Source organism: Bacillus sp. 01N45 (assembly GCF_056399205.1).
In genome coordinates this window covers 1-57,671 of the sequence record NZ_JBFTQW010000002.1, presented here as the reverse complement: position 1 = coordinate 57,671, position 57,671 = coordinate 1, and the positions used below count along the sequence as shown (strand labels likewise).

Annotated in this window: 58 protein-coding genes and 3 pseudogenes (1 of these 61 running past the window's edge); 15 read left to right on the top strand and 46 right to left on the bottom strand. The window is 34.7% G+C overall.

All coding sequences use genetic code 11. From position 1 onward, the window contains the following. The 8 genes from AC1DMU_RS04465 to AC1DMU_RS04430 all read right to left on the bottom strand — a co-directional run. A protein-coding gene (locus AC1DMU_RS04465; protein ID WP_476941474.1) for an NAD-dependent protein deacylase crosses the window boundary here: on the bottom strand, positions 1-551 show its 5' portion. The gene continues 178 nt to the left of window position 1, outside the view; the window shows 551 of its 729 coding nt (coding positions 1-551); the start codon lies at positions 549-551; its stop codon lies beyond the left edge, outside the window. Between the two features lie 75 nt (positions 552-626). After that, a complete protein-coding gene (gene pcp, locus AC1DMU_RS04460; RefSeq protein ID WP_088063874.1) occupies positions 627-1,274 on the bottom strand; it encodes a pyroglutamyl-peptidase I in 648 nt (215 codons plus the stop codon). Positions 1,275-1,289: 15 nt separating this feature from the next. Then, positions 1,290-2,252 carry a DUF979 domain-containing protein gene (locus AC1DMU_RS04455; protein ID WP_088063875.1) on the bottom strand — a complete coding sequence of 321 codons (963 nt, stop codon included), beginning with the start codon at positions 2,250-2,252 and terminating at the stop codon, positions 1,290-1,292. A gap of 1 nt (position 2,253) precedes the next feature. Continuing rightward, complete coding sequence (locus AC1DMU_RS04450; RefSeq protein ID WP_061671924.1) at positions 2,254-2,949, bottom strand: DUF969 domain-containing protein; 696 nt, start codon at positions 2,947-2,949, stop codon at positions 2,254-2,256. A gap of 22 nt (positions 2,950-2,971) precedes the next feature. Then, positions 2,972-3,733, bottom strand: coding sequence for a 5-oxoprolinase subunit PxpA (gene pxpA / locus AC1DMU_RS04445; protein ID WP_088063876.1), 762 nt, complete (start codon positions 3,731-3,733; stop codon positions 2,972-2,974). Positions 3,734-3,752: 19 nt separating this feature from the next. Then, positions 3,753-4,742, bottom strand: a complete 990-nt coding sequence (locus AC1DMU_RS04440; protein WP_088063877.1) for a 5-oxoprolinase subunit C family protein — start codon at positions 4,740-4,742, stop codon at positions 3,753-3,755. Next, positions 4,733-5,446 carry a 5-oxoprolinase subunit PxpB gene (gene pxpB, locus AC1DMU_RS04435; protein ID WP_088063878.1) on the bottom strand — a complete coding sequence of 238 codons (714 nt, stop codon included), beginning with the start codon at positions 5,444-5,446 and terminating at the stop codon, positions 4,733-4,735. The genes AC1DMU_RS04440 and pxpB overlap by 10 nt, the downstream gene beginning before the upstream one ends. Before the next feature lie 14 nt (positions 5,447-5,460). Beyond that, positions 5,461-6,213, bottom strand: coding sequence for an IclR family transcriptional regulator (locus AC1DMU_RS04430; RefSeq protein WP_088063879.1), 753 nt, complete (start codon positions 6,211-6,213; stop codon positions 5,461-5,463). Between the two features lie 252 nt (positions 6,214-6,465). On the opposite strand from AC1DMU_RS04430, the gene AC1DMU_RS04425 reads away from it, so the two are divergent. Further along, positions 6,466-6,879 (top strand): hypothetical protein, encoded by a 414-nt coding sequence (locus AC1DMU_RS04425; protein WP_088063880.1) that lies wholly within the window; start codon positions 6,466-6,468, stop codon positions 6,877-6,879. A 219-nt stretch (positions 6,880-7,098) separates the two neighbouring features. On the opposite strand, the gene AC1DMU_RS04420 is transcribed toward AC1DMU_RS04425, so the two are convergent. The 5 genes from AC1DMU_RS04420 to AC1DMU_RS04400 all read right to left on the bottom strand — a co-directional run bounded on the left by AC1DMU_RS04420 (position 7,099) and on the right by AC1DMU_RS04400 (position 11,557). Continuing rightward, positions 7,099-7,824, bottom strand: a complete 726-nt coding sequence (locus tag AC1DMU_RS04420; protein WP_088063881.1) for an alpha/beta fold hydrolase — start codon at positions 7,822-7,824, stop codon at positions 7,099-7,101. Positions 7,825-7,985: 161 nt separating this feature from the next. Further along, positions 7,986-8,537, bottom strand: coding sequence for a signal peptidase I (gene lepB / locus AC1DMU_RS04415; RefSeq protein ID WP_088063882.1), 552 nt, complete (start codon positions 8,535-8,537; stop codon positions 7,986-7,988). A gap of 23 nt (positions 8,538-8,560) precedes the next feature. Continuing rightward, complete coding sequence (locus AC1DMU_RS04410) at positions 8,561-9,238, bottom strand: copper homeostasis protein CutC (RefSeq protein WP_060487274.1); 678 nt, start codon at positions 9,236-9,238, stop codon at positions 8,561-8,563. Between the two features lie 225 nt (positions 9,239-9,463). Next, complete coding sequence (locus tag AC1DMU_RS04405; RefSeq protein ID WP_088063883.1) at positions 9,464-10,609, bottom strand: stage II sporulation protein P; 1,146 nt, start codon at positions 10,607-10,609, stop codon at positions 9,464-9,466. A 219-nt stretch (positions 10,610-10,828) separates the two neighbouring features. Further along, a complete protein-coding gene (locus AC1DMU_RS04400; RefSeq protein ID WP_088063884.1) occupies positions 10,829-11,557 on the bottom strand; it encodes an ArsR/SmtB family transcription factor in 729 nt (242 codons plus the stop codon). 69 nt (positions 11,558-11,626) lie between these two features. Between AC1DMU_RS04400 and AC1DMU_RS04395 the strand changes: the two genes are divergently transcribed. Both AC1DMU_RS04395 and AC1DMU_RS04390 read left to right on the top strand, forming a co-directional pair. Beyond that, positions 11,627-12,097 carry a DinB family protein gene (locus AC1DMU_RS04395; protein WP_088063885.1) on the top strand — a complete coding sequence of 157 codons (471 nt, stop codon included), beginning with the start codon at positions 11,627-11,629 and terminating at the stop codon, positions 12,095-12,097. Positions 12,098-12,236: 139 nt separating this feature from the next. Next, on the top strand, positions 12,237-12,596 hold the full coding sequence (locus tag AC1DMU_RS04390; RefSeq protein WP_000716630.1) for a nuclear transport factor 2 family protein: 360 nt from the start codon (positions 12,237-12,239) through the stop codon (positions 12,594-12,596). 137 nt (positions 12,597-12,733) lie between these two features. Here the strand turns inward: AC1DMU_RS04390 and AC1DMU_RS04385 are convergent, their stop codons facing one another. The 9 genes from AC1DMU_RS04385 to AC1DMU_RS04345 all read right to left on the bottom strand — a co-directional run bounded on the left by AC1DMU_RS04385 (position 12,734) and on the right by AC1DMU_RS04345 (position 21,455). Next, the gene (locus tag AC1DMU_RS04385) at positions 12,734-13,882 is read right to left on the bottom strand and encodes an acyl-CoA dehydrogenase family protein (RefSeq protein ID WP_088063886.1); all 1,149 of its coding nucleotides are present in this window, start codon (positions 13,880-13,882) and stop codon (positions 12,734-12,736) included. Between the two features lie 153 nt (positions 13,883-14,035). Beyond that, positions 14,036-14,668: a YdcF family protein gene (locus tag AC1DMU_RS04380; protein ID WP_060487279.1), complete on the bottom strand. Its 633-nt coding sequence runs from the start codon at positions 14,666-14,668 to the stop codon at positions 14,036-14,038. Between the two features lie 329 nt (positions 14,669-14,997). Then, a complete protein-coding gene (locus AC1DMU_RS04375) occupies positions 14,998-15,585 on the bottom strand; it encodes a GNAT family N-acetyltransferase (protein WP_088063887.1) in 588 nt (195 codons plus the stop codon). A gap of 466 nt (positions 15,586-16,051) precedes the next feature. Continuing rightward, on the bottom strand, positions 16,052-17,380 hold the full coding sequence (locus AC1DMU_RS04370; protein WP_088063888.1) for a YjiH family protein: 1,329 nt from the start codon (positions 17,378-17,380) through the stop codon (positions 16,052-16,054). A 112-nt stretch (positions 17,381-17,492) separates the two neighbouring features. Next, positions 17,493-18,371 carry an aminoglycoside phosphotransferase family protein gene (locus AC1DMU_RS04365; protein ID WP_088063889.1) on the bottom strand — a complete coding sequence of 293 codons (879 nt, stop codon included), beginning with the start codon at positions 18,369-18,371 and terminating at the stop codon, positions 17,493-17,495. Between the two features lie 4 nt (positions 18,372-18,375). Further along, a complete protein-coding gene (locus tag AC1DMU_RS04360; protein ID WP_088063890.1) occupies positions 18,376-18,888 on the bottom strand; it encodes a GNAT family N-acetyltransferase in 513 nt (170 codons plus the stop codon). Between the two features lie 23 nt (positions 18,889-18,911). Then, positions 18,912-19,376, bottom strand: a complete 465-nt coding sequence (locus AC1DMU_RS04355) for a DUF2691 family protein (protein WP_088063891.1) — start codon at positions 19,374-19,376, stop codon at positions 18,912-18,914. Between the two features lie 233 nt (positions 19,377-19,609). Further along, positions 19,610-20,044: a ferritin-like domain-containing protein gene (locus tag AC1DMU_RS04350; RefSeq protein WP_088063892.1), complete on the bottom strand. Its 435-nt coding sequence runs from the start codon at positions 20,042-20,044 to the stop codon at positions 19,610-19,612. A 190-nt stretch (positions 20,045-20,234) separates the two neighbouring features. Beyond that, on the bottom strand, positions 20,235-21,455 hold the full coding sequence (locus tag AC1DMU_RS04345) for a YhgE/Pip domain-containing protein (RefSeq protein ID WP_106382936.1): 1,221 nt from the start codon (positions 21,453-21,455) through the stop codon (positions 20,235-20,237). Positions 21,456-21,587: 132 nt separating this feature from the next. On the opposite strand from AC1DMU_RS04345, the gene AC1DMU_RS04340 reads away from it, so the two are divergent. Next, positions 21,588-22,205, top strand: coding sequence for a TetR/AcrR family transcriptional regulator (locus AC1DMU_RS04340; protein ID WP_088063894.1), 618 nt, complete (start codon positions 21,588-21,590; stop codon positions 22,203-22,205). 55 nt (positions 22,206-22,260) lie between these two features. Here the strand turns inward: AC1DMU_RS04340 and ppsA are convergent, their stop codons facing one another. Beyond that, positions 22,261-24,867 carry a phosphoenolpyruvate synthase gene (gene ppsA, locus AC1DMU_RS04335; RefSeq protein ID WP_215558927.1) on the bottom strand — a complete coding sequence of 869 codons (2,607 nt, stop codon included), beginning with the start codon at positions 24,865-24,867 and terminating at the stop codon, positions 22,261-22,263. A 120-nt stretch (positions 24,868-24,987) separates the two neighbouring features. Then, positions 24,988-25,122: pseudogene (locus AC1DMU_RS04330) on the bottom strand (YolD-like family protein); the annotation flags it as partial. 207 nt (positions 25,123-25,329) lie between these two features. On the opposite strand from AC1DMU_RS04330, the gene AC1DMU_RS04325 reads away from it, so the two are divergent. After that, the gene (locus AC1DMU_RS04325; protein WP_215558928.1) at positions 25,330-26,187 is read left to right on the top strand and encodes an MBL fold metallo-hydrolase; all 858 of its coding nucleotides are present in this window, start codon (positions 25,330-25,332) and stop codon (positions 26,185-26,187) included. Positions 26,188-26,480: 293 nt separating this feature from the next. Then, positions 26,481-26,957 carry a YndM family protein gene (locus AC1DMU_RS04320; protein ID WP_142293610.1) on the top strand — a complete coding sequence of 159 codons (477 nt, stop codon included), beginning with the start codon at positions 26,481-26,483 and terminating at the stop codon, positions 26,955-26,957. Between the two features lie 35 nt (positions 26,958-26,992). Here AC1DMU_RS04320 and AC1DMU_RS04315 read toward each other — a convergent pair whose 3' ends face one another. Continuing rightward, positions 26,993-27,508: a DUF3231 family protein gene (locus AC1DMU_RS04315; protein ID WP_215559083.1), complete on the bottom strand. Its 516-nt coding sequence runs from the start codon at positions 27,506-27,508 to the stop codon at positions 26,993-26,995. Positions 27,509-27,789: 281 nt separating this feature from the next. Further along, positions 27,790-28,002: a small acid-soluble spore protein, SasP family gene (gene sasP / locus AC1DMU_RS04310; protein ID WP_046959866.1), complete on the bottom strand. Its 213-nt coding sequence runs from the start codon at positions 28,000-28,002 to the stop codon at positions 27,790-27,792. A 229-nt stretch (positions 28,003-28,231) separates the two neighbouring features. On the opposite strand from sasP, the gene AC1DMU_RS04305 reads away from it, so the two are divergent. Then, positions 28,232-29,365 carry a zinc-dependent alcohol dehydrogenase gene (locus AC1DMU_RS04305; RefSeq protein WP_088610457.1) on the top strand — a complete coding sequence of 378 codons (1,134 nt, stop codon included), beginning with the start codon at positions 28,232-28,234 and terminating at the stop codon, positions 29,363-29,365. Positions 29,366-29,612: 247 nt separating this feature from the next. Here AC1DMU_RS04305 and AC1DMU_RS04300 read toward each other — a convergent pair whose 3' ends face one another. Together AC1DMU_RS04300 and AC1DMU_RS04295 are read right to left on the bottom strand one after the other, a co-directional pair. After that, positions 29,613-29,954 carry a YolD-like family protein gene (locus tag AC1DMU_RS04300; protein WP_088122525.1) on the bottom strand — a complete coding sequence of 114 codons (342 nt, stop codon included), beginning with the start codon at positions 29,952-29,954 and terminating at the stop codon, positions 29,613-29,615. Continuing rightward, positions 29,951-31,216 carry a Y-family DNA polymerase gene (locus AC1DMU_RS04295; RefSeq protein WP_088063897.1) on the bottom strand — a complete coding sequence of 422 codons (1,266 nt, stop codon included), beginning with the start codon at positions 31,214-31,216 and terminating at the stop codon, positions 29,951-29,953. Before AC1DMU_RS04295 ends, AC1DMU_RS04300 begins: the two co-directional genes overlap by 4 nt. Before the next feature lie 687 nt (positions 31,217-31,903). On the opposite strand from AC1DMU_RS04295, the gene AC1DMU_RS04290 reads away from it, so the two are divergent. Next, positions 31,904-32,323 carry a DUF1259 domain-containing protein gene (locus tag AC1DMU_RS04290; protein ID WP_088063898.1) on the top strand — a complete coding sequence of 140 codons (420 nt, stop codon included), beginning with the start codon at positions 31,904-31,906 and terminating at the stop codon, positions 32,321-32,323. 205 nt (positions 32,324-32,528) lie between these two features. On the opposite strand, the pseudogene AC1DMU_RS04285 reads toward AC1DMU_RS04290, so the two are convergent. The 3 genes and pseudogenes from AC1DMU_RS04285 to AC1DMU_RS04275 form a co-directional block, all read right to left on the bottom strand. Continuing rightward, positions 32,529-32,667, bottom strand: a pseudogene (locus tag AC1DMU_RS04285) (M15 family metallopeptidase); the annotation flags it as partial. 130 nt (positions 32,668-32,797) lie between these two features. Beyond that, positions 32,798-34,387: a bifunctional metallophosphatase/5'-nucleotidase gene (locus AC1DMU_RS04280; protein ID WP_088063899.1), complete on the bottom strand. Its 1,590-nt coding sequence runs from the start codon at positions 34,385-34,387 to the stop codon at positions 32,798-32,800. Between the two features lie 443 nt (positions 34,388-34,830). Beyond that, positions 34,831-35,667 (bottom strand): alpha/beta fold hydrolase, encoded by an 837-nt coding sequence (locus AC1DMU_RS04275; RefSeq protein ID WP_088063900.1) that lies wholly within the window; start codon positions 35,665-35,667, stop codon positions 34,831-34,833. A gap of 478 nt (positions 35,668-36,145) precedes the next feature. Here AC1DMU_RS04275 and ycaC point away from each other — a divergent pair, with 478 nt between their 5' ends. The 4 genes from ycaC (at position 36,146) to AC1DMU_RS04255 (ending at position 40,069) form a co-directional block, all read left to right on the top strand. Then, positions 36,146-36,790, top strand: a complete 645-nt coding sequence (gene ycaC / locus AC1DMU_RS04270) for an isochorismate family cysteine hydrolase YcaC (RefSeq protein WP_000131218.1) — start codon at positions 36,146-36,148, stop codon at positions 36,788-36,790. A gap of 195 nt (positions 36,791-36,985) precedes the next feature. Further along, a complete protein-coding gene (locus AC1DMU_RS04265; protein ID WP_000067162.1) occupies positions 36,986-37,630 on the top strand; it encodes a hydrolase in 645 nt (214 codons plus the stop codon). Beyond that, positions 37,627-38,220, top strand: coding sequence for an antibiotic biosynthesis monooxygenase (locus AC1DMU_RS04260; protein WP_088063901.1), 594 nt, complete (start codon positions 37,627-37,629; stop codon positions 38,218-38,220). Before AC1DMU_RS04265 ends, AC1DMU_RS04260 begins: the two co-directional genes overlap by 4 nt. 13 nt (positions 38,221-38,233) lie before the next feature. After that, positions 38,234-40,069: an amidohydrolase gene (locus AC1DMU_RS04255; RefSeq protein WP_215559084.1), complete on the top strand. Its 1,836-nt coding sequence runs from the start codon at positions 38,234-38,236 to the stop codon at positions 40,067-40,069. 140 nt (positions 40,070-40,209) lie between these two features. On the opposite strand, the gene AC1DMU_RS04250 is transcribed toward AC1DMU_RS04255, so the two are convergent. The 7 genes and pseudogenes from AC1DMU_RS04250 to AC1DMU_RS04220 form a co-directional block, all read right to left on the bottom strand. Continuing rightward, a complete protein-coding gene (locus AC1DMU_RS04250) occupies positions 40,210-40,323 on the bottom strand; it encodes a hypothetical protein (protein WP_142291775.1) in 114 nt (37 codons plus the stop codon). A gap of 64 nt (positions 40,324-40,387) precedes the next feature. After that, positions 40,388-41,266, bottom strand: coding sequence for a LysR family transcriptional regulator (locus AC1DMU_RS04245; RefSeq protein ID WP_088063904.1), 879 nt, complete (start codon positions 41,264-41,266; stop codon positions 40,388-40,390). Between the two features lie 218 nt (positions 41,267-41,484). Then, positions 41,485-41,847: pseudogene (locus tag AC1DMU_RS04240) on the bottom strand (MarR family winged helix-turn-helix transcriptional regulator). Between the two features lie 476 nt (positions 41,848-42,323). After that, positions 42,324-43,274, bottom strand: coding sequence for a magnesium transporter CorA family protein (locus AC1DMU_RS04235; protein ID WP_075308981.1), 951 nt, complete (start codon positions 43,272-43,274; stop codon positions 42,324-42,326). 295 nt (positions 43,275-43,569) lie between these two features. Further along, positions 43,570-44,595 carry a ParM/StbA family protein gene (locus AC1DMU_RS04230; RefSeq protein ID WP_088063906.1) on the bottom strand — a complete coding sequence of 342 codons (1,026 nt, stop codon included), beginning with the start codon at positions 44,593-44,595 and terminating at the stop codon, positions 43,570-43,572. Positions 44,596-44,630: 35 nt separating this feature from the next. After that, positions 44,631-45,032, bottom strand: a complete 402-nt coding sequence (locus AC1DMU_RS04225; RefSeq protein WP_061671948.1) for a hypothetical protein — start codon at positions 45,030-45,032, stop codon at positions 44,631-44,633. A gap of 85 nt (positions 45,033-45,117) precedes the next feature. Next, complete coding sequence (locus tag AC1DMU_RS04220) at positions 45,118-45,504, bottom strand: YflT domain-containing protein (RefSeq protein WP_088063907.1); 387 nt, start codon at positions 45,502-45,504, stop codon at positions 45,118-45,120. Between the two features lie 119 nt (positions 45,505-45,623). On the opposite strand from AC1DMU_RS04220, the gene AC1DMU_RS04215 reads away from it, so the two are divergent. Then, entirely contained in the window at positions 45,624-45,779 is a 156-nt protein-coding gene (locus AC1DMU_RS04215) for an acyl dehydratase (protein ID WP_088063940.1), read from the top strand. 112 nt (positions 45,780-45,891) lie between these two features. Here AC1DMU_RS04215 and AC1DMU_RS04210 read toward each other — a convergent pair whose 3' ends face one another. Further along, complete coding sequence (locus AC1DMU_RS04210) at positions 45,892-47,430, bottom strand: alpha/beta hydrolase (RefSeq protein WP_142291771.1); 1,539 nt, start codon at positions 47,428-47,430, stop codon at positions 45,892-45,894. A gap of 573 nt (positions 47,431-48,003) precedes the next feature. On the opposite strand from AC1DMU_RS04210, the gene AC1DMU_RS04205 reads away from it, so the two are divergent. Then, the gene (locus AC1DMU_RS04205; RefSeq protein WP_088063908.1) at positions 48,004-48,369 is read left to right on the top strand and encodes a YxeA family protein; all 366 of its coding nucleotides are present in this window, start codon (positions 48,004-48,006) and stop codon (positions 48,367-48,369) included. Between the two features lie 87 nt (positions 48,370-48,456). On the opposite strand, the gene AC1DMU_RS04200 is transcribed toward AC1DMU_RS04205, so the two are convergent. The 7 genes from AC1DMU_RS04200 to AC1DMU_RS04170 all read right to left on the bottom strand — a co-directional run bounded on the left by AC1DMU_RS04200 (position 48,457) and on the right by AC1DMU_RS04170 (position 57,082). Then, entirely contained in the window at positions 48,457-49,167 is a 711-nt protein-coding gene (locus AC1DMU_RS04200; RefSeq protein ID WP_088063909.1) for an alpha/beta hydrolase, read from the bottom strand. 103 nt (positions 49,168-49,270) lie between these two features. Beyond that, positions 49,271-49,726, bottom strand: coding sequence for a TspO/MBR family protein (locus AC1DMU_RS04195; RefSeq protein WP_088063910.1), 456 nt, complete (start codon positions 49,724-49,726; stop codon positions 49,271-49,273). Positions 49,727-49,837: 111 nt separating this feature from the next. Then, positions 49,838-51,247: a cryptochrome/photolyase family protein gene (locus tag AC1DMU_RS04190; protein WP_088063911.1), complete on the bottom strand. Its 1,410-nt coding sequence runs from the start codon at positions 51,245-51,247 to the stop codon at positions 49,838-49,840. A 107-nt stretch (positions 51,248-51,354) separates the two neighbouring features. Beyond that, a complete protein-coding gene (locus AC1DMU_RS04185; RefSeq protein WP_088063912.1) occupies positions 51,355-51,867 on the bottom strand; it encodes a carbonic anhydrase in 513 nt (170 codons plus the stop codon). A 79-nt stretch (positions 51,868-51,946) separates the two neighbouring features. Then, positions 51,947-54,571, bottom strand: a complete 2,625-nt coding sequence (locus tag AC1DMU_RS04180; protein WP_088063913.1) for a DUF2309 domain-containing protein — start codon at positions 54,569-54,571, stop codon at positions 51,947-51,949. Beyond that, positions 54,571-56,103: an NADH dehydrogenase subunit 5 gene (locus AC1DMU_RS04175; RefSeq protein WP_088063914.1), complete on the bottom strand. Its 1,533-nt coding sequence runs from the start codon at positions 56,101-56,103 to the stop codon at positions 54,571-54,573. The genes AC1DMU_RS04180 and AC1DMU_RS04175 overlap by 1 nt, the downstream gene beginning before the upstream one ends. A 616-nt stretch (positions 56,104-56,719) precedes the next feature. Continuing rightward, positions 56,720-57,082, bottom strand: coding sequence for a Na-translocating system protein MpsC family protein (locus AC1DMU_RS04170; protein WP_001968557.1), 363 nt, complete (start codon positions 57,080-57,082; stop codon positions 56,720-56,722). A 392-nt stretch (positions 57,083-57,474) separates the two neighbouring features. Here AC1DMU_RS04170 and AC1DMU_RS04165 point away from each other — a divergent pair. After that, a partial coding sequence (locus AC1DMU_RS04165; RefSeq protein ID WP_476941473.1) for a hypothetical protein occupies positions 57,475-57,671 on the top strand: 197 nt, incomplete at its 3' end.

The window sequence follows — 57,671 nt, the reverse complement described above, 5'->3', positions numbered from 1 at the left end:
ACGATAAGCACATCTGTTTCATATAAACGTGTTATCGCATTTTGATATTGCGGCAATGTATCCCCGTATAAAACAACGTCTGGATTTAAAATGAAATTACACTTCTCGCAGCGAGGCACTTCATGATCAATCATATACTGCAAATCATAGCCCACTTTACACTTCGGACAATGTGCTGTTTGAAGTGTTCCATGTAAATCAATGACATGCTTACTACCGCCTAGTTGATGTAAACCGTCAATATTTTGCGTTAAAATCCTAATATCTTTCCCTTGTTCTTCTAATTCAGCTAAAAAGCGATGGCCACGATTTGGTTTATATTGATGAAACGTATTAATTTGAAATATTTCTTTATAATGCTTCCAAAATTCTTTCGGGCTTCTATTATAATATCCTCTTGATAAATACATCTCCACATTCGCATCAGCATACAATCCATTTGCTGAACGGAAATCGGGAATACCACTTTCCGTACTTGCTCCTGCACCTGTTAACACTGTAATTTTCTTCGCTTTTTCTAAAATTGAACGTACTTCTTCAAATTGTTGCACAAAAATCACCTCTATGTATTTTCCTATACTTATTATACCAGTTGTTTACAGGAGGTGTCGTACGATTCGATTTATTTAATGCATCGTACCCCCAATTTCAACAATATCCACCTCAACTGTCGTCGTTACCTCAACTGCCAATTCTATCCCTTTACTAATCGTAGAAAGTGACATACTCGGTTGGCCTGGATAGTTACTCGCTTGTTCTGGTAAGAACGGAATATGAATAAATCCGCCTTTTATTTTCTTATCCTGTTTCTCTAGTTCATGCATGAGACCGTAGAATAAATGATTACAAACGAATGTACCTGCTGTTTGTGAAACGGAAGCTGGTATACCTTCTTTTTGCAGTCTTTTTACAATTGCTTTCATCGGAAGTGTAGACCAATAGGCAGCTGGTCCTTCTTCTACAACCAGTACATCTACCGGCTGATTCCCTTCATTGTCAGCAATTCTTGCATCATCAACGTTAATTGCGACACGCTCTATCGTAATATCTGGTCTGCCTCCAGCTTGTCCAATACATATAATCATTTCAGGGTTTAGTTCTTCTATATACTCTTTTAATACGCTGATTGATTTTTGGAATACAGTTGGTACTTGTTTACTAATAATCTTATATTCTCCCACTGTTTTTTCATGCAAACTTTTTGCGACTTCCCAAGCCGGATTGATGCTTTCTCCGCCGAACGGATCAAACCCTGTTAATAATACTGTTTTCATAGTTTTCCCTCCTAATTAGAAACGATATACAAGGCCGTACATAATAAACATATTGATGATAAAGATTGAAAGAGCAATTGGTACTTGTGCTTTAATAACTGCATTTTTATCCTTTAGTTCTAAAAGCATCGCCGGAACGATATTAAAGTTTGCTGCCATTGGCGTTAGTAGCGTTCCGCAATATCCAGCAAACATACCAAGCGCTGCCATAATCGCTGGATTCCCACCGTGCATTTGAACAATTAAAGGTAAGCCAATTCCGCCAGTAATAACGGCAAATGCTGCGAATGCATTTCCCATTACGACTGTAAAGAGCATCATTCCTAAACAATATGCCATAACAGCAACGAACGGATATTCTGTCGGTAATACTTGTCCGACTAAATCAGAAACGACTTGTCCAACGCCAGACTTTGCGAAAATACCGCCAAGTGCTGCTAACATTTGCGGTAAAATAACAGCCCAGCCGACAGCTTGTAATAGTCTGCTTCCTTCTTGAACAGGCGTTGTTATTTTCGATTTCGTAATACGCATCGCCGCAATGAATGCAAGTAGTGCCCCAAGTGCTAATGCAACTAATGTGACTTTATCCGGATCAACAAGGGATACATTCCCCCATTTAATCTTCCCTAACGTTAACGTACCGATAATTGTAAAAATAGGAATTAATAGTGCAGGCATAAAAATTTTATTTTTTAATTTCTCCGCATGTTTCACACGTTCTTGTACTGGAACTTCTTTCTCCTCTGATTTTGTTACTTTATTTAATGAAGCTAACACGACCATAGTGAGCACGATACAGCCAACATAAAACGAAGGGATTACATTTCCGAATAAAAAGGTAACTGCAAATAGCGCCCAAAATGAGCTAGAACCAAATCGATTTGGATGTTGACGATCAAATGCAATACGAACGGCGATAAAAGCAACGATTATTCCTAATACGTAATAAATTGTATCCATTGTGATGATGTTCATTTTATATTGCCTCCTTCTCTTCTTTTTCTTTTGATGCCATCGTTTTCGCTATATATTTATCAAATCTTCTAAATCTGATCCAGCTTACGATAAGTGCTGATATTGCAGTTGGAATACCCCAAAGCGCCATATCCCACACACCGACATGCATACCTACCGAGTCGAAGAATCCTTTCATTAATAAAATAGCACCAGTCGCGATAAATATATCCTCTCCGAAAAACCATGCTGTATTTTCCGCCGCTGCTGCATTCGCTTTAATTTTTTCTCTTAACTTTTCAGGGAGCTTACCATATTTCCCTTGCGCAGCCCCTTCTGCCATCGGTGCAACGAGCGGTCTTACCGTTTGTGCATGACCACCAATGTTCAGCCCCAGTGCTGCTGATGATTCTCTTATCGTAAAATATGACATTAATACTCTTCCAGTTGTTGCACCTTTTGATTTCGTTATAAGTGCTTCTGCTCTTTCTTTTAAACCGTAACGCTCTAAAATTCCGATTACCGGTAAAGTTAATATAATTGGCATAGACATATATCTATTTTCTATGAAAAACTTACCGAACAAGCTGATCACATCATAAAAGCTTAATCCCGAAACCATACCCGTAACAATACCTGCAACCATAACTACTAAAAGTGTATTCAATCTAAATAAAAAGCCCACCGCAACAAGTAGTATCCCGATTAATTTAATCATTTCTAGCACTTCCCCCTATTTTTTATTTCGGTGCACAAATAGAAATACCATTAAGTTCGAATGTTCTGTATATTTTTTTCGCAAATTGCACTGCTTTTTCTCCATCACCATGTAAACAAATTGTTTTCGCTTGAACCGCTACTTTCTCTCCGCTCACCGCGTTTACATACCCTTCTTTCACCATTTGAAGCACTTGCTTTATCGCTTCGTCTTCATTTTTTATGAGCGCATTTTCTTCTGTCCGGCTCGTTAACGTTCCATCTTGCTTATACGTACGATCAGCAAAAGCTTCTTGTACGAGAGTTACATTATATTTTTCCGCAGCCTGTATAAACGCCTCGCTATTTGCTAATCCGTAAAGTAATAGATTGGGATTACTATGATAAATTGCCTTCGTGATTGCATCTGCAATTTCCGGATTTGTCGCCGCCATATTATATAGGGCACCGTGCGGTTTTACATGATGCATTTTCCCGCCTGCCGCTTTCACAAAAGCATCTAATGCGCCGATTTGATATAAAACGTAATCGTATACTTCACTTGCTGAAACATTCATGTTTCTTCTTCCAAATCCAATTAAATCAGGAAAACCAGGATGCGCGCCAATTGCTACGTTATGCTGCAGTGCCTTTTCGACCGTTTTCCTCATTACAGTCGGATCACCCGCATGAAAACCACAAGCAACGTTTATAGAGGAAACAAACGGAAGAATTTCATCATCATTCCCCATTTTATAAGCTCCAAAACTTTCTCCTAAATCACAGTTTAAATCGATTGTCGTCACGATGTTTTCCCTCCCAATGTCAGCTTCGTAAAGCGATGAATTTCTTTAATAGATTCATATTTACTTCTTGTTCTATGTACAATTGTTCCGCTTCTTCAAGCGTAATTTTCTCAAATGAAACATAGTCCCCCGGTTTTAGCTGAGAAAGAAGAGGTAAATCTACTGAAATGATATTTCCCATTCTCGGATAGCCACCTGTCGTTTGCCTATCTGCCATTAATATAATCGGCTGTCCACCGTTTGGCACTTGAATCGTTCCGAATGTAACGGGGCTCGATAAAATCTCTTTTTCTTCCACTCTATTTAAAACTTCTCCTTCAACTCTATAACCCATACGGTCAGCGTAATTAGATACTTTATACTCTTTCGTAAAAAATGCCTTTATACTTTCTTCTGTGAATTGATCATATTCAAAGTTAGTTATGACACGCAGCTTAGGATACTTCTTATACTTTGGCAGTACGCTTTTGCTAATTGCCCATTTCGTTTTGTTTCGCTCATCGTTTTGTAAGTTTTGAATGCAATGTCTCGCCATTTCTGTGTGCGTTCCAATTTGAAAATAATCTCCCTTTTTCAGCATTCTTCCTTCAATACCACCAATCACAGCACGTATGTAAGTACTTTTGCTTCCCATTATGCGATCAATCTGTATACCACCTGCAAAAGTCACATACGCTCTGCAACCACTTTTCACTTTCCCAAAACAAAGCATACTACCTTCTTCCGCTAAAATGGGACGCCATAATGGAATACGCTTCCCATTCAGTAACGGCTCCATATTTGCTCCGCCAATCGCAAGTAAAGTCGTTTTCTTTATTAACAATTTAGGCCCCATAATTGTCATTTCGAGTCCCGCTTCATTCTCTTCATTACCGACTAACATATTGATCATCCGAAATGCACTTTGATCCATGGCCCCGCCAACTGGTACACCGTATTGTTGATAATGAGCTCGCCCTAAATCTTGGACTGTTGTAAACATTCCTGCATGTAAAACTTCTACATCCATTCTTTAGCCCCCTCAAGTGATACGTACTCTTCCTTCGTTATTGGGATAAATCGTAAATACATACCGCTTTGAATATATGTTGGTGTTTCTTCTTCTGGATTAAATAAGGAGATTGGTGTTCGGCCAATAATATTCCATCCACCCGGTGTTTCAAGCGGATATATACCTGTTTGATTTCCGCCAATCCCTACTGAACCAGCAGGTATTTGTAACCGTGGTGTTTCTTTTCTAGGTGTTTCTAGTTCTTTTGATAGTCCTCCTAAATACGGGAACCCTGGTGTAAAACCTAACATATACACAAAATATGTTGTTTCACTATGTATGCGAATGACATCCTCCGCTCGTAATCCTCTATAATGTGCGACCTCTTCTAAATCAGGTCCATATTCTCCACCGTAGCAAACTGGTATAGAAATATGTTTCGCATCTTGATTCACTTCTTCTTTATACGAATTACACAGCTCTTTTATATATTGGCAGACGTAATTATATGGCCCTTCACTGCTCCCATTTTTCTTCCACACTTCGTATACATTGTAATAAACCGCTAAGGAAGTAAACGCCGGAACGCATTCTACCATTCCTGTAAACGGATGCCGCCTCAACGCTTGAAACAATCGCTGCACTTTTTCGTATGTCTCCATCCCAATTTCTTCACTAAATGTAACAATAATTGCTTGATCCCCTAACGCAGAAAATTTCATCCTACTCCCTCTTTCTATGCCAAAAAGCCGAGTTCTTTCGAAATTCGATGTGCTGTTTCTTTCACCTTCGCAATAAAATATGCAATGTTACTTTCGTTATACTCAATTGCTAATCCCGAAATACTAATACCTGCTACAACTGTTCCATCGCTTGCGAAAATGGGCGCTGCTATAGCCGCTGTATGATTTTCTAACTCAGAGTAGCTAATTGTATGTCCTTCCTTTTTCGCCACTTGTAACACTTCTAGCAATTGTTTCTTATCCACGATTGTTCCATCTGCAAACTGTTTTAAATCCGTTTCCTCTACGTATTTCCGTTGCTCTTCCTCAGAGAAATACGAAAGTAAAATTCTCGGACATGCACCAGCATAAAGTGGCGCTCTTCTTCCAACAGCTGTATACACGCGTACAGGCTGAGCACCTTCCATCTTTTCCACATAAATCGCATCATGACCATCTTGAATAATTAAATTAACTGCCTGTCCTAAACTATTTCTAAGCTCTTTCATATATGGAATCGCAATATTTCTTACGGATAATCTTTGTGAAACAAGTTGACCGAACCGTAAAAAAACGACTCCTAGACGATACTTCCCCTTCTCATTTTTTTGTAAAAACTCCATTTCTTCTAACGAGCCAATTAAACGATAAACAGATGTTTTCGGCATACTCGTAAGCTGAACCATATCTGTTAAACTTAGCTCTTCATGCTCATAAAACAACTCTAAAATATCCATTGTCTTAACTGCCGTTTTATTTATACTCATTCTATCTCCCTCTTGTTCCGAATTTCGGAACTTAAATTCCGTTTTTCGAAACAAACATATAATTTAAAATTATAAAATATTCTTTCAATTCTATCAATATTTTTTTCAAGCCTATGAACCGATATATTTGTCAGTAGTTTAAAAAACGTAAATAATTAAATGCATTTGTAAATTTTCACATCAAACTATTACATATCCAACATATTTCAATTATCATGATATATGTAAAACAACATATAAGGAGTGTTTCTTTTGAAAAAGTTGCTAGTAATTCCTGCTATTATGTTATCTTTTTGTATAGGTTATAATGTAACATTGGCGACGAATGAAGATACTCATGCAACCGCTACAGTTGCCCAATATCATAAAATAGCGAACGAAGAAATTCATTTTTTCGGATCAAGTATTTCTGGCTTTAACTACTCTCACGGTGATGAATTAAGCCTTTTTGTAAAAAATATAGGCGATTCTCCTTTTAGTTACACTTTATATAACGCTAAAGGTTCTTGGATGATTGACGGAACTTTAAAAACTGGGGAACAAGCAATCAATGAATTTAATATAAATTGGAGTGATTGGCTTCCTGAAGGTGAATACAAAATAAAATTTAGAAATAATGATGGTTCTCTTTCAAAAGTTCAAGTTATAGCAAAACCTAACATTTAAATAAGTAGGACAAAAAAAGATGATTTCTGTATTCCCAGAAGTCATCTTTTTTAAATTCCATTTAATTTGTCAGTATACTTTTTCGCTTCTTTCATGACAAGATCTGTTACCTCTAGTTTACTTACAAATATTCTAGAATAAATCTAGGCTTGTACTGACCATCTTTAAGTATCTTTTCAACTTTATATACAGTTAACGTCTGAGTAAATTTTTCAGTCCTCAACTTGACTTTTCTTTCAAAAACTTTAAAATTTCTTGGTTGAATTGTTGGGGATTTTTTCGTGCAAATGTATGTCCCTGTCCAGAAACTGAGACAAATGAAGCATTTGGAATTGTCTTTGCTAAGTATATGGAATGTTTGCGTTTTATAATGTCATGCTCCCCAACCAATATTAAAGTCGGGCAACTTATTTGTTTTAAATCTAATTTTGAGACACCAATATCATGGAGTAACAAACTGAGAATGGATAGTTTCTGCTGTATTTTCTTACTAAATAAGGACGGAATGAAAACAAAACTATACAATGCATAAATAGCTGCTAACAATAAAAAACGAACTCCACTTGTTTTTGTGTTTCCTGCATTTAAAACGAGTCGATGAACGTATTCGGGATACGAAGTAGTAAACATCATTGCTAAGTTGGCTCCATCGCTAAACCCGAGAAAGTCTGCTTTCCGAATGTTTTCTAAAAGCATTATTGTTTTCAAATCATCGACCATTAGTGGGAAGTTTAAATTTTTGGAGACGTTAGTCGAACGCCCATGCCCACGGCTATCGACTAAGAATATTTGAAAATACTTTTCCAATTCAGGCACCTGCTTAGAGAAATATTTCCCGCTGCCACTATTCCCATGTAACAAAAATAGTGGAAAACCTCGTCCGCTTTTCTCGTAATAAATTTGACTGCCATCTGCCATAATAGCATATTTCCTTTCTTTTTCCACAAAATCACCTACTCGTAATATATATGATCAAGGAGACAAACCTTTTCTTGCTTGCTTCTTAATAGTCTTTTATTTTCAATTGATTTATTATACAAAAAACACCCTATAAAATAGATTTTTTTCGGGTGTCTATTCTATAGGGTATTATATTTCATACTTCTTTATAGCGCTCTTACTTGTTTCAACGGCCAGAAAACAGCTTGGCCTTTTCCGACAATTTCATCTTCTGAAATAAATCCGAACATTCGACCGTCTTTCGAAACTTCACGATTATCTCCTAAAACAAACACTTGGCCTTCTGGCACTTTCGTTTTTCCAGTGATTTGTTCTAACGTAAAGTCTGGAGTTAATACACGGCCTGCTGCTTTTTCTTTAAACTCTTTTAAATATGGTTCTTCCATCGCTGTTCCGTTTACATATAAAACATCGTTTTTATACTCCACTGTATCGCCTGGTAAACCAATCACTCGTTTTACTAAATCGTATCCTTCTTTTCCGTGGAAGACGATAATATCAAAGCGATCTAATCCACTTATACTATAACCAATCTTATTCACAAGAACTCGTTCGTTATTTTCTAAAGTAGGCATCATCGATTCACCTTGTACTAATGAAGGTGTAAATAAAACACCGCGAATAATAGCAATTAATACAAGAGTAAATCCTATCGTTTTAGCCCATGAGAATAATTCTTTCTTCGTATTTTCCTTCATCGTTTCTCCTCTTTCTTAACTGTTTATTGTATGATTTGAACTAATTCTTGTACTAAATTAGGATCAATTTCAGAAAAACATGATTTCCCTTCTCTAACCGCTGTACCGACATGAGCTTGCGAAATTCCAGTTTCATCTAGCAATTGCTTTATATTTTCTTTTGTCACACCAGCTCCAACTACAAGCTGAATTTGACCACCGCTTACCTTTTGCATTTCTGCAAGCACCGGAATATTCTCTACTATATTTCCTTGTCCACCTGAAGTTAAAACGTGAGTCACTTTATGAAACTTCTTTAAAGTTTTCATCGCTTCTACTGGATTCTCTATATCATCTATCGCTCGGTGATACGTTACATTTATTCCATCTACAACAGATAGTAAATTCGCTAATTTCTCTTCATCCACTTCATTTCGTTCGTTTAATACACCTAATACAACACCAGCTGCACCTAACTTCTGCGCAATGATAATATCTTCCTTCATCATTTCAATTTCTTCTTCCGTATATGTAAAAGACTTCGCATGCGGACGAATCATAACGTGAATCGGTATATGTACTGCTTCTACCGCTTTTTTAATAAATGCATAACTCGGCGTTAAACCGCCTTCTGTATAAGATGTAATTAATTCAATTCGCTTCCCGCCAGCTCGTTCAATTCGTTTCACATCTTCTAAACATGTTGCAATAACCTCTAGCATGAGATGACCTCTTTTCGTGCTTTTTTCTTATTATACAGTAGCTGAAATAAGAAACATAGCATTCTCCTATAAAACTGTAAAAAGAAGAATAAAAAGAAAGATTTTTTTTATTGATTGCCTTCGTTGTTAATATTATATTCTACTAAAAAAGGAGTAACCCCTAGAACTTCTGACTAGGTGTCACTCCTTTTTATTTTACAAAAATACTAGGTTTCCCCTATACATTTAGTTATTTTTCTTAGTTACTTCATTATAATAGTGGCTAAATGCCTCTACTAATGCGTCAACTGACGCATACAATTCTTCTGGTGTATTATCTACCCCTCCCATTTCAATAAGTAATGCATTTGGAGAAAGGTCTTGATTATATACTCCGTTACCGCTTTTACGATCTTTAATAAAAATCCCTCGGCTTAAACCGTAATACTTCTCATCTAAATATGAATTTATTGCCGTTACTATTTTTTTATTTTTTTCATAGTTAGGATTTTCTCGTCCTAAAATAAAATAAAGCCGAGCATAATTCTTTCCGTTAATATTTTTTGTTGTAATATTTTTTCGTGCATCGTCTCTATGAAGGTCCATTGGAAACATAATATTTTTATCTTGTGCTAATTTATCTTGTAATATTTGACGGGATCCTTTGTAAGATTGGGCCCAATTTAAATTTTTATTTCGCAGAAAATCCCTCATATTTGTCGTATCATGTGAAACAGCTATTCCTTTTTCTTCTAACTTTTGTTTTAAATAGTTTCCAACAAACGTAATATTCACTTCATTATTTGTACTGGAAGCATCATCGGGTATCGTAGCACCTGGAATGAGAGGAATAAACGCTTCCCAACTATGTGTATGATAAATAAAAACTTTATTTTCACCGTTATTTTGTGTATTTGAATTTTCACCAGTAGAATTGTTTTCTTTCCCACTCTTTGGGTGTTTAATAGCAGTACCTTTATCTTTAATGTTATCTAAAGGAATACTGGATTCTTCAGGAATGTTCGTATAATCTGTTCCTTCCCCAGCAATTAATATTTCCGAATAAAATTGATTCATATTAGGAAGTTCTCTAGTTAATAAACTTCGGAGATCATTTACATTAATGTTTGTAGAAAGTGACAGTAAAAAAGATTCCAAAGACGCTCGTCCTTTTTCTTTATGAAATTCTTCTGCAAAATAACGATTTTCACTTCCTATCATATACATAAGACCTTTAGTAGAATTCGTTCCTAACAACTGATTCATATAAAATGATTTAAATACGCTGGAATTACTAGAAATGAAGAATGAAGTGAGGATACATATAATAGTGAATAAAATACATATCACTACATATCTTACATTTAATACTTTCAGTTTAATTTTATTCATTTTATATCTCCCTTCATTTACTATATTCTTACGCTTAATTTTCAATGAATATGATTAATAATTTAATAGAACTGCCTCAAACTACTATGTTTTCATTTAACCTCTTTCCATAAAGCAAATGAGGTTAAAGTTGCCATATGCAAATATCATCAAAGATTTTAAAACAAATCAAATAACCTGAGTCTATATAAATATAGAACTCAGGTTATTTAATACTGTTTACTCGATAGGAGGCACTGCATTTTGATGGACTTTTTTATTTTCCATGTCAATGCCTAATTGGTCTTTCAATAACTTCATACCTTTTTTTGTAAGATGGACGGCTCTATTCTTATCCGTTTTTGTAATCCATTCCTGTTCAAAAAATAGTTTTGCTATCGCAGATCCTAACCAACCAGAAATATGGTAGCGTCGTTCACTCCAATCAAGACAAGGTTTTGCAAATACCCTTCTCTTTATATCTGCCGTTTCAATATTTATTCCAAAATTCAGAAACCATTGCTTACCTTGTTCCGTTACAATGTATTCTCCTTCCTTTAAAATTATAAATTCCCTATGTAGTAATTTTTCAGTTATCTCTACACCGAGTCTGCCTGCAAGATGATCATAGCAAGTTCGAGCATAACGAATTTGTTTTAATTGATCCGATTGTTTTAAAGACCGAACTTGGACTGATGGTGCAATTGTTCCTAACTTTTCAAGGACTTCTGCTACCTCTTGATTAGCAAGTCGATAGTAACGATGTCTACCATGTTGTTCAACTGTAAGTAGATTCCCCTCTACTAATTTAGAAAGATGGGAACTAATCGTTGGATGTGACACCTTTGCCATATAAGCCAATTCGCTAGCAGGTAGTGCCTGATTATTCATTAGACAATCTAAGATAATTGCTCTTGTAGGTTCAGCAATTAGTTTAGCTATATATGAGATATTCGGATATACATTCATATTTCGATGATACCCTAACTATTAAACTGATACAATTATTTTAAGTTTAATAGTAAAGGAGAATGTATTATGAATGCAATTGATCTTAGTATATTAAATTTGAAAGAAACGAGAAGGCGCTCAGAAACATTATGGAATTCTCTTCCCGATAATTTTCTTAATTGGAAGCCTGATCATGAAGCTATGTCCTTTGGTGAGATGATTCGTCATGTATGGAGCTCAACTTTTTATTATCATATGATTTTAAAAAACAACGGCTCAATAAATGATATACATTTCCCGTATGATGACGAGCCAATTACTTGTGTAAAAAAAGAAATTGAATTGGCACAATCGTACTTTACTGACTTCATAGAGTATGTTCAATCCATAAGCATAGCTGAGCTAGATTCAACCCTTATTGATCGAAGCGATGTTGGCTATCAAAGATATTTAGGCGACATGCTATTACGAATTGCCTATCATGATGCGGTCCATGCTGGTCAATTTTTACAATATTTACGAATGATAAACTTGGAAAGACCTTTAATTTGGGATTAAATATAACAAATGTTTACAAAGATTTCAAACTGGCATTATAATAATACGCAACCAATTATCTAACTAGTCAAAATTCTTCCCGTTAGTTAAAAAGAGCAATTTAGTTGTTGTACGATAATTAATATATGGGGATGATCACGTGAAAAAGCACTCTGAATTAAAAAAGCATTTATGTGAACTGGAGGAAAAACTATTAGAACCTAAAACTCGTACAAATCCAGCAGAACTGGACAAATTACTTGCAGACGACTTTTTTGAGTTTGGAAGTTCGGGAAACGTTTGGTATAAGAAGGATTCTGTTGGTGGAGACGGACTTAGTGTGAGAGAAATGACTCTTTCTAATTTTGAAATATACCCTTTATCGAAGGATACTGTGTTGGCGACATATCTTGTAAGAGATGAAACTAGAATGCAGAATACTTTGCGAAGTTCCATTTGGAAACTGATAGATGGAAAATGGCAAATGTTTTTCCATCAAGGAACACTTACAAAATCATGATAACCATTTATACTAAAAATCTACATCTCAATTTGGTACGTCGTACACATAAAAAGCACGTGTTTGATTACTACTCAAACACGTGCTTTCAAAACAACTATATTACTCATAAACAATAAAATACAAGTTTAAAATTACTACGACCGAAACGCCGCATCCGCCAGCATAGATAGTGTTGCATCATCCATCGGCGGATTGTGCAATCCTGCTCTGACGTTTAAATAGTAACGATGAAGCGGATTTTTTTCTGATAAACTTTTTGCTCCTACGATGCGCATTGCTTTATCTACAATAGATATTGCCGCATTTGTTACAGCATATTTCACTGCTGCTAGTTCGGCTTGCAATGATAGTTTATCCTCTGCCTCATCGTACTTTTTCGCAATTTGATATAAAAAGACGCGAGCTTGCATAAGCTCAAGTTCTAATTCTCCAACTAATCTTCTAACATTCGGCAATAAACTAATAGAATGATTTAAACTATTTGGCTTGTATGATCCCGCAAACTGAACTGCATAATTTCTTGCTGATTGTGCAATTCCTAAATAACATGCTGGTATATGTAGCAACCAGCCAATACCCTTTTGTTTCACTTTCCCGCCCTTTACATCTGTAAAAAAGCGATTTTCTATCTCTACATTTTGTAAGACAAGGTCATGACTAGCAGTCCCTCGCATCGCAACGCTATCCCACGTTTCTTCAATGGATACACCGAGCGTATTTCTCGGAATGACAAACTCTCCAACTTCTTCTCGACCTTCAATACTCGCTGAAATAATAAAATAATCAAGTATTGGCGCCATCGTTGTAAAAGTTTTTCTTCCATTTATAATCCACTTCTCACCTTGTTGAACCGCTATTGTTTCTGGCTTACCACCACGCGTCGGACTCCCTGTTTTTGGTTCTGTTGCTGCCCGATTAAAGAGTGCACCGTTACGTACTTCTTCGCAAAACCATTTGAACATCTCATCATTCCAAGAGTGATTTTCCGCTAGCTCTTTCACAATGCCAATATGCCAGCCAATCGATAACGCAGTAGCTCCGCAGCCTTCCGCGATTTTCTCTTGAAATAAAACAAAGTCATATAAAGAAATCGCACTACCACCAAATTCCTTCGGTAACGTTAATTTCGTATATCCGATATCTTTCAAATCACTTATATTTTCATACGGAAATGATCCTAATTCACTTAGTTGATGCTCTCTTTCCATGAACTTCGGAATCAATTTATTTATTTGTTCAATAATGAAAGATTGTTCTTCTGTTTCAACAAATGAGAGTGCCATACTATAATCTCCTTTATGTTCGATTCATCAACCGCTCACTTTTTCATTATGATTATATGAAGCTACCTCTCTATTGTTTCACTATTCCGATAAAAATACAATGTTTTTGACCAATAAGAAAAGTTCCCATTTAAAATAGGTTCTTTTCTTATATTAGTCTCCCTTCAATGCCTTTAACGGCAAAGAGGTTACATATCCAATGTACGAGAATAATTCTTTAAAGAAGAATGGTATTTCTGTGTCTAACGTTTTATATGCTGATGTCGGCGTTGGTGAAGCATACGCTTCAATATTAATATGTTTTGCGATTCTCATTGCGCGTTTCATATGAAGTGGATCACTTACAATCGTGTATGTGCGTATTCCGTTCTCTATTCCAACTTCCTTCGCATTCTTTAAGTTTTCTTCTGTGAAAAGGGATTTTGTTTCAATTAAAATATCTTCCTCTTTTACACCTTGTTTCATTGCATATACTCTTGCAGTACGCGCTTCCTCAAGTTCTGCCTCGAACTTTGTACCACCCGTAAAAATAATCTTTTTAATGTTTCCGTTCTTATATAAAGAAATCGCATGATTAATTCTTTCTTTAAATACAGGGGATGGTTTTCCATTCCAAGAAGCCGCTCCTAGTACGATACCAGCATCCGTTTTCATACTATCATCTGTTTTAAAACGATAGCTCCAAATATCGTAAGCTGCATAACTTACATATAAAATAGCAGAACAAATCATTAGTAAAAATACTTGAAAGATTCGTCTTTTCTTACTTTTCTTATTTTCTTTCATTTGTAATTGCCTCCGTACATCATCCATACTTCTATAAAAAACATTTATATCAAATCGTTTTGTTTGAGTTTATTTAAAAGAAGGAACTTTACTTGTTATTTATATATAAAAGGGTTTTCATTTAAAATTGAGGATTATCAATTCATTTTCATTTGCGGTTTTCATTACATGTTTTAAATTCATAAGTTTATTACCATACAACTACATTGTAACGAATTTTTTCTCAGAAGGGAACGATGAAACAAAAGTAATTAAAATAAAGTAGCATTTTGTAAGAAAAAAGGTATATTTTTCATGTATTACGAATAATATACCTTTCAAAACACGAATTATAACTTTTCTTTATACAATTCTAATTTTTCCAATAAACGAGCTTTCACTATTGGCCATTCGCTTGCAATAATACTATACACAACTGCATCTCTCACATGACCACTTGGTAATTTTCTTTCATTTCTAAGCACACCTTCTTTAACTGCTCCTAAACGTTCAATTGCTCGTTGTGCTTTTTCATTTCTTGCATCCGTCTTAATTTGTACTCTCAGCATATGCAATTTTTCAAAAGCATAGTGAAGAAGCATATACTTACACTCTGTATTTATACTCGTACGTTGCACACTTGGATGATACCAAGTCTGCCCTAACTCTACTGTTTTATCTTCTACTGAAATATTATATAAACGTGTACTTCCTACAATCGTATTCGTCTGTTGATCCACTACAACAAAAGGTATTTGAGTACCATTTCCATAACCCTGTATCGCTTTTTGCACATATTGCTGCATATCTTGCGCACTATCCATTTTAGAAATTAAATACGCCCAAATATCCCGATTTCCTTCTACAATCGAAAACAAAGTTTCGACATCATCACTATCTATTATCCGTAACTTTGCTCTTTCGTGAATTATTTCCATTTGAAAGCCCCCTTTGTTGTTACTATATCATATGAAAAGAAAACGTTTTATAAGAATAATAGAATGTATTTAAAACAATTCCTTTTCAAATATATTCTTCTCGTATAAGGCGGGCAAGCTCATCACTAACCTTTAAAAAGGAAAATTTTGATAATTCCCAATAAATGCTATATAATGATAAATGGGAGGGGATGAAAATGCTAGATCAAATTACTTGGGGAACACCAGGCAGCTTATTATGCTTAGGTTTCTTTTTTGCAGGACTAGGAATCTTCTTAAGAAGCATGACGTCATATTCAAAAAATAAATAAAAACATCAAAAAAAACAGAAAATAGTATATTTTCACATTTTAGGATATTTGATTTTCTTAGCATGATAGTGATGTGGGAATACCCCGATTTTAAACAAAAGAAGCCTTCCTTTTACAGAAGGCTTCTTTTGTTAGAGATTTATCTTTTTAAAACTTTAAAGTAACAAATAAGCAATCGGCGTAATAATAAGTAACGTTAATATCGTTCTTTGTACATAGAGAATAATAAGTTCCGATACTTTTAACGGAATGTCTGTCGATAAAATACAAGGAATGGAAGCTGAGAAGAACAATATAGATGATACCGAAACAACCGCAATGACAAACTTTGTCACAAGTGGTGCACTTACAACTAAAAGAGAAGGTAAAAACATTTCCGCAATACCAACGGATGCCGCTTTAGCAGCTAGTTCTGCTTCTGGTAATTGTAATAGCCATGTAAATGGATAGAAAATATAACTGATCCAATCAAATATTGGCGTGAATTTCGCTAAGACGATACCAATTAATCCTACTGACATAATGGATGGTAAAATTCCCATTGTCATAATAAATCCATCTTTTAAATTCACTGCGATATTTTTCATAATACTCGGTGCAGACTTTGATACTTCTAACGCATCTTCCCAAGCACGTTCTAACATTTTCTCTTTATAAACAGGTTCTGGAAACCCTTCTTCTGTTACATATGTATCTGGTTTTCTACTAAGTGGTGGGATTCTTACGGTGATAGCAGTTACGATAAATGTTACAACGAGAGTAGTCCAAAAATAAACATTCCATAAATGCATAATGTCTAATGTTTTTGCGATGATGATCATAAATGTTGCGGATACTGTAGAAAAACCTGTAGCGATAATAGCTGCTTCTTTTGTCGTATACTTCCCTTCTTTATACACGCGATTCGTAATTAATAAAGCCAACGAATAACTCCCCACAAAGGATGCAACCGCATCAATTGCTGATCGTCCAGGTGTTTTCCATAACGGTCTCATAATCGGACGACAAAACGTACCGATAAATTCTAGTAATCCGTACCCGACTAATAACGCTAAAAAAGCCGAACCAATTGGCACGAGTAAACTTACCGATATTACTAGTTTTTCATACAAAAACGGCCCTACATCTGGTGCAAAGAACCAAGCTGGTCCTACTTTCAAGCAATATAATACACCAAAGACAACACCAACTACTTTTAAACTAGAAAAACAAATGTCTACGATAGATGCATTCCATTTTTTTGTATAAAACGGATAAATTGCACCCATTATCATAACGAGTAGTGCGTAATAAGGTACGACGCTCGGAACCGAAGTCCTGATCCATGATACGATATGATCAATCATAATGGACGAAGCACCATTTATCGTAACTGGTACGAAAAACATAAACACCCCAACTAGACTAGCGAGTATAAACCGAAGAATGATCCTCTTCTCACTCCCTGTCTTAATTACATTCCTTTTTAATTCAATTTCACTCAAAATTCGACACCTCCTATTATCTAAATATTCTGTATAATAACGTTACATTCCTTCTTTCGATTTCTAATATTTAATTATATGAAAAAAACTATTTTAAAATAGGCTTTTTCTACTACCTCTCATAATCATCCACAATAACTTGAATAACACGATACGATTCTTCTGCCACTATTTTATTACTAGTCTTATTCGCATCATATGTAATTAACGCCTTCCAAAGTGCCCATCCTCTCGCTCTATTCCACGTTTCTTCATCTATGCACAATACTCCTTTAAATACGTTTCTGCTACTTTTATCAAAAAATGTCCATGCCATCGCTGCATCACAAGAAGGATCTCCTACTCCTAAAATCCCAAAATCAATTACGGCGCAAAGCTTTCCGTCCTTAACGAGTAAATTTCCTGGTGCAACATCCCCATGAATCCAAACTGGCTTACGCTTCCATGTTGACTGAAGTGCTAAATCCCAAAGATGCTTTAATACTGTTTCATCAAAAACGTCCTTATTATTCTCGATAGCACCTCTCGCTTCTTCATCATATACAGATATAAGCCCGCCTCGGTAAAAATTATGTGCTCCAGCTATCGGTCCATTACTCGCATCAATGGATTGCAATTCTACTAAAAATGCACCTAAGTCCGCCGCAAATTCATTTAAGTCACGAATATTTTGTTTCGTAACTGTTTCGCCCTCTATCCATTTATTAATAGACCAAGGCCATGGATACGATTCAGACGGATTACCTTTCGCAACTGGTGTAGAAATCGGTAAAGAAAGCTCCTTACTTAATATCGGTAACCACTTATTTTCTTTCTCTACTTGTGGTGCATATGCCGCATCACTTGGCAACCTTACACTCATCTCATCCCCTAAGTGAAACGTTCTATTATCATGCCCACTAAACTTTACAGGTCTCACTTCTAAATGTGCCAATTTAGGAAACTGTTCTCCTATCAACCTTTTAACTAAATCAGTAGGAATTTGATTCATCCACTTATCCCCTCCTCTTTTGAAACTTACTAAGTCCTTCTGTACTCCCAACATATTCAAAACCATTTCTCTTATAAAAATCATTCAACGTACGATTATGTCCCACACAATCTAGCTTCAAAAACTCTTTGTCACAGTGCACATTCTCGTCTATCCATTGTAAAATCCACTCTCCGATTCCATTCCCCTTATACTTTCGTTTCACTGCAAATCTATGAATATATAAAGAATCGGAAACATTCTCTTTACCAAAAATACGCTCGTCCCATTCATTTTGTTTAGGAGATACTGTAACTGTACCGATTATTTCATCTTCTTTCATAACCACATATGTATATTTCTCTCTTATCCCTTCTAGTATTTCAACCGTAGCCTCTCCACCTAACAGATACTGCCATTGATCTACTTCTTTATGTTGTAACCACTCTGCTACTTCTCTTAATAGAGTAATAATGCTATCGCTTTCCTCTTCAATAGCAGTTCGAATTGTATATTCTTTAACTGTATTTCTCTCCATATTGCCGTTCCCCTTTCAAATGACTACCCTACTGATAATCGCGTTCTAACGTCATTTTCATCTGTAACGTATTCAACATAATAACCTTGATTCCTTGCGTTTTCATACATCAATTCAATCTTTTTTTGATCTTTAGCGTAAATTGTGACGTATGTACAATCCGCAACTAGTAAAACTAATTCACACTTACTCTCTTTAAATTCTTCATATGTTTCAATAGCTACTACTTCCTCTCCTTTTGAATACGCTTTTAAATCTGCAAAAATAACATAATATATATTGTCTTTAAATAATGTTTTCAAATCTGATCCTTCCACTATACTTGGTTCTTCTGGAAATAATGCCTCATCCAATCCACCACGTGCTATTAAGTATGACTCCTCACTACCTACCCACCAATCATATGAAGAAATATCAATCGGCTTTAACACTTTCCAAAGTAAATTATCATATTCATTTGGAATATCTACTGTAATTCCTCTTTTCATTTATTTGCTCCTAGCTTATTTATTTTCGTTTTCATTTCATACATTATATACCAAATTCAATTACTATATTTTGTCGATATCTATGTAACTTGTATTTCACCGCGAAAAAAACCGTCCCACTACTTATGAAACGGTTTCTTTATGCTTATATTTAAGTTTTTCATGCAATTGTTGCAATGCGCTTTAAAATAATTTCTAATATATTCATCACATCAGCCATTCATTCTTAATGCTCACTTCGTCTTCACAAAATAATATAAAAACCACACTGCATGATTTTGTTCATCGGCAGCTATTCTGCGCAATAACTCTTTCATATGTGCATCCGATGCTTCATCTGAAATTTCCAAGTAAAAATCTACTGTCTTCTGTTCATCTTGTATTGCGAATTCTAATCCTTGTAAGTACGTATTTGGACATTCTTCTGTAATTTGTGGTTTCGGCTGCTGACCACTTAAATTTGTATAGATTTGTACAAAATGATGAAAATGCTTTATTTCATCGTTACGAATTTCAAGAATTTGATTTCGTTCCGCCGCATTTGGAGCCATGTTGGCTAATTTCGCATAGCAATTTATAGCACTAAACTCTCCATTAATTGCTTTCTCAATATCACGAATCAACTTATCATTTTGCCTATACCAATCATAATCATTCGAATTATACATCGTATCCCCTCCATTATTTCACATAACATTTTATGCAATTTGAAATAGCAGGAGCATGTATACAAAAAGGAACTGCAAATCCGAACTCTTCTATTCCCTTTAAAATATAGAAAAACCTATCCTTCTTGATTTCCCGATAAGTTAATAAAAAGCAAAAAACGCTTCACTCCTAGTGAAACGTTTTTTGCTTTTATGCGTTTAATTCCGTTTTTTGTCCCTTTACTACACTACGTTTGAAAGCAGTCGCTAAAATAATAACCATACTTACTACGCCAATCCAAACGAGCACAGTAAGGGGTGTACTCCAGCTTAACCCTTTTCCAAAGAAGAATATTTCTCTAAGTCCTTCAATCATAAATCGCATTGGCAACCATGCGTACACCCAGTCTTGATAAAATGGCGACAACATTTCAGGTGCTAACGATAATAACGGTGCCCCAAAGAAAAGTAAGAGTGCGAATACACCAATTCCTTTTAGTCCAACTAATGAAAGTACCGCTGATATCATTAAGAAGAAGCTAAAGGACGTAATTGATAAAAACAGTGCCGTATCCGTGAAATTCGAAATATTTAAACCTACCATACCATCCGCGATCCATGTGAGGCCAAATCCAATTACAAGTGCCACGACAGCCCCTGTTATTATTTGTTTTAGTTTTAATACGAAGTTTTCTTTTCTTGTACCTACTCGCATTTTACTTATCGCAATAAAAATAATTGCTGCGCTCGCTAAACTTGCAATCCATAACGGCTGGAATAAAGACATCGGCGAGTTACCGTTCGCACTATTTTTGCCGATTTCATTCACATTTTTCACTTTCTTTGCAATAGGTGTTATTACATTTGAAACTTGGTCTGCTGTTAATGTAGCTCCTTTTGCTTTCAATCCTTCTAATAGTTGTGTACGAACAGTATTGTTCATATTATCAACGATCACATTTAACATTTGCCCCGCCATAGTTGAAGCTGCTGTATTCATTCCTTGATTTATGAATATTTCTACCTCTGGCGAAGATGGCTGTGGTGTTCGTAATGATGCTTGTTTTGTGCTAAAGTCTTTTGGAATAACTAATGCTGCGTAATATTCTTGATTATTTAAGCCTTTTTGAACTGCTTCTTTATTTTTCACTTCTACCCACTTCACCGCAGGTTCTTCATCTGATTTTGATGTCTTTTTCATATTATCAACAATCGTTTGCCCCATATTCATCTTCGGTTGATTCGGAATTTCTACTCCTTGATCCTCATTTACAATTGCGATTGGCAAATTTTTCGGCTGTGGTTGAACGGTTGGAAATAACGTTAATGAAAAAATAAAAACAACAAGTAGTGCAATAACTGGTGATACATATAAAAGTTTATTTTTAAACATTTTCTTTTCTCCTCCTATAGTTTGATTTATAATAACCAACAACGTGTTGTTTATTTATATTTTGAATTATATGTTCGAGTTGAACCTTATACAATAATCAAAAATCGTGAATGTGTCGGTTATAAGACACATTCTTGAAAAGTGTTGAGAAAAATTAAGGAGGGACATGCTTTGCGCGATAGTAATTTAGATTTACGTGTTATTCGTACGAAAACTGCCATACGAAACGCATTGGTTGAGTTAATTGAGGAAAAAGGTTTTGACGCCATTACAGTGAAAGATATTACAACGAAAGCAAACATAAATCGCGGTACTTTCTATGCACATTATCAAGATAAATTTGATTTAATGACGAAATGCCAAGAAGAAATTATGTATGAGTTTTCTAGCATTGCCAAACAGAGATTGCCTGAAGTTATTGCTGATCTTGGGTCAAACCCTTCCCCAACAATGCCGTTTATACTTATTACTTCTATTCTTGAATTTCTAAATGAAAATAGTGATTTTATGAAAGCAGTATTAAGCCCAAAAGGAGATTTATCTTTCCAAACAAAACTGAAAGACTTTATGTGGAAAACACTATTTGAAGATACGAATGGTGCTCTCATTAATAAGGAGAATTTACTTGTCCCAAGCCAATACTTAACTTCATATATGGCATCTGCTCATATAGGTGTCATTCAGCAATGGTTAAATAACGGGCAAAAAGAAACACCTGAGGAAATTGCTCGTATTTTATCAACAATCGCAGTTCATGGACCTTTTTATGCGGCTGGCTTAAAAAAATAAGTCAGCTATATAATAAAAGATCATCCACTATAATAGCGGATGATCTTTTATTTCATTACAACACTTCAATATACCCTTCAGTCCCATGTACCCGAATTCGTTGCCCATCTTTTATTCGTTTCGTAGCATTCTCTACCCCGACGACTGCTGGTAATCCATATTCACGTGCAATCACTGCCCCGTGAGTCATAAGTCCGCCAACTTCAGTGACTAACCCTTTTATAGACACAAACAATGGTGTCCAGCCAGGGTCAGTAAAAGCAGTAACTAATATATCTCCTTCTTCTAAATTCGCTTCTTCCATGTTTAAAATAACGCGAGCTCTTCCCTCAATCACGCCTGAAGAAACAGGCAGGCCTACAATCGCATCAGCTGGGAGGTTTTCTCGTTTATATTTGCCTGTAATGATTTCTCCATCAGACGTCATGATACGAGGAGGCGTTAGTTTTTTATATAATTTGTAATCATTTTTTTGTTTTTGTATCAGCTCGTAATCTAGTTTATTCGTGCGAACAACTTCGTGAAGTTCTTCGAAAGTTAAATAGTATATATCATCGACCTCACGAATGACGCTGCTCTGCACAAGTTGCTCAGCTTCTTTCAATAATGCCTGCTTATATATGAAATAACGATTAATCATGCCGTATTTTGGATATTCACGATAACCGATAAAATTACGGATATTACGAACCATCCGCTTCATCTCTTCTACTTTTTGCTTTCCGTTCGGCAAGTGCTGCAATCGATTTACTAACTCTTCTTCTTTTTTCAAAGCTTCTTGCAGCCCTTCTTCAAACTTCCGTTTACTAGCACCCGCTTCAAAGTCTCTTATATTATTTAAAATCATCGGGATAATTGTAGTTGGCTTTTCACTCCAGCGTGTTTTCGTAATGTCAATTTCTCCACTACATCTCATTCCGTATTTATTTAGAAAAGTTAGAATGGCATCTCGGGCTTCTTCTCCACCTTTAAACTGAACTATTTCATCTAAAAAGTTATCGTTTTCTACATGTTGTAAATACGTAATAACTTCTTGGTACGGCCGAATCACATCAGCAACGTCCAGTAATGCTAGCCCCATTTCAGACGTAATATTGTTTTGTACCGATTGAGAAAGTGTGTCTGCTGCATTCTTTTCGCCTAGCCAGTGCTCCATCTTTTCATTCATCCATGTTGAAGCATTCATACCAGCCATAATGACAGCGATACTTTGCGGATTAAATAATACTTTCTTTAATTGCTGGATGTCTTCCAAAATAAAATTAAGTACATCCACCCCTGATTTCATGTGCATGTTTCGTTTTAACTCTTCGATTGATGCTTCACTATTCTGTATTAAATTCGTAACGATTGCCGGATCATTTTCGATTTCTGGTTGCGAATTTGCAGGTTGCTTACTTTTACTAACACTCTTTTCTTTTTCATCATCCGGCAACAATGTAATAAAATTATCTCGCTCGATTATAGTTGTTAATGCATCTCTTACGAGTGGATCTGATTTTCCTAAAGTGTTTATTAAATAATCTCTGCTAGCAGGTGAAGCTAATTGTTGCGTAGCATCCACAAACAGCCGTCCTCCCGCTTTACGCATAGGAGCATTAGTCGTTAACAGGAAAAAAGATAACCCAAGCGGTTTCATCGCATCGGTCATCATTTGTTGATGGCCAACTGATATATACACATGATTTCCCCCATCATTTTCTTCAGGAATTGGATATAAAGTCGTAATGGGGCGACTTTGGACAATATAAAATGTATCATCCACTAAACACCATTCAATATCTTGCGGACAACCAAAATAAGCTTCAATCTGTCTTCCAATCTGTGCTAGTTGTAAAATTTGTTGTTCAGACAATGTTTGAATTTTTTGCTGAGCCGGATCAATCTGTTTCGTCTCCGTTCCGCCCTCTTTTAAAGCATAAATAGCTAATTTTTTAGTTGCTATCATCTTTCCGGTAATTTCGCCTTCTTTTACTTTATAATTATCGGCAGAGACCAGTCCTGATACTAATGCCTCACCAAGTCCAAAACTGGCATCAATTGATACTACCTTTCGGTTAGAAGTAACCGGATCAGCAGTAAATAAAATTCCCGAAGCCTCAGGGAAAACCATTTTTTGAACGACAACACATATAGAAACTTGATTATGTTCAAAATCATTTTGCATGCGGTACATAACTGCTCGCTCTGTAAATAAAGAAGCCCAGCACTTTCTTACATGCTGCAAAATCGCTTCTTTACCGATAATATTTAAATACGTATCTTGTTGACCAGCAAATGAGGCATACGGTAAATCTTCAGCCGTAGCACTAGAACGCACGGCATAAGCATGTTCGTTTCCAAAACGTGAGAGATATTGAGCTACCGCTTCCACTACTTCAGAAGGGATTTCTACTGCCATAATGACTTCTCTAATCTTCTTACTAATTCCACCAATTTGGGCTCGCTCTTCCATTTTCAACTTTGTTAGCTGCTGCAACAAAGTTTGAAGCTCGTCATTTTGCTCGATGGCCTTTTCATATCCTACCGTTGTAACACAAAATCCTTCTGGCACTTGTATCCCTTGAACGCTTGATAACTCCCCTAAATTCAATCCTTTTCCACCAACGAGTGCAAGCTGCGTGTTTTCTATTTCCTGAAAATCGAGAACGAAAGAACTCATTTACCATCTCTCCTTACTATGCATGTGTTCTTGATTGTAGCAGTAGTAAATACGAATAAACAGTCTATTTCGAACTTGATTTACATGATATAATTAAGTTAGGAAGAGATATTCCCCCCTCTAATTCACTTCAACTACATCACCAAACTTAAACATTCTTTGATTACGAAAAGCATCGGTACAAGTAATCGTCTTATTTAATGGATTTATATCAGCTACTGTTATGTAATTTTTATATAAATACACATTAAAATATTAAGATAAATATTTTATTAACTCATCACCCTCCTCAAAAAAAATTGTAGAAACTATTATATAAATTCATATGTCTCCACCTTAATTCTAGGACTTAATTTTTTTTTTTGTAATCCCCCACTAATTCTTTTTTCAAATGTCCCAAAATGGATTCGAGAAATTAGGGAACTATAATGTCGTATTGAAACATATTAAGGGGGATAAAAGGTGAACAAGGAAATGAATTATGGAAGTGATTACAAGTTTATTCCAGCAACTTCAATTGAAAGTGGTCATGGCCTTGAAGTATTGCCTGATTTATTTTGTTACACGATTCAAATCGTCAACATATGTTTTGTTGGAAATCCGCATACCAATGATTTTGTTTTAGTTGATGCTGGAATGCCTAAATGTGCAAATGAAATTATCTCCGTTACTGAGAAGCGATTTGGTACAAATAGCCGCCCAAAAGCAATTATTTTAACTCATGGGCATTTTGATCATGTTGGAGGAATAATTGAACTCATTAAGTATTGGGATGTTCCAGTTTATGCCCATCAACTGGAGATACCGTTCTTGACTGGACAACAAAGCTATCCTGAACCAGATCCAACAGTTGAAGGTGGTATGGTAGCCAAAATGTCTCCCCTGTTCCCTAATGAACCGATTGATTTAGGAAATAGCGTAAAAGTACTACCTACCGATGGAACTGTTCCCCATATGCCAGAGTTTAGATGGATTCATACACCAGGGCATACTCCTGGGCATATTTCATTATTCCGAGAAAAAGACCGAACTTTAATTGCTGGGGATGCTTTTGTTACAGTGAAACAGGAATATCTATATAAAGTATTTACTCAGGAACAGGAAATAAGCGGCCCCCCTCGTTATTTAACAACAGACTGGAAAGCCGCTAAAGAATCAGTCATTAAATTAGAAAAAGTAAAGCCTCTGGTCGCTATTACTGGACATGGGATACCAATGTCCGGTGAATTGCTATCAACAAGCCTCAAAACACTCGTTCAAGAATTTGATAAAATCGCTGTACCCGATTATGGAAAATATGTAGACAAAAAGATACATTAAACATAAAAATACTTTTTCTTCTTATATTTAAGAAACAAAATCAAAACAGAAAAAATTATTAAGTTTAATATAAAAACAATGTACTTAGGCAACATCTCTATTATAAGAATGGAACTACACCTTGTGAATAAAACTTGATACTCCGCAAATACTATACGTAGTATAAGCCTGCTTTTTACCCAGGTTGTACTTCTTACCATTAAAGGGTGATTAAAACGGGTTACGCTATATAGCATAACCCGTTTTTTGTGAAATATTTTATTCCATATACGTTTAAACAATGGAGGAAAATGATGAAACATATTGTTGCTTTATTAATTAAATACACAGCGATAACTGCAGTATTACTAATGGTACTCGGTATCTTTCAAGGCATTTCAATTCCTAGAGTATTACTCATTTCTCTTTTCCTAACAGGAGCTGCCTATTTAATCGGCGATCTCTTCATTTTACCTAAATACGGAAATATGATTGCTACAATGGCAGATTTCGGCTTAAGCTTCTTCGGCATTTGGCTACTAACATCCTTATTTACGAATTTAGATGCTACTCGTAATATTGGCCTGTCTTCATTTATTGCCGCATTAATTATTGGCGGAATAGAGGTTTTCTTTCATATTTATATGAAGAGATTAGTACTGCGTAACGACGATGAATTAAGAAATCACAATCATATTCATCATGATAAATATGCTATGGAAATGTCAGATGAATATATGGATTCTTCTACAATAAATAAATCCAAAGTTGAGGATACATCTAAAAAATAAAAAAGTGGCCAATGCCACTTTTTTATTTTTGTTTCTTAAGCTTGATCAAAATTTCTTACATGTAACGGAGGTGGAACTACCCACCCTTTTTTCTTACTTAAACGCAGCAAAGTTACACCTGCTTGCGCTTTTTTCATATGAAATTGTCCGAATAGCATCCCTACATCTTCTCGAAGACATTTTCCCATCACTTGACTACATGTCACAAGTCCAGCTGCTAATCCTGTAGCAACAGCTGCTGCTATTTCAGCATCATTAATACGCGCTCCTGGAGGAATATCTTCGATAGATGCAACTGGTCGTTCTGGAGGAGCAGGAGGTAAAGCTACGCCATTAACCTTTAAAAGAGTTTTTAACTCTTCTATTTCCGAGTTCATATTATTTTCAATTAAGCTTTCTAAAAACTTCTTCAAATCTTCGTCACCTGTGTGATTCATAAATACTTGATGGCTTGCAATTGCACCTTGTGCAGCGAGAAGATAACTCCAAATATCAAATACTTCTCCGTAATGTAACGGTTCATTTTGAGGATTTCCACTTAATATACCCATTTTTAAATTCCTCGCTTTCGAAAATATCATAATAAATATTGATTTCAATATTGAAATCAAATTTTTAAGTATGCTTTTTCCTGCAAAAGATTTTCTACTATGCATGGAAAACACCTTTCCAACACCGCGTGTTTATTGTTTAGGAAAGTAGTTTACAAATAAAATACTCAAAGATTATCAATAATCTTTGAGTGAGAATCCATTTACTATAAGGGTTTTTATTTTTATACATATACAAAAGAAATTGATTTACATATCTGCTACATTGTATTTCAATTTACTTAGCGGTTAGCTCTACCACCAAGTTGTTGTTCAGCCATTGCTACTAAACGTTTTGTAATTTCACCACCAACAGATCCGTTTGAACGAGCTGTTGTATCTGCACCAAGTTGTACACCAAACTCTTGTGCAATTTCATATTTCATTTGATCAAGAGCCTGTTCAGCACCTCGAACTAACAATTCATTACGACTTCCACTATTATTGTTTGTCATATCGTTTCACCTCCGATTTTTTTAATATGCTACAAATTATGAAATAATAATTATCCTTTTTGTGGGAATTAGATTATGAATAAATATTGAGTTTCTTCTTAAAATAGGGCAAAAGATATAAGAAAGAAGAGTTGCTATAACGTACTTTCATAACAACACTATGTATAGATTTCTGTTTTGCCAAGAGATACATATAAATTATGAAAAATGATTCCTAAGGAGATATGTGATGAAAGCTGTAACCTATCAAGGACCAAACCAAGTACAAGTTAAACAAGTTGATGATGCAAAGTTAGAGAAAAAAGATGATATTATTGTAAAAATTACTTCAACCGCTATTTGCGGTTCTGATTTACATTTATATCAAGGGAACATGCCGTTACCTGAAGGGTATATTATCGGTCATGAGCCAATGGGCATTGTTGAAGAAGTTGGGCCAGATGTTACGAAAGTAAAAAAAGGAGATCGTGTTGTTATTCCCTTTAACGTTGCTTGTGGACATTGTTTTTATTGCCAACATGAAATGGAAAGCCAATGTGATAACTCCAATCCTCATTATGATTCTGGTGGATACTTTGGTTATACAGAGAAATTTGGTAACCATCCAGGCGGACAAGCAGAATATTTAAAAGTTCCTTTCGGAAATTTCACTCCATTTGTTATACCAGAATCATGCGAACTTGAAGATGAATCTCTACTGTTTTTATCCGATGTTTTGCCAACAGCCTATTGGAGTGTAATAAACGCAGGTGTTAAGCCAGGTGATACTGTTATCGTCCTAGGTTGTGGACCTGTTGGATTAATGACACAAAAATTTGCTTGGATGCAAGGTGCTAAGCGCGTAATCGCAGTCGATTACTTAGATTATCGGATACATTATGCAAAAAAGATTAACAACGTTGAGGTATTTGAGTTTACAAAATTTCCTGATATGGGAGAACATTTAAAGGAAATCACACATGGCGGTGCCGATGTAGTCATTGATTGCGTGGGCATGGATGGGAAGAAATCGCCACTAGAATTCCTGGAACAAAAATTGAAATTACAAGGTGGAACTCTCGGGCCTATTCAAATTGCTACGAAAGCCGTAAGAAAATACGGAACGGTTCAAATGACGGGTGTTTATGGCGGCAATTATAATGCTTTTCCACTCGGGGCATTTTGGGTTAGAAATATTAATCTTAAAATGGGACAAGCACCTGTTATTCATTTTATGCCAGAACTATTTGAAAAAATAACAAACAAAGAATTCGATCCAAAGGAGATTATTACACACAAAATTCCCCTTGAAGAAGCGAGCTACGGTTATCAAATTTTTAATAATCGTGAAGATGATTGTATAAAAGTCATTTTGAAACCTTGAAGATACAATTTTTTATTAAATTCTAAGTAGCTATTACCCCCATTTTCATCTCATATCAAAAATAGTTATTTCCAAAAAAATTGTATTTTAAGGTAGCAATCAATTGGTAAAAAAATCATTAAAGTATTAAGTAACAAATGTCAAATAAGCATAGTCCCGGATTAAAAGATATGGATCTTTAAGATCATTATGGCCAACTATTTATTCATGGTTGGCCATAAACCTTTATATGGATTCCAGTTACACTTTAGTCCACTTCCATTACATCACCAAACTTAAACATTCTTTGATTACGAAAAGCATCGGTACAAGTAATCGTCTTATTTAATGGATTTATATCAGCTACTGTTATGTAATTTTTATATAGATAGCCATCTTTATAATATGTAAGTAAAACCTCTTCTTCACCTAAATATGAAATTAACAGCTTATTTTCAATCCTTTCTTTTGCATCTTGCGTTAAGATTGGACGCGGGATTTTTGTTTGCTCCTGTATCATGTCTTTAATACAGATAAACTGCTCTGGCATACTAGCAAACGGTTGCCATTTTACCATGCCTCTTCCTTTTGGCATATTAGCATTCTTCACGATTTGTGCCCTCCTAATAATGTGTTTCTATATCTTGCTGTTGCGACGCTTGTGTAGGAAATTCCACGTAATATACTGTTCTTACCAAATCGTGTTCGAATTTCGTCCATAACCTTCGTTAATCTCATTTCTTTTTCTCTTTGTATAATGTTATCGAAAAGCGAAATTTGCTCTTCTCCTTCATGTATTAAATTTGTTAAGGAAAGACTTATCGATCGAATCGGCTCTCCTGTATGCCGCTCGTATAAAAAATATGTACAAACATTGTAAATATCCATCGTTAAATTTGTTGCTCTATTTAACGTATGTGCTTTTTTTATTCCTCCTCCATATTCCTTACTATATCCGACTGAAAAATGAATCGTTTGTGCGTATTTCTTTTCGCTTCTCAATCTGTAACAAACTTCTTCTACATGCTCTAATAAAATAACGATGAACTCTTCTATCGAATAATCACGAAATAATATTTGGCTTTTCGCTATAGATGTTGTCGCTGGAACATATTTCTCTGCTATTCTGCTAAAATCAATCCCGTTACTATGCAAGTGTAATTCTTCTCCTATTACACCAAACGATTGTTTTAAATACTTCAATGGATACTGCGCTAAATCCCCAATCGTATGTATACCTTTTCGGTTCAATTTCATTTCCGTTTTATACGATATACCCCAAAATTTACTGAGTGGTCTAATATTCCATAACTTCTCGGGTATATCGTCATACGTCCAATACGCTATTCCATCTTTATTCTTTTTCGCTTCCACATCCATCGCTACTTTACTCAATAATAAATTCGGCCCAATACCAATCGTACTTTCAATCCGTGTACGTTCATATATTTCTCGCTTGAACTTTAATGCAAACTCGTACGGATTACTCGCAAACAAATGAATACTTGCGGTCATGTCCATAAAAAACTCATCAATACTATATTGATGGAAATCTTCCGGCGCAACATACTGTAAAGCTAAACCGGTTATGTAAGTTGAACACTTCATATATGTATGCATAATCGGATTCACAATAATAATATCTGACCGATTCGGTATTTCGTACATTCTAGCCATCTTCTTTATTCCTAACGCTTTTAATGGCGGTGTTGCTGCTAATACAATTGATCCACTCCGGTTTACATCCCCTACGACAGCCAATTTCGTATATCGTGGATCAAGTCCTTTTTTAATACATGACACACTTGCATAAAAGCTACGAAGATCTACACAAAGAATAATACGATTCGGTAAAAGAGAATAATCATACAAGGTTATCACTCCTAACAAAAAGAACATTCGTTCTTATTATATACGAACTAACGTTCTTTTTAAAGGTATTTTCATGAAAATTTTGGTTGAAATAACCGTGCATGAACATTTTTCAAGAAAAAATCAAGGAATTCACCTCTATATTTTTTCTATACTGAAAAATGTAAATAGATACAAGAAGAAACAACTAGATTCTTCGTGAATAGATACGGTATTTTAGAACCCGTTTTTTAGTATTCAAACTTAATCCTGTATTTAAAAGCAATATACTTATATAAGAAAGACTTATTTCGAAAAAGAGTACTATTTAGCAGTGCTTGTTTATAGAAAATAAATTATTATTGGTTATTTTCTCAACGTTGTTTTCTAGTTTTATCATTCAAATTTAGACACATATTTATCTAACCTACATAAACTAATAGCGTATAATTGCATACTTTATCGATTTTTTATAACAATATCTCGAACGGACTATCATGAATCATAAATTTATTAACCCGGATACACGAATCATCTTCAATGAAATCCTGAATATCCAAGTAATATCGCGTGTATTTCTTTTAAAATAAACATTGGATACATTAAAATCACAGCCTGTTTTTTGAATGCTAAAGAAAGATTGTTTATCTGTATCTCCTCAATCGAATCCCTAATTATATAATTTTGTACAAGAAAGGAATTGAATTTATGCAAAATTTTAATTTCCTTTGTGAACAATTTGCTACAATACTTAAAGGGAAAGGTAAAAGAAATCAAGGTGGTTGTTCAGTGTCTTTTCACCGCGATTTTAGGGTGCTTGTTCAAGCAAAACCGAGTACTTCTGTAGTGCCCGTCGGAGTAAGTTTTGAATCGTTGGATCCAAATGGTAATGCATTAAATTTAGGCGAAATCGCTGTTCTACAAGAAGAAATTCCTGCATTTATGAAATCAATTGTACAACAAGGAATCATTGTAAGTGCTTTACATAATCACTGGCTGTACATGAATCCCTTAATTATGTATATTCATATCCAGTCGGTAGAGCCTCCATTACATTTTGCACAAAAGTTAGCCCATTCTTTTTTGTCCTTAAGTAGCTATCCTATCGCTAATAATGAGGGGCAATGATTGGTGTTTCGGATATATTTACACATTACATTTTCTACATGTGCGAACATCATAAAATTATTTCACTTTGTGCCCAAAAGAAAAAAACTGCCTATCAAATTTTTAGATAGGCAGTTTTTGAATCTATTAAAATAAAGTACCCTACTATTTTATAAAATACTATTCCCTAAACAAAAATACAGATTTGCAATTCACTTTGGCTTTCTTACCTCATATATTCCTCTAAAGTTAATTTTTCCTTATATATTTTTTGCAATATCTCCTACACAGCGAATACGCTAAGGCTCATACGCATAACCAGTTATATTTTCCTTTTCCTTTGGACAACGAATGATAAACCCTGCACTCTGCATCTAGACGGTATACCCCTTGTCCACAGTAAGACTTTATTTCAAACCCACAAAAAATAGATTACCTGCACACTAAAAGGTTTAGCGCACAGGTAATCTAGTTGTTTTTGAGATTAATAAAAACCTAATTTATTTTTTGAATTCTTCCATCAATAATAGACTGAATTGGTTCTTTTGATTTTTTTATATAATCTACTAATGCTTCAAAATCAGTTGGTCCTGTTTCAGCATCTTTACCGTTTTTAAAGGATACAAATCCATCTCCACCTGAAGCTAGAAATGCATTCGCAACTACGCTGTAAGTTTTAGAAGGAATAATTTCTTCTCCATCTGTTAAGCGGATACTTGTTACTTTTTCTCCATTAGGCTTGTTCGCATCCCAAGTGTATTGGATCCCTGAAATTTGAAGCATTCTTGTTATGTCTTTTTGCCATTGTTGATTTAAAATATCACGAATGTCTTGGCCTGTTAAATTTACTTTTATTAATTGATTTCCGAATGGTTGAATACCATATATCTCTCCCCATGTAATATCACCAGCATCTAAGTCATTACGAATACCACCAGGATTCATAAGAGCAATTTGGGATTGCATTGTTGCACGCTGGGCATCAGCAACTAAATTTCCGAGAGTAGATTCACCAGCCGTATTTAGTTTGCGATCTAGTGGAGCAATAGACTTGCCTACAACTTCATTAACAAGAGGTGCGATTTTTGCTTGATATTTCTCCATCTTCTTCTTTATTTTTTTATCAGGCTCCATGCCTTCATGGTAAGTTGTAACAATTTCTGCTTTTTTCTCAACAATATCTTGTGTCTTACGATCAATCTTTACATCAACATCAGCAAAAGCCATACCATAAGAATTTGCTTGTACGACAAGTTTATTATTAACAGTTCCATTTACATAAGTGTGGCTATGCCCACCAAAAATAACATCGACTTCTGGATCAGTCTCATTTGCTAATCGGACGATATCACCATTTGTTACGCCGTTCCCATCTGTTGTACCTCCGTTATGCGCAAGAACAACGATAGATTTAACGCCTAGTTTTTTTAATTGCTTTACGGATTTGTTAATAGCTTCAACTTCATCTGTAATTTCTACATTCTTTAGCATAGTAGGCATAACAAGGTTAGGAACATCCGTTGTTACGACTCCGATAAATCCAACAGGAACTCCTTGTACCTTTTTTATAGTGAATGGTGGTAAAAATAAACGACCGGTGGATTTATTATATAAATTTGCAGCAACATATGGGAATTTTGCTCCTTTAAAATTCCCTGTTTTCTCATGGTATCCACCATAAATAAGGCGGTTCATTTCCGCAACACCTTCATCAAATTCATGATTTCCTATAGTTCCAACATCGAATTTCAAATCATTTAGAAATTCAATCGTAGGTTCGTCTTGTAATAATGCTGAAACAGGAGTACTTGCTCCAACAACATCGCCAGCATGTACCTTTAATGTATTCGGATTTTGTTTTTCACGATCACGTAAATAAGCCCCTAAGTACTCAATTCCCCCTGCATCTTTATTGTTAATTTTTTTTACAGTGTCTACCTGCCCATGAAAATCGTTAATACCGAGCATTTGCACATCTATGTAGCGGTTTGGTTCTGTACTTGCTTGTGCTGAAGGCACAGCAAATACACTAGTAAAAGTAACTGTACTTATTGCTAAAGCAACTGGAATGATTTTTTTCAACATAAAATTTCTCTCCCCTAATTAAAATCTGACATAATACGATGTTATTTTAATATATTAAGAGAATTATTTCTATAAAAAATTCAACTAATTATAAAAATTAATAAGATTTTATTGTTTTCTGACAAAACATTTCTTTGTTTTGAGGATTATTCAAAATATTATCTTGATAGTAATATAGCAATCCATCTAAGAGGTCTAAAAAAACTCTAACCAATACATTTTAGCTGTTAAGAAGATTATTCAATTCGAAATTAATGAGTATTTTTCAAGATAACATCTCAATATCAATATTTAAAAATGAATAGAAATTTCATAATGGAAGATTACCGTGGTGCACTACTCCTAATTTAAAAAGATGCTCCTGGATTTATCCAAGAGCATCTTTTATAAAGCTTTATTTTTACTTGTTTATAATTTATCAATTAACAATTATATAGTTGTAATCAGTCCTTTAAAAATGATAGGAGTGCTTCATTAAATTCTTTGGCATGCGTTGCATTTAGCCCATGTGGACCACCCTTTATTAATACTACTTTAGAATTAGGAATTGCTTCATGTGTTAATTTCCCACTATATTCAAATGGTACAGTTGCATCTGAATCACCATGAATAACAAGGGTAGGTATATTAACCTTGGCTAAATCGCCTCTGAAGTCTGTTTTGCTGAAAGCAGCGATACAATCTAGTGTTCCTTTAGGTGATGCACCCGCAGCGATATCCCTATTGTAAAGTCGAAATGGTTCACTAACTAAGTCAGTTCGATCTCCAGCAGCAAAAAATCCTTTCGTAAACTCATCAAGGAATGCTAGGCGATCACTTTTTACTCCATTTTCAAATCCTTGAATTGCTTCATCATCTAATACACCCTCAGGATGATCTGCTGACTTGTAAAGGAATGGTGGTACAGCCCCTGCAAATACAGCCTTCTCTACTCTATTAGTTCCATATTTTCCAATATACCGAGCTACCTCGCCTCCACCCATAGAAAAACCAACAAGTGTGACATTTTGAAGCTCTAAATGTTCTAATAGTTGATGTAAATCAGAAGTAAAGGTATCATATTCATACCCTTCCCACGGCTGAGATGATTTTCCAAAGCCTCGACGATCATATGTTATAACTCTGTACCCAGCCTCAACAAGAGCGGGAACTTGGTATTCCCAAGATCGACCACTTAGCGGCCAACCATGAATTAGTACAACTGGTTTTCCTATGCCATGATCCTCATAATATATCTCAATTGGTGCTTGATTTTCGGTTCCTACAGTAATCTTTGCCATTCTTCTACCTCCAAAAAATATTTTAATATATATCCTTTTCTTCAATAATCCGGATGAATCTCGTAACCTATTTATGCGTGTTTATGTTGTTAACTCTAAGCATGGAACAATTCCCCATTTAATAGTTTTTTCATCATGAAATAATTGCTGAACATTCCTCCTATTCAATTCTAATAACAAAAATAGGTAACTATCAATATCGTTCTATCTATAGAATGTATAGGTAAAACCAATCAATTTTATGGTGAAAATAACTATAGTTACCATCTATCCGAATTATAGATAATTTAGAATTGATTAATGAATCGGTTTTCAAATACTATAAATTTGTATAGCGCTTCATATTCTGTGAATGCTGTTATAACTAATATTATCGTTCAGCTTAGTTACAAACTAATCGTAACAAACGAAGAAAATCATGATAATATTTGACTATTTAAACTTTCTTAGATTACTTAATTTTTAGGAGGAATACATAATGACTGATCTCTATTCTCGTATTAACAAAGATGATGCTGTCGTGCTTTTAGTAGATCATCAAACTGGTCTTATGTCCGGACTAGTACGTGACTATGGTGTTGATGAATTTAAGAACAATGTTTTAGCTCTTGCTCACACTGCTAAGTTTTTTGATTTACCAGTTATTTTAACAACTAGCTTTGAAAACGGACCTAATGGACCTTTAATGCAAGAATTGGTTGATCTCTTTCCTCACGCACAAAAAATAGCTCGACCTGGACAAATTAACGCATGGGATAATGATGATTTTGTAAAAGCAATCGAAGAAACTGGAAAAAAACAACTTATCATCGCGGGCGTAGTTACGGACGTTTGTGTTGCTTTCCCGGCACTTTCTGCTATAAAAGCTGGATATGAAGTATTTGCTGTTACTGATGCTTCAGGAACTTTCAGCAAACAAGTTGCAGATGCTGCCAATACGCGTATGGCACATAATGGCGTACAACTTATGAACTGGTTTAGCGTAGCTTGCGAATTACAACGCGATTGGCGAAACGATGTTGAAGGTTTTGGCAATTTACTTGCTAGTAATCTTCCCGGCTATCAAAATATAATTGGAAGCTATTTAGGAGCTCAACGAGACCTTAGTAAACAAAATGCATAAATGTATTTCAAAGAAATAGCTTTAAATCACTTTCAAAAAAATGGATAGTATAAATTTAGTGCTGATTAAGTCAGCACTCTCTTTTAAATTAAAAAGTATAGTAAAGCTTTTATTTTTACGATTACAGCTTATATTGGCAGAAAATACATTACTTTCTAAATTTAATCTTAAATAATAAAAAAGGAGCGTTTTATTATGAGTAATTTAGAATTATTAAATCCGGAGAACAGCGCTTTAATCTTGATTGATTTTCAGCCTCAAATGACTTTTGGAGTTGCAAGTATTGATAGACAAACATTGATTAATAACGTTATGCTACTTGCTAAATCAGCAAAAACTTTTAACGTACCTACTATTCTTACTACAGTTGAGACACGCAGCTTTTCTGGTTATTTTTGGCCGCAAATTCTTGACATATTCCCAAACCATGAAATTATAGAACGCAGTTCAATGAACTCTTGGGAAGATCCAAAATTTGTTGAAGCAGTTAAAGCAACAGGTAGAAAGAAATTAATATTTGCAGCACTTTGGACTGAAGTTTGCCTTGCATTCCCTGTGCTTGAAGCAATTAAAGCTGGCTATGAGGTGTATGCAGTTGATGATGCTTCAGGTGGTACTAGTTTGACAGCACATAACGCTGCTATGCGTCGTGTAGAACAAGCTGGTGCAATTCCAGTAACAGCAATTCAAGTTTTACTTGAATATCAACGTGACTGGGCACACAAAGACACTTATGATGCGGTAATGGAGATTGTAAAAGAACACACTGGTGCTTATGGTCAAGGCGTAGAATACGCATATACTATGGTGCATGGTGCGCTTCCAAGCAGGAAAATATGAAACAAGAAGGAGTAGCTGTCGAGGAGACTTATACAGAGAACACGATGGATGCTGCTGATCCAGTAACAACGATTGTTACATGGAAAATTCAACAAGGTAAAGAAAAACAGTTTGAAACATGGAGACATGAAATCGAAGCTGCCGCTACTAAATTCCCAGGGCATTTAGGTGTAAATCTAATAGTCCCTAATAATGCATCCAGAGAGTATACTGTTATTTTTCGCTTTGATACGTATGAGCATCTACGTGCTTGGCAAGAATCAGATGTTCGCCGAGATTTGTTAAAAACGGCAGAACAATTTCAAGTTACTAATCCGAGTTACAAAACTGAAAGCAGTTTGGCCTATTGGTTTGTTACTCCGAAAACGCCAGTTCCACCGCCAAAATGGAAAATGTCTATCGTTACCCTTCTGGGTGTATGGCCTCTTAGCATGTTAGTTCCTAAATTGATAGGACCTATTATAAAACATATGAATCCTATTATGTCCGCTTTTTTCGTTTCTGTATGTATAGTGTCCTTGCTATCATGGGTAGTTATGCCGATTTTCGGTAAATTATTTCATCCATGGTTACAAAATAATAGGAAGTAGACGAGGTGTGAATATGAATTTACCGGATATGATCTTATATAACGGAAAAATTACTACCCTTGATCCCTCTCAACCTGAGGTGTCTGCTATCGCCATAACTGATGGTTTAATAACTGCAGTAGGTGGAGATGAGCTTCTTGATAGTGCCACAGAAAAAACAAAAAAAATAGACCTTAAAAGAAAGAGAGCTATTCCGGGCCTGAATGACTCTCATATACACGTTATTCGTGGCGGTCTTCATTATAATATGGAATTACGATGGGAAGGTGTGCCTTCACTTACCATTGCTCTCGAAATGCTCAAAGAACAGGCAAGGCGTACACCTGCTCCTCAGTGGGTAAGAGTAGTTGGAGGTTGGTCTGAATTTCAATTTAAAGAGAGACGGTTGCCAACTTTGGAAGAGATTAATGCTGTTTCTGAAGACACACCTGTCTTTGTGCTACATCTTTACGATAGAGCACTTGTAAATCGTGCTGGGCTGCGTGCACTGGGATACACAAAAGATACCCCAGACCCTCCAGGCTGCTTAATTGAGCGGGATAAACGAGGTAATCCAACGGGCCTTTTAATTGCAAATCCTAACGCTTCTATTCTTTATTCAAGTCTGGGTAAAGCTCCAATACTTAATTTTGACGACCAGATTAATTCAACTCGCCATTTTATGCGCGAATTAAATAGATTAGGTATTACAAGTGCCATTGACGCAGGTGGTGGTTTCCAAAATTACCCTGATGACTACAAAGTTGTTGAACATTTAGCCGAGAAAGAACAATTAACTTTGCGCATTGCTTATAATCTATTTACGCAAAATCCTAATCATGAATATGAAGACTTTGCTTCATGGGCAAAAATTGTTTCTCCCGGTCAAGGAACTGATAAGTATAAAATGAATGGTGCCGGAGAAATGTTAGTATTCTCGGCAGCTGATTTTGAAAAATTTCAAATGCCACGGCCTGAACTAGCTACGATGATGGAAGCTGACTTAAAGAAAGTAATTTCTTTATTGGTGGAAAACCGTTGGCCATTCCGTTTACATGCAACTTATGACGAGTCAATCACACGTTTCTTAAATGTATTTGAGGAAGTCAACAAAGAAATTCCTTTTAATGGTCTACGATGGTGGTTTGACCATGCAGAAACAATCTCAGATCGTAGTATGGAACGTGTTAAGGCTTTAAATGGCGGTATTGCCATCCAAGACCGCATGGCTTTTCAAGGTGAATACTTTGTTGATTTATACGGAAAGGAAGCTGCAAAGCGTACTCCTCCAATTTATCGTATGTTAGACCTAGGTATACCTGTTGGCGCTGGTAGTGATGCAACTAGGGTTTCCAGCTATAACCCTTGGGTCGCTCTTTACTGGATGGTTGCCGGAAAAACCATTGGTGGTCTTTCGATATACGATGAAAAAAATAAACTTGATAGAAAAATAGCCCTGGAATTATATTCAAAAGGAAGTGCGTGGTTCTCTGGTGATGAAGGTAAAAAGGGAACCCTTACAGTAGGTCAGTTTGCTGATATTGCTGTATTGTCTGCTGACTACTTTACTGTGCCAGAAGAAGAAATCAAAGACCTTGAATCATTACTCACCATTATGGGTGGGCAGGTTGTTTATGGAAATGATGAATTTAAAAATTTATCACCTGAATTGCCGCCAGCATCACCTGATTGGTCACCGACGGGAGTTTATGGTTATGGTGGTGCTAACCTAGCCCACACTATACTTTCTCACGATGCCCATGATCACAAGTTACATAGTTGCAGTAACCCTCTCCATCAACACACTCATACTGTAATAGGAAAAGATGGAACTAAATGGGGTATTGGTTGTACTTGTTTTGCTTTCTAAGTCAAACCCACCGGTATAATGCCGGTGGGTTTCTTTCTACAATAAGGATATGTAGATTTGAAGTAGCATTGTATATCCCTAATTGAATCTATTACTATGCGAGAAGACCGAAGAGTTGATAGATTAACTTGACTTGTTTTTTACAGCCTTCTCTCCAGGCAAAGTCTGTCCTTTTCCCTTAAGTAAAGATCAATGGGATTCCCATTTGAATCGATCACACCACACATATAAAGCCACTGCCCTTTGACTTTAATATAGGTTTCACCTCAAGACTTATAGATTTTTTCAAATTTTACACTAGAATCATTATTATTTCTATTATACTGATACTTTTTCAGGATCATTTAACTTTTGCATAAAGATACGTGCTGCAAAACTTAAAAATTTATCATCAAAGTGAATAAGATTAATATCTTGACTTGGTGTCGGATCAATAATACGAACTATACTCAAATTATCATTATTAACAAAGTCAACTAGTGAAAGAGGTATTATGGCAACGCCATGTCCATTATATACAAGGCTCAATAGAGAAATAGAAGATTTTGTTTCTATATTTGCTTCAGATAAAGATAACCCTAAACTCTCAGAATATATCTTAATAGATTCACGACAACTACATGAAACCATTATTCTACTCAGCCCTGCTAATTCTCGAAAAGAAACAAATGATTTTTCATTCAAAGGATGTTTTTTTGGAATTACAAGGACGAGCTCTTCGCTATACAAAAGGGTGCTTGTTAATGTGTCTGGAATTTGAGCACTACGTGTGATCCCTAAATCAATATTTTTGTCAACGATTTGATTTACAGCAACTTCGGATTCTATAATTTTTACTATAATGTTGGGATAATGTTGTTGAAACTTCATAATATAAGGTGTTAAATAAGTGAGGTCCTCTAATAAACCTCCTATAGTAATCACACCTCTTTTTACACCCTTTAATTCAAAAATTTCATTATAAACGTCATCAAATTGTTGCATGATAAATTTTCCTTTATCAAATAGCAGCTTACCCGCTTCTGTCATTTTGATACCTCTTCCAACTCGATGAAACAAGGGTGTATCAAGTTCACCTTCTAACACACGTATTTGCTGACTTAAAGTCGGCTGTGAAATACCTAGAACTTCCGCAGCTTTAGTAAAACTATTATTATTACAAACTTGAATAAAATACTCTAAATGACGTAATTCCATTCTTGATACCCACTCTCCGCTTTATGAAAGATTTATAATGAAAAGGACAATATGTATACGTTAACATAACAACTTTATTACCTACTACACTAATTGCAATTACATAATTTTTTTATTTTGTATTACAACAAATTTACTACTATTTATTAATTTTTCCTCCTATTTATTTAATTTATATTTAATTAGGATATTACTAAACAGAAATAACCTCTAAAAACTTACAATTTCCGTGTGTAACATCCTAACTTTTTCAACTCTTTAATTATCATTTCTTCTCCATATAGTCCAAACTATCAAATATTTGCCGAATCCCCTCTTTATGCTGTGGAAAAATAGTATCCATCAATTCAATACCTTCTAAAGTAATTGACGTATACGTGATACTACTACTTGCAAATAATATTTTGTCTCCAATTTTTTATAGGCTGATCGCCTTTACTGTATAGTAGCTCAAGCACTGCAAATTCAGTTGGATTAAGTCTATAACTTTTTATATCCTCTTCAATACGCTTAGTGATTGACTGTACTGCCCTTGATAATATAACAAATAACTTTAAAGATAAGCTCTCATCGTTACTCACGTTCCTAATTACCAATCCTTTACAAGTTATCTTGAATTCGAGATTTATTATATTATCGTCAAAATATTATGTCAATAATTCGTTTTAGCTTTATCAAGCCACTTATAATTTATTTCTCAACATAAGACATATAGAATTAGAAGAAAACAATTGTTACTATATAAGTATCTCAATTGCGTTATTTCTTTTAAAGAGAGCTTGTTTTCTAACGCAAGTTCTCTTTTGTCATATTCTAAATTGAATCCGGACAAATTTCAGATGATGTGTCTGCCCATTTATATAATATAGTTTTTAAACAAAGATTAGAGCCCTCCTTCGTGTAGGAGAGCTCTAATCTTTCATATAAATATTCACCATTTTTATCATTGCGGGGACATCAAAATTTTAACTTGATGGGGATATGGCACTACCCCCATTAATAAATATTACTAACCATATATCTAGGTTAATATCTATCATATTTTTTATAAACAGGATTAATTAGATTTAAAAAAAGATTTCTTTTTCTTTACTCGTAATAAATCACCTGTCCATCCTTTGACTCGCATATACAAATACATCCCCCCTGTTGTGAAAATGATAAATAAGAGAGCGATTAAATAGCTATATTTCCATTCCAGTTCAGGCATGTATTTAAAATTCATCCCCCACAATGCTCCTAAGGCCGTCAAAGGCGTACTTACAGCAGTTAATACAGTAAGAGCTTTCATAATTTCATTCCCACGATGAGAAGAAACAACTTCTTGTAAATGAATCATCGTGTCTAATTCTTCTTGGTACTCTTTAACAAGTTGTAATCCACGCTCTAATTTTACGTGTGTTTGTTTATAACAAAGGGTGTTTGTTAGGTTTTCTAACCAAGCTTCCTCCAAGCCTTGCAACACTTCTTGTATTAAGCGAAACACATGTGTGTTCATAAATAATTCATGACGAATATGATAAATTCTTTCTAAAACTGCTATGTTATTATGATGATAAAAATCCCATAACACATTTCTGAAATTGTTTTCAAAATAGTCAACCTTTCGTAAATAGTGAGATATAAATATTGATAAGATAGCACATAATCCTTCAGCGGAACTATTACATTTTTTTATACCCATAGGGAAATTATGTATTAATTTTTGGAAATCCTCTTCCTCTTTTTCCTGGACCGTTATCAGTATTCCATGAGCTACGAAATAATGAAGAAATTTTTGAATTTTGGCGTCCTTTTTATCTTGATCATATAAAAACGAACCATATACACAAGTTTGACTTGGTGATAACGTATAAACATATAATCCATTTTCACAAGGAGAACTTATTTTTTTTACAAATTGAGAGAAATAAGATGTTACATCACGAGGGATTATAGAAGAAAGTTTTTCAAGTTCACTAGTTTTCACATGATACCAATCCCATTTCGGCATTTTTATGCATTCCATATTATTCTTCCTTTCTGAATAGTTTTATGTTTCATCGAATAATATCCGTAATATGAAATTTATATGTAGGTATTCATGTCTTGGAGGAAAAGTTTTTAGATCCTCTAAATTACAAACTAAATGGCATAGGAGGTCTTCTTCTGTTACAAGGAAGACCTCCTATATATTAGTTATTTTCATTCTAAATTTTAAACTTTTCCTCTATACAAGCACTTTGTATCTTTTCTTATTTATATGTGGAAAAGAAGCCACATAATTTGGCACGTCTATTCAACGAACTCCATTTCGGTCGTTATTATAATTTGGATTCATATGCAGATTGATTGGTGATGTCATCAAATACTTGACTTCCAATCATATAGTATCCATGAAGTGCTGCCTCTTTCGAAGCGTCTACCATACGGAAAGAAGAAATTTCACCTTGCATTTTTTCAATTCGTTTTTTGTGGATGTCTACTATTCCTCCTGTCCAAATAATAGTGTCATACTGGTCTAACTTAAATTGTTCTTGTAATACACGCATAACGTCTTGGAAGTGTGTATCCAACTCTTCTTGAATCAAAGTATTAACCTGACTTGTCTGATGATTTTCTTCTCGACCTCCATATCCTTTTTCTAATATTTTTGGCATGTCGTTAATATGCAAGTCATCACTTTCCCCTGCATGATTCTGCAGGATATTCTTAATATTTTTCAAAGGCTTGCTACATCCTAGTTCCGTCTCATAATGATTTAAAATGACATTCTGTTTCATATCTGTCATTTCTAATGTACGAAATCCACCATCAATAATTAAGATACGATCTTGTTCCTGAATGATTCCCTCTTTTAAGAAATAGGCATGTAAAGCAACCGGTTGCTGAAGAATCAAAACATTTTCCACCGTAATATTAATAAATTTCCCATCAATTTGCACGGAAGTTTCTTTTTTTAATACATTTTGTAATTGCTCATGCTGACTACCAAAATAAGTAACGGGAAGCCCGGTCACAACTAAAGGTAACACGACATTTTCTTTATAATCCTTTGCAATGCAACCAAATATTTGTTGTTTAAACTGTTCGCTTTCATAATAATTTTCTATTTCTTCTTCAAATGGAGGAAGAAATGAAGCGTCAGATTGATGTGCTTCATTTCCCATGTAGTATGCAAAGTCTAAGTCTATAAAACTTACCTTTGTTAAATCTTCACTTTCAGCATGATTAGGTACAGGGGCTAGTGTGGAAGCTTCACTCTTAATCGTCACCTCAGAATCTACATCCTGTCGATATGCCCGCTTAGTAAAACCAATTCCTACATCAATTGCATACAGAGATTTCATACTTTTTTCCTCACTTTCTCTTTTTAGAATTAAATCTAAGCACTCTCTTCTTTCCCTTCTTTCATATATTTCTTTTCATTTTTCGTTTTTTCTCCGTCTATGTCCTTACTATTTTGATTTATTTCGTTATCCTTTTCATCTTTTTTCTTTTTGTTATTTTCGTTTTCTGTTAAATCTTTAATAGTAGAAATGACAACCGGTGTGGCTGTAAGCAGTTGTGGTAATGTTTGTTTTGCAACATTAGCTGCAGTTACAGAGAATTGTTTACTTGTCTCAGTTACCTTCTCTAATGTTTCCTTTATGTTTCCTTCTTGTAGTTTGTCTTTTACGCTTTTTCCTTTTGTTTGTATAGCTTTCCGATTTTCTTTTTTTAATAGGGAGACCATGACTCCGGTCGTAATCCCAATCACAGCATATTTAAATATTGTATGTTTCATTTTTCTCACCCTTCTCTACTTTTATTTTCTTCCATACTACAACCTAAAATAATTAACTTACCTATTTATCAGATGTTGCAATCTATTAGAGAGAATGATAGTTTTGCGGCTGTCTATCACTCGCCGTTGGTGTTTCAGCTGTTACTAGAAGTAAAATTCTCCCTTGATCTAATTTTTCTTCATATAAATTAGCTTCCTCCTTCGACAACCCCATTTCCTCCATTTGATTTCGGAGTTCGTCCCCTTTTTTGGAGAAAAAGTTGATAATACTTGTACCCAATCCTTGTTCTTTTACTCCAATCGTATTTGTGTTTGTATCATCCGCAATCTTTTTTGTTAGATGTGTTTCATGTGTTAAAACGTAAATGTCATCTTGGCGAATCCCTTGCAATTCTAGCTCTTTTACTTTCATAACTACTTCCTGTTCATTTTCATATTCATGAACCACCGGTTTTCTTTCATTCTTATGCATTGTATTTTTCCTCCCTTAGATTTTTTATTTTCTTATTTAGTTGTTATGTAATATGTAATACACCTATTTTAAAGATGTTAAACCTAAATTTTCAAAAAACTTCACACAATAGGTTATTACTGTTTTTGAATATCAAAGAAATGTCACGAGCACTTTGCTTTGATAACAGGGTTACAAATAACGCTTTGTTTGGAAGACAAGTCCATTATTTTATAGAAAATTTCTATTTAAAAAAGTTACAAAAGGAGTATAAGATATTTTTTTTCGTTAATTAAATCAAAGGAAAATAAAAAAACACTCTTTTTAAAAGAGTGCTAAAAAACATATAACCTAATAATGTTTCTAGTTTGATTACAGAAAGAAAGTCTTTATTAAAACATATAGTTGCTAATTTAATTGCGATCTTCCTTGCACCCAAGCAGCAATATCATTTATAACATACTCAGGAATATTAGCAGCACTATAATATTCATCCGGTTTACTTATTTCTCCATCCCCTTCTGTAAAGAAATGATTTAACTTTGGATATAGCTGATAATCAACGTTATCTCGTTCTTTTAATTGTTCTTTCCAAAGAGGAATTTCGATTTTTGATTGAACTTGATAGTCTCTTTCCCCTTGAATAATAAGAAGCGGTGTCTTTTGTTCTTTTGACATTTCTGCTGCTTTAATTTTCCGAATAGAATCCCAAAATACTGCTGATCCTAAGTAAAAATCTTTTGAAGGATTCTGACCAGAGAAATTTGGATCCTTTAATAATTCAAATTGCGATTTGTAGAATTTATATTGCTCCTGGTTCATTGCTCCAATAGAAAAAAGATACTCAAATTGATCTAAAACAACGTCTTGAATCGTACGAGCTGGCCCACCCATTACAATTGCCCCAGCAATATTTTGATTTTGGTCTTTTTCAATCATTTTCGGAAGCATCATTCCACCTTGACTATGACCAAGAATATATATTTGATTCTTATTTATTAGAGGCTCATTTTTAAGAAATTGAGTTACAAGAAGAGCATCATCTGTTGTCTCTTTATCAACTGTATAGAAGGGACTGAATTGTGTTTTCAACCCATGTTCATACGTTCGTTTATTATAGCGAAGGACAGCAATTCCCTTCGATGCAAGACCTTCAGCTAAATCGCGAAATGGTTTTAAAGCAAACGCTGTTTCATCCTGATCAGTTGCTCCTGATCCTTGAACAAGAATAACCGCTGGAAAAGGACCATTTCCTTTTGGAACCGACAATGTTCCTGGTAATGGAAATGCACCACTTCCAACTACTACTTCTTTATCAACAAATGATTCAGGCTTACTATATGATGGACGCTCAGCAACAGGACTAAACGACATGCTTAGTTGAAAATCGTCTATTTTTCCAGATGGATCTAGTTTAATTAGTAAAGGTACAGTCATTTTTTCAAAAACTAATTGAATCTCCACATTTGTATGAACAGGATTTGTCTCTTTTTGTGTAACCTCTCCAATTTCTATAAAAGAACCTGCTTGTAATTGAACTGGAAGTCCCTCCCAATAGCTCTTCAACCATTCTTCGGATATTATTTTCTGTAATGACCTTGAGGTTAAATCAAATGCAGATTTATAATCTTCACTATTCATATGGCGAATAAATGAAAGAGTAGTAGATATAATAGGATTTTCATCATCACTATTGTCTATTTTTTTTATATTTGTGTTTACTTCCTTTAATTTTGAAATAAATTGGTGGTTAAATGGATTATTATATGTATTAGGATATAAATTTGTTTTCAAAATTTCCGTATTCCGTCCCTTATACAAATTTGAAGAGCTCTTAAAATTTTCAGGTGAAATTACTTCCTCCGCATATGAGACTGAGGGAATTGCTATTGTAAAAATTGCACTGATAAGTAATAACTTATTACTTATTCTTCTTTTCTTACCCATACTTATTGATTCTCCCTTCAAAATTTAAAATTTCTAATACAATATGCCAACTATAAGGAAAATAAAAATTACCAAAGAGATTAATAATCTATTTTACAATCCCCCTCCCAAGTTAAAAATCTATCATTAACAAACTTCAATAAAAAACGCCTTCCCCCTCTTTTTTTATTGTTGGATTTTCCAATGACCTAGAAGTACAGCACGAAATTACATGTAACCGACCCATGAGATTCTCTGTTTCAAAAGAAAAAAGCACCCTACTAGATGCTTTCTTTAATTGTTCTCACTATCATTTATTTAGGTAATTCTCTTATTACTGTAAGATAAATTCATTCTATTTCCTAAATCTCACTTATTTCTTAATTCACTCATACCAATATAAAACCTAATAACCTACCATCAAAAAATAAAGAAAACAGGTTATTTGGCTATTCATTTCGTAAACTTAATGCTCAAATTAGTTTTTTTCACAAAGTTAAACTTTATTAAGAAAAACTTAAAGAATTTCCCTCTATATTCATAAGAACTTTTTTCTATACTCAAAAATGTAAATAGACAAAAGGAGAAACGATCATGAAGAAATTTGTAATTTGCATACTAGGAATAGGCCTCCCTATATACTTACTACCTTTCATATTACGCGGAGATTTAGACAGATTTAATCCGATTGCTGAAGAAAAAAATGTATATGCCGTTGCGAAAGGATATGGTGTTCCAGATTATCATCATAAAGGAAGAGCTATGTACTCACTAAAAGGTGTTGATGAATTAAGCAATGAAAAAGAATATAAAGTTGGAACGAACACGCTTAATGATTTTAGAAGAAAAACTTACTTAAAAATTCATGTGAAAGGAAAGTATGTCTATTCTTACGACGTTATTTCTGAAAAGGACATTCCAGAGAAAATAAGGGGACAATTGGAGATAGCAAATAAATAAAAGAGCCAATTCGTACGAGTTGGCTCTTTATTATCGCTCCTATCTACCGCTTGGAGAATTCTTTCGGTAGATTTATTACATTCATTATCATTGTTTTAACAACCATTCTTCAATTACTTTCACTGTTTCATCTTGTTGTGCTTTTGGCGTAATTAAGCTTGCATTATCACCTTTTTGCTCACCGTACATGCCAAAATGAGCATGATTTCCGCCCTTTATCATGTGCATAGTTGTATTCTTTGACATGAACCTTTTATTGTTCTCTATTTTTTCTACTGTTGCTAAAGCATCTACTTCCCCATAAATTGATAACATCGGAATCGATTTCGTAGAGAAGTCATCTGCAGGATACGAACCTAAGAAAATGATCCCGTCTATCTTGTCTTCATGTTGAAAAGCATACTTAGAAATCATAGCTCCCCCCATTGAATGCCCCGCAACATACCACTTCTGAACTTCAGGATACTGTTCCATTACACTGTCTACTGCATTGATTCCAAATATCGCTAAATTTAATGGCAACTTAGGCATCACTACAAAATGTCCATCTTTTGCGAGAGCTTCCCCTAAGTAACTATAAGCCTCAGCTTCTACTTTAGCTCCTTGATAAAAAATAACCCCTATTTTACCATCTTTCTCTCCAAAAACTATATTCTCTTCATCTTTTTTATCCTCTACTAACGATAAAGCCTCTTTCGTCGGTTTATAAGTAAACTGAGACCAAACAAAAAAACTAATACTTCCTATAAGTAAAATACCTAGTAAAGAGTACAGCGTAATTTTTATCCATTTCTTCACAAAGATGACCTCCCTAAGATGTATATATTCTATATTTTAGATTTTCATTAGTAAACATAAAAACTCGAGCATTTTTATTATGCTCAAGTTTTCATTTACTTCTTTAATTTATACTATAAATGGTCCAAGATAAATATGTAGCAAATGCAGACCATAAAAAATATAGAATTAGCAACCATGTCGATACTTTAGATAATTTGGAAGAAACCACTATGAGAAGTAACGTAGTAATAGCGACTAGTAAACAATCTACTGTTGCTAAAAATAAATTTTTTTGACTGAATTGAAAGTAGCTGAACGCTTGATTGCACATGTAATTTAAAAGGAATACAAACCAAAATGTTTTTGGCTTACGACCATATTTGTTGTAAATAATTGTAATCGACAATGCAATAAGTCCATATAATACAGCCCAAACTATTCCAATTGTCATACCAGAAGGTGTCCAAGACGGCTTTTCTAGTGCATCGTACCACATACGATCAATAGGAAAGAAAATACTAGAAACATAAAACAAACCATATGTTAGTAAAAATACTATAATACTAGATTTTTTCATAAACATTCTCCTTTTTACTAGAAGATTATAGAAACTTTATATGATTAGTATGTCCTCGTATTGGATAAATTTCTAATATTTAAATTTCAAATACATATTGTTTAATCTATTTTATACGAACTCTTTCATACTTTTATATGCAAAAAGTGCTCTCTCACGTGCTGCCTTATGATCAACAATTGGTAAAGGATATGTATGACCAAGCTTTATATTGGCCTTTTGTAAAATATGCTCAGGTGCATCCCAAGGTTTATGTATATATTTATTAGGCACATCTCTTAATTCTGGTACCCATCTTCTTATATACTCTCCATTTTTATCAAACTTTTCTCCTTGTGTGATGGGATTAAAAATACGAAAGTACGGTGATGCATCTGCCCCACTTCCAGCAACCCATTGCCATCCCATTGTATTATTTGCAATATCAGCATCTAGTAGTGTATCCATAAACCATTTTGCTCCTTCTTGCCACGGAATTAACAAATGCTTTACAAGAAAAGAGGCTACAGCCATTCTTGCTCGATTATGCATAAAACCTGTTTGCCATAGTTCCCGCATTCCCGCATCAATAAACGGATAACCAGTTTCACCCTTCTGCCATACTGTTAATAACTCCTCTTCATTATTCCATGGAAAATGTTCAAAGCTCTTATTAAGAGGTTTATATACTGTAAATGGATAATGATATAGCAAATAATAAGAAAACTCTCGCCAAATCAATTGACGGATAAAACTATTCACTTGTTTTTCAAAAAGACTACATTGTCTTTCGGTACTTTTATTGATTAAGTAATGATACATCCACCTCACTGATATTTGGCCAAATGAAAGATATGGTGCCAACATCGAATGAGCATTTTCATTTGGAAAGTCTCTTCCTTCACTATAAGAGGCTAATTTGCTAGAGAAAAATTTCTTACATGCTTTGTATGCCCCTTCTTCTGTAGGCTCCCATATTGATTCAATATGAGATGTCCACCGTATAGTCGGCAGCAAATGTAATTCTGAAACAGATAAGCTTGCTGGTAAAGAGTTTCCTCCCTTTATACGCTGCACTTTACTAATAGGCTTAGGTATTTCCTGCTTTTGAAATGCATTGTAAAAAGGCGTAAACACCTTATATTCAGTGTTATCTTTCTTTTTAATAATCCACGGTTCTAATAATAAATGCGAATTAAATTCCTTACAGATAATACCTTTACCTTCTAACATTATTTTCATTTTTTGATTAGATTGTAATCTGTCCGGATCATAACAAATATTCCAATATACAGCCGTTATACCTAATTGTTCTATGAGAGAAAGTATTTCTTCCAGTGTATTTCCTTTGCGAATTATTAAAGTAGATCCCAATGCCTCAAGTTGCTTTTGGACATCTATTATAGCATGGTGTAACCACCACTTTGATGCACTTCCTATTGAAAAAGTTTCATCTTGTACATATACCGGAAGAACCTCACCAGACTGAACAGCCTCAAATAGAGCTGGGTTATCATATAAACGAAAATCTTTTTGAAACATAACAATAATTTTTTTTTTGCATAACTATCCCTTCTAATTCTTAAAACATATTAAATTTTATTATATAACAGTAATTTATACATAAGAATTTATTTGTCTTTAATAGATTAATTAACTTTTTCAACTATTTTATTAGTAGCAATTTTAACAACCGTTTCTTTTTCACCTGTTCTATCAATCATGAAACCATGAACTTTAATATCAGAAGGTACTAACGGATGATGACGAATCATATCTATACTCTTCTCAATATTTTCACTAACATTTTCTTGTCCACTTAGCCATGCATTCAGGCTACCACTTGAAAATTCAGGCATGCAATTTTTAAAGAGATAGTCTATTTCTCTGTTATTTTTTATGGAATCACGTTGAATTTGTAGATTAACTATATCAGTTTCTTTATCCTCTATTCCGACAACAATAATTTCTTCAACTTTTTCTTGATAAATAGCAATAATAACAGATCTCATTATATCTCCATAAGGATGTACAATTACAGAATCATAGCTGTGTATAGTCAACACGTTTTCTTGTTGAATGTTAGTTACTTGTTGGATAATCGGCTCTATTCCGTGTTCAATGTCTGTTAATAATAATACTTTTTTATTCTTTGAATTCATATGGAGCACTCCTTCTTCATTATTGTATTTATGAAACTTTTAAACTAGTAACGATAGTTGATTATTCATTACATGATTGTTACCAGTTTTTCCATTGTCCTTCTGGATCAATACTTGCAAGTCTGACCCATCCATTTTGAAATTTTTCTCGAAATGTGAAATCATTATTTAGCAAACGTTCTATATATTCAATAGGCGCTTGAATTACAATTAGTAAACGAAGTGGTGAATGATACGTCTCACTATCTGACTGCATAACGGATTGCCAAGGTAAGCCTGGCAACAAGTCACTTGCATTTCCTTGCATAACACCGAGACCTGCCGTTACGGTTTGGGTTGTTTTGTTTCCACTACCATAATAATGAGGAGCTACAGTTGAAGCGTAATATTGTAAATTTATCCACTGAGCTACTGTTCCTGGCCCTGCAATGATGCTAGCTAATATATCTCCACTTCCATCCTGTTTCCAATCATAATTATGAAGGAAAGCCCTTCCTTCCAAGTCACAATCCTGAGTTAATTCTCGTTTTCCGATAATAAAAGATGCATTACGGGCTAATCCCCATTCCGGACGTATTTCACTCCAATCTTCTGCAAATCGATGTGCCTCTTTACTCGGATTTTTTATTTTCGTTTTAAAATTAGGTAATTGTGTTAAACGCTCTCTATTTGCATGTTGGCTCACACTTGGCATAACCGACTCAATACTATCAAATGCTTCTTGCGCAGTTTCCGAAAGTTCTGGGACGTAAATCCATTCCAATTCATCCACTGTTGTTTTATGTTCAGCTGCTGCAAAAATGGTGTCCTCCGGAATTTTAATGCCTTCAGCAGACAAAGCCTCTCTGACTTCTGGAAGATTACATAAAGTAGCAAAAACTCTTGCATTGAATCCCCCTGCTGCTCCGCCACAAGCACCACACTCAAGCGCTGCATCATAAGGGTTGTTCGTACTTTGACTACTATGTCCGCACATTACAACTAAAGGCGCGAATTTTTCTGTTAATCCCACCATTTTTAAAGCTTGACGCACATAGTTCACTTTTTCTTCTTTAGTAAAACCGATAGGCAGCTCACATTTTGTATCATGAACATGATTAAGTGAGAATGTCGTATCAGGTTTTTGTAACATTGTTTTGCGAAGGTTACGAATGAAACTACCTACTCTTCTTGGCACAAAACTTCTTGTCATCATTTGTAGACCAAGTAAAGGGCCACTTATCTCAGGTAGTAACATACTTGTAAGTACATTTTGTTTCATCGTTTTAAACGTATAACTTACTGAGCTGTCTATCTTCTTACGTTGTTGATAAGATTTATATTCATTTTCATCTGTGAGCTCTTTTATTTGATGTTTCGGTTTTAATATAACTGGCAAAGAAGGATGACTGTCATTACTACCTAGTTCACTAGTCGCAATTGGTAACCCAAAGAAACCAGCTATTCCAAACGTTTCGAACGGACCTAATTTTTCTAGGTGGCGACGAAACAGTTCTGAACGTACATCAATACAAAATGCTAATTGAGCTAATACACGTTTTTTATCATTAGTTGCACGTTGCTTAGAAACAATCTTTTCCCTTAATTGCTCTGCATGCGTCTGTTCCCAAGCTTCTAGCCAAAGTTTCCTGCGAATATTTTCATCAAAACGATATGCAAATGCTAATAATTCGCTTTGTTCAGCTGCAGACATTTGTGACCATTCCAGGGTTGAAATATTCCCCCAATAGATCCAAGAAGCTATAAGTGGGACAATCGCAACTTTCTTCTCAGCCTTTTGATTTTTTGTAGGTAAATAAGGTTTGACAATGGCCAGCTCCATAGAAATTCGAACTGCTAAATATTCAATCATAAGTTCCTGTTCCTGAATTGATTGTTGGGAACGCCATAGTATCATTCCTGCCCACCCAGGCAAAGCAAGCAAGTGCCCTTCAAGGTAAGCTTGCTTGTTAGATTCAGAAATTCCTAATTCAGATAAAGCTCTTGTTAAAGCTACCTCGGCATCCTCTGGCCAATCTTTTAAAATGCTACGCTCATTTTTACTGAGCGCTGGATCAAATTTAATAAGGTGATGCCATGCACGATACAAACCTTTCTCTCGATTTGGCATCGTCCAACTTGATCCGGAGTCATCCAAATATAATTTACACCATTTAATGATATGATAATTAAGAATATCAGATAGGTTTTCACCCTTTTGATTCTCTATAAGTGAACTTACAGGTTGCATAGGAGAGTCTTTCATACTTCCTGTATTCATATAACTCATTTCTTCTGCCAGTTTATTTAATTGTGGCGATGATAATAAGCTAGAAGGTAATTTCTCTAATTTTAAAGCTGCTTGGCAAAACTGCTCCGCTTTCTTTCGCGGGATATGAAAAGATTGTGAATCAAGCCAATGAGACAAGCCACTTTGTAAAAATGATTCCTTAATCTCCCCTTTCGCCTTTGCCCAATGAATCATAGCAGCACTAGGATATATATCCACATTACGAATTTCTTTTAACCAATCTGCAACTTGTTCAAATGATTGTTTTTCAAGTCCCATCCAAGGGTGATGAGCTGCAAATGTAGCGATCGGCCAAAGTGGTGCAATCACTCGGCTAGCAGATTCAACTAACTCATTCATATTATTTTCTTGTACTTCAATGTTTGTATCTTTCTTTTTTAAAGTTTCTTTCGTTACGATTGACGGTATGCTCATCACTGATTACCTCCCTTTGATACATAATGTTTAAGATAGCTCGGATGACTTTCTACTGTCTTTTGTCTCGCCTCCCCTACTCGAACGAACCAAAGATACATTACAGCAAATATAGTAGAGGATTGATTATGAGTAACGAGAGTACTAATAACACTACCAAATAATAAGAGACATATAACAAAAATAACGGCTGAAACTGAAGGTTGAACATTTTGATACATGTCAGTATGCAACCATTTATAAAGAGAATTATGAACGGTAAAGTAAATGAGAGAAAATCCAACTAAAATAAATACGCCAACAATTCGTCCCATTCTTCCCTCTCCAAAAACAACAAGTTGTTTCCATGAAAAGTATAATGACCACCCTAAGATGAACGCACTAACTAATTCATACCCTTCTCCAGAAGTCGTAAACCAAAAAGCAATCGCTATAAATAATCCGAAAACACGTCCGACCATAATCCATAAATCAGATATCTTTTCATTAGACTGCTTCACTGCCCCAAAACGTTGTACGGAAGAACCAGCTTGTAAAAACAATGTAGCTTTAAACAAACCATGTAAAATTAAATGAATAACAGCCGCCAAATAAGCTCCTAATGCGCATTGAATAAGCATAAACCCCATTTGTGCAATAGTTGACCCCACTAGCTGACGTTTATAATCAACCTGAACTAGGCTAATTCCTGTTCCGATTAAGACAGAAATACTAGAGAAAATTAGTAAAATGATTTGTGCCATATCATCATGAAAAAGAGGTGAAAATCTAGTTAACATGATACCGCCAGCATTTACTAACCCCGCGTGCATAACAGCAGAAACAGGAGTTGGAGCAACAGCTGACTCAATTAACCATCTTTGAAAAGGCCATTGTGCTGCTGGAATCATCACAGCTACTATAATCAATAAGTTAATTCCTGTTTTCTCCAACGTTCCAAATTGAGCTACATTTTCATTCGTTAAAACTAATGTTAACTGCCACTGTCCAGTAACTTGAAAAAGCCAAATGATAGCTGCTAGCAAAGCAATCCAGCTTATTGTAAATAAATAACTAGAAATTTTTGTTGCTTCACTAACCACTTTCCACCCTTTATTTAGCCCTATGAGTAGAACCAATCCTATAAGAGTTGCTCCCCAATAAATAATCATGAAACGAAGATCATTACTTAACCATGCAACCGAAGATACACCTGTAGTAAATGTAAAAAGTGCAAAGTATTTTCGATATGAGCGATCTCCCAGTAAGTAACGTATAGAAAAACGCTGAATGATTAAACCAATTGTAAGAACAAAGAAAGCCATGAACCAAGCTAAAGTATCTAAATGCCAAGGCCCTACAACTCTATCTCCATTGTGATTAACAAGTGCGAGTAAAGAAACCAATGAAGGCAATGTAGCGATACCAATATGGATATGAACAAAACGTAAAGGCATCCTTGCATGTAAAAACAATAATCCACTTAGCCAAGAAGCGCTAAGCGCCATAAAAAATAATGTTAACAGTGTTGATGAACTCAGCGAAATTAACATGTACAATACTCCCTTCCAAACGAAAATAACCTATAAAAATTCCTTTTAAGTAAGATAGTTTTTTAATTTCAATTTTCATTCACTCTTTTCAGTACATCGTTTTTTCCCATAAAAAAAACCGACAACTTCCATAATTCAATGATTTTATATCATCATTGAATTATGGAGATTGTCGGTTTCACTTCAACTAACTTCAATAAAGTTTTTTGAAGAGCTCCCATTTTATAGAGGATAATGTATGTATTACTCCTATTAAAAAGAAAAGTATATTTCTGATCTCCTAGATTATGCAATCAATATATCAATTTATGTTATGTGCTATCTTTCAATTAAGAAACTTTTTCATTTAGTCAATATTACATATTAAAAAAATGCTAAAGCCTTAATTATAGCAAACTGTTAAAATGAGCATCTATCAATTTTTTAAAACAATTATAAGATAAACCATATTAAGCAGTTTGTCAATTTCTTTATCAGTTTTTTAAGAGTTATTTGAATTACGATTTATTATACCTAAATAACTTCAAGTTTTTTAATTATTAGCATGTTAATAAAGTTAAATAAAGTGCAAAACTTGTAGGTTTCTTAATCCTTCCACTAACCTTAAGTTTTATTTTCAAAATTTTTCCTCAAGATTATGAAGCAATTTAAAAATCATTACTCGTTCGCCTGTACGGGAGCTTATATCCGTATGAAAGCTTTTCACTTTCTCTCCAGTTAATTCTAGTATAATCTCTTTCAAATCATCAATTCCAGATTCAACTAGCTCCGAACGGTTTTTCTTTATCGTTAGCATGCCATCTTTTGTTTCGCAAACAGTATATTCAGCCGGGGTTAAAATACCTTGTAAATTTACGATAATCATATCCCGTAATATATCTGTCTTAACGGATATAGAACCGCGTCCTAAGTAGTCCTTTTCCCAATGAGTAATTGCTTTGCTTATCTCTGATTCAATAGAGCCTTTTGAGCTTTTCATCTATGTATCCTCCTTCAATAAAATAAATTTACAATAACAATATAATAATCTGGATTGATTTTATTTTCAATTATTGAGAAGAATTTATTGGGGTTGTTGTAAGGTATCCTTTCATATCATAGTGATTTTTTATATTACAATATAGATTTTTTGATCATTCCCAACAAGTTACTCTTACTATAAAGGCTCTGTTGCATAGATTTCTAAAAAGGTCATTGTGGGGGGAGTTGTATTTTCTTAGCTTGATAGCGATGGGGCAGGACCCCTGTACGTTAAGAGATTAGGTTGTATATTTGAGGAGATGTACGAAACAGGTGTGAATTTAGGGTAATCTAATATTTTCCATTCAAATATGATAGAATAGAAGTATATCCAAAACGGAGGAATAACAAATGAACTCAAACACAAAACAGTTTATTTATGATATCCAGCAACGAAAGAACAATTATATAGAAAATGCTTTAATAGCAATACAACACCCTAAAAAAGAGCAATCTGAACAGGTCATTCAAAATATAGTAGAGAAGATGGATATGATGATTAGTCTAGTTACTACGTACATGAGGATTGAATCTGGATCTACGGAAGA

What these genes read in the sequence shown, in the direction of transcription:
- pcp (WP_088063874.1), bottom strand. Translation starts at nt 1,274, where the DNA reads ATGAAAACAGTATTATTAACAGGGTTTGATCCGTTCGGCGGAGAAAGC.
- AC1DMU_RS04455 (WP_088063875.1), bottom strand. Translation starts at nt 2,252, where the DNA reads ATGAACATCATCACAATGGATACAATTTATTACGTATTAGGAATAATC.
- AC1DMU_RS04450 (WP_061671924.1), bottom strand. Translation starts at nt 2,949, where the DNA reads ATGATTAAATTAATCGGGATACTACTTGTTGCGGTGGGCTTTTTATTT.
- AC1DMU_RS04440 (WP_088063877.1), bottom strand. Translation starts at nt 4,742, where the DNA reads ATGGATGTAGAAGTTTTACATGCAGGAATGTTTACAACAGTCCAAGAT.
- pxpB (WP_088063878.1), bottom strand. Translation starts at nt 5,446, where the DNA reads ATGAAATTTTCTGCGTTAGGGGATCAAGCAATTATTGTTACATTTAGT.
- AC1DMU_RS04430 (WP_088063879.1), bottom strand. Translation starts at nt 6,213, where the DNA reads ATGAGTATAAATAAAACGGCAGTTAAGACAATGGATATTTTAGAGTTG.
- lepB (WP_088063882.1), bottom strand. Translation starts at nt 8,537, where the DNA reads ATGAAGGAAAATACGAAGAAAGAATTATTCTCATGGGCTAAAACGATA.
- AC1DMU_RS04410 (WP_060487274.1), bottom strand. Translation starts at nt 9,238, where the DNA reads ATGCTAGAGGTTATTGCAACATGTTTAGAAGATGTGAAACGAATTGAA.
- AC1DMU_RS04405 (WP_088063883.1), bottom strand. Translation starts at nt 10,609, where the DNA reads ATGAATAAAATTAAACTGAAAGTATTAAATGTAAGATATGTAGTGATA.
- AC1DMU_RS04400 (WP_088063884.1), bottom strand. Translation starts at nt 11,557, where the DNA reads ATGAATGTATATCCGAATATCTCATATATAGCTAAACTAATTGCTGAA.
- AC1DMU_RS04395 (WP_088063885.1), top strand. Translation starts at nt 11,627, where the DNA reads ATGAATGCAATTGATCTTAGTATATTAAATTTGAAAGAAACGAGAAGG.
- AC1DMU_RS04385 (WP_088063886.1), bottom strand. Translation starts at nt 13,882, where the DNA reads ATGGCACTCTCATTTGTTGAAACAGAAGAACAATCTTTCATTATTGAA.
- AC1DMU_RS04380 (WP_060487279.1), bottom strand. Translation starts at nt 14,668, where the DNA reads ATGAAAGAAAATAAGAAAAGTAAGAAAAGACGAATCTTTCAAGTATTT.
- AC1DMU_RS04375 (WP_088063887.1), bottom strand. Translation starts at nt 15,585, where the DNA reads ATGGAAATAATTCACGAAAGAGCAAAGTTACGGATAATAGATAGTGAT.
- AC1DMU_RS04365 (WP_088063889.1), bottom strand. Translation starts at nt 18,371, where the DNA reads ATGAATCAAATTCCTACTGATTTAGTTAAAAGGTTGATAGGAGAACAG.
- AC1DMU_RS04360 (WP_088063890.1), bottom strand. Translation starts at nt 18,888, where the DNA reads ATGGAGAGAAATACAGTTAAAGAATATACAATTCGAACTGCTATTGAA.
- AC1DMU_RS04355 (WP_088063891.1), bottom strand. Translation starts at nt 19,376, where the DNA reads ATGAAAAGAGGAATTACAGTAGATATTCCAAATGAATATGATAATTTA.
- AC1DMU_RS04350 (WP_088063892.1), bottom strand. Translation starts at nt 20,044, where the DNA reads ATGTATAATTCGAATGATTATGATTGGTATAGGCAAAATGATAAGTTG.
- ppsA (WP_215558927.1), bottom strand. Translation starts at nt 24,867, where the DNA reads ATGAGTTCTTTCGTTCTCGATTTTCAGGAAATAGAAAACACGCAGCTT.
- AC1DMU_RS04320 (WP_142293610.1), top strand. Translation starts at nt 26,481, where the DNA reads ATGAAACATATTGTTGCTTTATTAATTAAATACACAGCGATAACTGCA.
- AC1DMU_RS04315 (WP_215559083.1), bottom strand. Translation starts at nt 27,508, where the DNA reads ATGGGTATATTAAGTGGAAATCCTCAAAATGAACCGTTACATTACGGA.
- sasP (WP_046959866.1), bottom strand. Translation starts at nt 28,002, where the DNA reads ATGACAAACAATAATAGTGGAAGTCGTAATGAATTGTTAGTTCGAGGT.
- AC1DMU_RS04305 (WP_088610457.1), top strand. Translation starts at nt 28,232, where the DNA reads ATGAAAGCTGTAACCTATCAAGGACCAAACCAAGTACAAGTTAAACAA.
- AC1DMU_RS04290 (WP_088063898.1), top strand. Translation starts at nt 31,904, where the DNA reads ATGCAAAATTTTAATTTCCTTTGTGAACAATTTGCTACAATACTTAAA.
- AC1DMU_RS04280 (WP_088063899.1), bottom strand. Translation starts at nt 34,387, where the DNA reads ATGTTGAAAAAAATCATTCCAGTTGCTTTAGCAATAAGTACAGTTACT.
- AC1DMU_RS04275 (WP_088063900.1), bottom strand. Translation starts at nt 35,667, where the DNA reads ATGGCAAAGATTACTGTAGGAACCGAAAATCAAGCACCAATTGAGATA.
- ycaC (WP_000131218.1), top strand. Translation starts at nt 36,146, where the DNA reads ATGACTGATCTCTATTCTCGTATTAACAAAGATGATGCTGTCGTGCTT.
- AC1DMU_RS04265 (WP_000067162.1), top strand. Translation starts at nt 36,986, where the DNA reads ATGAGTAATTTAGAATTATTAAATCCGGAGAACAGCGCTTTAATCTTG.
- AC1DMU_RS04260 (WP_088063901.1), top strand. Translation starts at nt 37,627, where the DNA reads ATGAAACAAGAAGGAGTAGCTGTCGAGGAGACTTATACAGAGAACACG.
- AC1DMU_RS04255 (WP_215559084.1), top strand. Translation starts at nt 38,234, where the DNA reads ATGAATTTACCGGATATGATCTTATATAACGGAAAAATTACTACCCTT.
- AC1DMU_RS04245 (WP_088063904.1), bottom strand. Translation starts at nt 41,266, where the DNA reads ATGGAATTACGTCATTTAGAGTATTTTATTCAAGTTTGTAATAATAAT.
- AC1DMU_RS04235 (WP_075308981.1), bottom strand. Translation starts at nt 43,274, where the DNA reads ATGGAATGCATAAAAATGCCGAAATGGGATTGGTATCATGTGAAAACT.
- AC1DMU_RS04230 (WP_088063906.1), bottom strand. Translation starts at nt 44,595, where the DNA reads ATGAAATCTCTGTATGCAATTGATGTAGGAATTGGTTTTACTAAGCGG.
- AC1DMU_RS04225 (WP_061671948.1), bottom strand. Translation starts at nt 45,032, where the DNA reads ATGAAACATACAATATTTAAATATGCTGTGATTGGGATTACGACCGGA.
- AC1DMU_RS04220 (WP_088063907.1), bottom strand. Translation starts at nt 45,504, where the DNA reads ATGCATAAGAATGAAAGAAAACCGGTGGTTCATGAATATGAAAATGAA.
- AC1DMU_RS04210 (WP_142291771.1), bottom strand. Translation starts at nt 47,430, where the DNA reads ATGGGTAAGAAAAGAAGAATAAGTAATAAGTTATTACTTATCAGTGCA.
- AC1DMU_RS04205 (WP_088063908.1), top strand. Translation starts at nt 48,004, where the DNA reads ATGAAGAAATTTGTAATTTGCATACTAGGAATAGGCCTCCCTATATAC.
- AC1DMU_RS04195 (WP_088063910.1), bottom strand. Translation starts at nt 49,726, where the DNA reads ATGAAAAAATCTAGTATTATAGTATTTTTACTAACATATGGTTTGTTT.
- AC1DMU_RS04190 (WP_088063911.1), bottom strand. Translation starts at nt 51,247, where the DNA reads ATGTTTCAAAAAGATTTTCGTTTATATGATAACCCAGCTCTATTTGAG.
- AC1DMU_RS04185 (WP_088063912.1), bottom strand. Translation starts at nt 51,867, where the DNA reads ATGAATTCAAAGAATAAAAAAGTATTATTATTAACAGACATTGAACAC.
- AC1DMU_RS04180 (WP_088063913.1), bottom strand. Translation starts at nt 54,571, where the DNA reads ATGAGCATACCGTCAATCGTAACGAAAGAAACTTTAAAAAAGAAAGAT.
- AC1DMU_RS04175 (WP_088063914.1), bottom strand. Translation starts at nt 56,103, where the DNA reads ATGTTAATTTCGCTGAGTTCATCAACACTGTTAACATTATTTTTTATG.
- AC1DMU_RS04170 (WP_001968557.1), bottom strand. Translation starts at nt 57,082, where the DNA reads ATGAAAAGCTCAAAAGGCTCTATTGAATCAGAGATAAGCAAAGCAATT.